Here is a 53,989-nt window from a genome sequence, read left to right as displayed (position 1 = left end):
AGGCAGGGCTAACTCAGGACCGGCAGCGTATCCACAGTCAGGGCATCAGGCAATCGGATCTCGACGGCGACGGGCAGGTGATCGGAAATTGGCTGTGCCAGCACCTCAACGCGTTCCAGCGTAAGGCTCGGGCTGAGCAGGATGTGGTCAAGGCAGCGCTGGGGACGCCAGCTGGGAAAAGTGGCCTCGACCTGCGGCGCGACAAGCCCGAGATCACGCAAGGGCGAATGGTCGAGCAGGTCGTTGGCATGGGTATTCATGTCACCCATGAGGATCTGGTGACGATAGCCACCGATCAGTTCGCGGATGTAGGCCAGCTGCCGGGCACGCGTCTTGGAGCCGAGCGCCAGGTGCATCATCACCACGATCAGGGCGTCGGCACCTTCGCCGAAACGCACCAGGATCGCGCCTCGCCCAGACGGGCCAGGCAAGGGATGGTCTTCCAGGTGCTGGGGCTTTAGACGGCTGAGCACGCCATTGCTGTGCTGGGCGAAACGCCCCAGGTTGCGGTTGAGCTGCTGGTACCAGTAGGGGAAGGCCCCCAACTGGGCGAGGTGTTCGACCTGGTTGACGAAGCCGGAGCGCAGGCTGCCGCCGTCGGCTTCCTGCAAGGCCACCAGGTCGAAGTCGCCGAGCAGCTCGCCGATCTTCTGCAGGTTGCCGGCCCGCCCGTTGTGCGGCAGCAAGTGTTGCCAGCTGCGGGTCACGTAGTGGCGGTAGCGCTCGGTGCTGATACCGACCTGGATATTGAAACTGAGCAGCCGCAGGCGACCATCGGCCGGCAGGCCAGTGGCCTGCAGGTGATGCTCGTTGACCTGCGGCTGGTGCAGGCCGACGCTTCGGGTGGAGCGAAAGCGGCCCATGGCAGTCGCCGCTTACTTAGCGGCGCGCTCCTTGGCGATCAGTTGGTCGGCGACGTTCAGCACGCCTTCCGGACCTTGGGCGGTCCCCAGGTCGAAGCGATACTTGCCGTTGACCACCATGCTTGGAACGCCAGTGATCTCGTACTTCTTGGCCAGTTCTTTGGCCTGATTGACCTGGCCTTTGATGGCGAAGGAGTTGAAGGTGGCGAGGAACTTGTCCTTGTCCACGCCCTGGGTGGCCAGGAAGTCGGCCATTTCCTCAGGCTTGGTCAGGCGCATGCGCTTGTTCTGGATGGCATCGAACACGGCATTGTGCACGGCGTGCTCCACGCCCATGGCCTCGAGGGTCAGGAACATTTGGCCGTGGGCATCCCATGGGCCGCCGAACATGGCGGGGACGCGCTTGAAGTTGACGTCCTTGGGCAGCTTGTCGACCCATGGATTGATGACCGGCTCGAAGTGGTAGCAGTGCGGGCAGCCGTACCAGAACAGCTCGACGACTTCGATCTTGCCTGGCACCGATACCGCCACCGGGTTGCTCAGCTCGATATATTCCTTGCCGGCGGTGGCAGGTTCCGCGGCCTGCACGGCGGCCATACCGAATACGCTGGCGGCGACCAGCGCAGCGCTGAGAATCAGTTTACGCATGCTTTACTCCTGAGCAGTCTTTGGTCGCCTCGACGCGACCTGAGTAGGACAAGTCGGGAAGGGCTCGAGTTCTGTAGTGTAACGGCTATGGACAGAAAAAAGGGCAGCCTGGGCTGCCCTTTTCATCTTTAGCGCTGATGCATTAACCGAGTGTTAACGCGTATTTCAGTGCAGGCCCTGGATGTAGCTGGACAGCGCTTCGATGTCCTTGTTGCTCAGTTTGCCGGCGATGGTGCGCATGGTCATGGCGTCGCCGTCGTTGGTGCGGTTGCCTTCGCGGAAGTCGGTCAGCTGCTTGCTGACGTACTGCGCGTGCTGGCCACTGAGGTGCGGGAAGCCGGCCAGGGCGATACCTGCGCCGTTGGGCGAATGGCAACCGGTGCAAGCCGGCATGCCCTTCTCGAGGTCGCCGCCATTGAACAGCGCGCGGCCACGCTCGACCAGCTTCGGGTCGGCGGCGCCGACGCTGCCTTTCTGGCTGGCGAAGTAGGCGGCGATATCGGCCAGGTCCTGGTCGTTGAGGTTGGCCAGCATGCCGGTCATCTCCAGCACGGTACGCTTGCCGGACTTGATGTCGTGCAGTTGTTTTTCGAGGTAACGCTGGCCTTGGCCGGCGAGTTTCGGGAAGTTCGGCGCCAGGCTGTTGCCGTCGGGGTTGTGGCAGGCGCCACAGACGGCTGTCTTGGCCTGGCCGGCGGCGGCGTCGCCCTTGATAGGTTCTGCAGCAGTGGCCGCACCTGCGACACCCATGGTCAACAGCAGACTCACGACTAGTTTGTTCATCAGCTAATCCAACACGGCTAAGGGTGAAATGTTATGTATCGGGACTGCCGCTCATCCAAAGGATGACCAAACGGTAGTCCTCGGCACTGCAGTCCATGCACAATCCACGCGGCGGCATAGCCTTGAAACCCTGTGTAACATGTGTCACCAGACGCTCCATGCCTTGCGCCAGCCTTGGCTCCCAGGCCGCCCGGTCACCCTGCTTGGGCGCCTGAGGCAGTTGTCCGGCGTGACAGGCCGCGCACGTGCGGTTGTACAACGCCTCGGGATCCTGTGTAGCCTGTGCGCTGAAAAACGGCAGGAACATACCGACAGCAAGCAGCCATTTCGCCATGCGAAACGACCTGACAGGGTTGGGGGCCGCGCTGCGTTCTGTTGCGCGAGCTATTGTTCGACACCCCATGCTCACATTGCCTGCTTCAGGCGAATGAGCACACAAAAACTGGGGCATTATATACTTCCGCCAGCCAAACGGAAACGACACCGCTTGCCGGGCCTGGTCCTTCGACGCCAGTGCTGGGCAACACCACTTCGGAAATCCCATGCAAGTCAAGAACCCCATCCTCGGCCTGTGCCAGAAAGCCAAATTCGCCCTCAGCGCCGCCAAGGTCGAACAATGCCCCCAAGACCAGGGTTACGAGGTGGCTTTCGCCGGCCGGTCCAACGCCGGTAAGTCCAGCGCCCTCAATACCCTGACCCACGCCAGCCTGGCGCGGACCTCGAAGACTCCGGGCCGCACCCAGCTGCTGAATTTCTTCAGTCTGGACGATGAACGGCGTTTGGTCGACCTGCCGGGTTACGGATATGCAAAAGTCCCGATCCCGCTCAAGCAGCACTGGCAGAAGCACCTGGAGGCCTACCTGGGCAGCCGCGAGTGCCTGCGCGGGGTGATCCTGATGATGGACACCCGCCACCCGATGACCGACTTCGACAAGATGATGCTCGACTGGGCCAAGGCCAGCGGCATGCCGATGCACATCCTGCTGACCAAGGCCGACAAGCTGACCCACGGCGCCGGCAAGAACACCTTGCTCAAGGTGCAGGCGGAAATTCGCAAGGGCTGGGGCGATGGCGTGACCATCCAGTTGTTCTCGGCGCCCAAGCGCCTGGGCCTGGAAGAAGCCTACCGGGTGCTGGCGAACTGGATGGCGCTGGAAGACAAGCCGGCGGCCTGAAGGCGCGCTCCCTGTAGGAGCCGGCTTTGCCGGCGAACACCGACATCGCCGGTGCCACACGCCGCGGTGGTCGGTTCGCCAGCAAGGCTCCTACAGGGCCGAATTGCGGGCAAAAAAAACCCCGGACTTCATATGGGGAGGGGGAAGTTCGGGGTTCAAGTCCGGACCGCTAGGGCGGGGTCCGGGTATCTGCCAACACTTAACACAACATAGGAGCATCGAAAGGCTTCACCAGCCATTCAGTACCTCTGAGTGGCGGTTCACCGGATTAGTTCCGGGCCCCTGGAAACTATTTGCGATAGTTTCATGAACCCCCGATCTAATGGCCTGCAGCCGGCTGCCGGATCCGCGACACTACGCCGCAGATCCTACACAGCTTTCACGCGCTGTTTAGTGCGCTTCGTCCCAATTCGCGCCAACGCCCACTTCCACCAGCAGCGGCACATCCAGTTGCGCGGCAGCGCTCATGTGACTGCGGATTTCAGCTTTCACCTGCTCGACCAAGTCCTCGCGTACTTCCAGCACCAGTTCGTCATGCACCTGCAGGATCACCCGTGCATCCAGCCCGCTGTCGCTCAGCCAGTTATCCACCGCCACCATGGCGCGCTTGATGATGTCTGCCGCGGTGCCCTGCATCGGCGCGTTGATCGCCGTACGCTCGGCGCCCTTGCGCAGGGACGGGTTCTTGGCGTTGATGTCCGGCAGGTACAGGCGGCGACCGAACAGGGTTTCGACGAAGCCTTGCTCGGCGGCCTGGGCGCGGGTGCGCTCCATGTACGCCAGCACGCCCGGGTAACGGGCGAAGTAGCGGTCGATGTAGTCCTGGGACTGCTTGCGATCGACGCCGATCTGCTTGGCCAGGCCGAACGCGCTCATGCCGTAGATCAGGCCGAAGTTGATCGCCTTGGCGCTGCGCCGCTGGTCGCTGGTGACCGCGTCCAGGGCCACGCCGAACACCTCGGCGGCAGTGGCGCGGTGCACGTCCAGGTCGTTGCGGAAGGCATGCAACAGGCCTTCGTCCTTGGCCAGGTGGGCCATGATGCGCAGCTCGATCTGCGAGTAGTCCGCTGCCAGCAGGGTGTAGCCGGGGCTGGCGACGAAGGCCTGGCGGATGCGCCGGCCTTCGGCGGTGCGGATCGGGATGTTCTGCAGGTTCGGGTCGCTGGACGACAGCCGGCCGGTGGCGGCCACGGCCTGCTGGTAGGAGGTATGGATACGCCCGGTGCGCGGGTTGATCTGCCCCGGCAACTTGTCGGTGTAGGTGCTCTTGAGCTTGCTCAGGCTGCGGTACTGCATCAGCACCCTGGGCAGCGGGAAGCCTTGCTCGGCCAGTTCATCCAGCACCGCCTCGGCGGTGGACGGCTGGCCCTTGGCGGTCTTGCTCAGCACCGGCATGCCCAGCTTGTCATAGAGAATCGCGCCAAGCTGCTTGGGCGAGCCGAGGTTGAATGCCTCGCCGGCCAGCTCGAACGCCTCGCGCTCCAGCTCGACCAGCTTGGCCCCCAGCTCGGTGCTCTGCACGCCGAGCAGCGCGGCATCGACCAGCGCGCCCTGGCGCTCGATCTTGGCCAGCACCGGCACCAGCGGCATCTCGATGTCCATCAATACCGGCAGCACGCTGGGGGTCTTGGCCAGGCGCGCCTGCAAGGCCTGGTGCAGGCGCAGGGTGATGTCGGCGTCCTCGGCGGCGTAGGGGCCGGCCTTGTCCAGGGCGATCTGGTTGAAAGTCAGCTGCTTGGCGCCCTTGCCGGCGATGTCCTCGAAGGCGATGGTGCTGTGGTCGAGGTACTTCTGCGCCAGGCTGTCCATGTCGTGACGGGTGGCGGTGGAGTCCAGCACGTAGGACTCGAGCATGGTGTCGTAGGCCACGCCGCGCAGGTGGATGGCCGGGCTGCCGTTGGCCAGGATGTTGATGTCGTACTTGGCGTTCTGGCCGACCTTGCCCTTGGCCGGGTCTTCCAGCAGCGGCTTGAGCGCCAGCAGCACTTGCTCGCGGTCCAGCTGGGCCGGGGCACCTTCGTAGTCATGGGCCAGCGGTACATAGGCCGCCTCGTGCGGCGTTACCGCGAACGACAGGCCGACCAGTTGCGCCTGCTGGGCATCGAGGCCGGTGGTTTCGGTGTCGAAGGCAAACAATGGCGCCTGGCGCAGTTTTTCCAGCCAGGCGTCGAAGCGCGCCTGGTCGAGGATGGTTTCGTACTGCGGCTCGACCTTGACGGCGGGCGCCTCGGCCACCACGGCGGTGTCCCCGGCCTGGCTCGCCTCGCGCTGCACGTCGGCGATCCAGCTCTTGAACTCCATCTCGGTGTACAGCGCCAGCAGGGTTTCACGGTCTGGCGCGCCGCATACCAGCGCCTCGACCTCGACATCCAGCTCGACATCGCACTTGATGGTGGCCAGCTCGTAGGAGAGGAACGCCGCGTCACGGTGCTCCTGGAGCTTGGTCGGCAGGGTCTTGGCGCCACGGATGGCCAGCGCCGGGACCTTGTCGAGGTTCTCGTACAAGTCGCGCAGGCCGCCGCCGATGCCGGTCAGCAGGCCGACCGCGGTCTTCTCGCCAACGCCCGGCACGCCGGGGATGTTGTCGACCTTGTCGCCCATCAGGGCGAGGAAATCGATGATGTGCTCGGGGCCGACGCCGAATTTCTCGTGCACGCCCGCCACGTCCAGCACGCTGCCGGTCATGGTATTGACCAGGGTGACATGGCCGTCCACCAACTGGGCCATGTCCTTGTCGCCGGTCGAGATGATCACCGGCCGGCCAGCCGCCGCGCTGCTGCGCGCCAGGGTGCCGATCACGTCGTCGGCCTCGACGCCCTCGACGCACAACAGCGGGTAGCCCAGGGCGCGCACGCTGGCGTGCAGCGGCTCGACCTGCACCCGCAGGTCGTCGGGCATGCTCGGGCGGTTGGCCTTGTACTCGGCGAACATGGCGTCGCGGAAGGTCCCGCCCTTGGCGTCGAAGACCACCGCGAACAGGCTGTCGGGGTATTGCTTGCGCAGGCTCTTGAGCATGTTCAGCACGCCCTTGACCGCGCCGGTGGGCATGCCCTTGGAGGTGGTCAGCGGCGGCAGCGCGTGAAAGGCGCGGTAGAGGTAGGACGAACCGTCCACCAGGACGAGGGGCGCTTGGCTCATGAGGAGAATCAACCTTTTCGGCGGGTCCGGAGCTAGAATAGCCGGATCAATGACGACAAAAGGACTAGGTTATCATGCGCACACTCAATCGCCTGTTACTGCTCGGTCTGCTGGCCACCATGCCGGTCGTCACCCAGGCGGCGGACGAAGCCCCATCGGCCGATCCCGATGTAACCATTCGCACGGAAGGCGATAAAACCATCCAGGAATACCGGCAGAACGGCTTCCTGTATGCGATCAAGGTCACGCCGAAGGGCGGCAAGCCTTATTTCCTGGTACGCGCCGATGGCACCGATGCCAATTTCATTCGCTCAGACCAGCCGGACATGCTGATTCCGTCCTGGAAAATCTTCGAGTGGAAGTAGGCTCGCGTACCGTTCATATCAACCAGGCACTTCCCGGCGGAGGTGCCCGCATGGGCAATTCTTCAACATGTCAGTCTTCACCCCTGTGTCCCGGCCTGAGCTGGAAACCTTTCTGGCGCCATATGAGCTGGGCCGCCTGCTCGACTTCCAGGGCATCGCCGCCGGTACCGAGAACAGCAATTTCTTCGTCAGCCTGGAAAAAGGGGAGTTCGTCCTAACACTGATCGAGCGCGGGCCGGCTGAAGACATGCCGTTCTTCATCGACCTGCTCGACGTGCTGCACGCTGCCGACATGCCTGTGCCCTACGCCGTGCGCGACCGCGACGGCCATGGCCTGCGCGAGTTGTGCGGCAAGCCGGCGCTGCTGCAACCGCGGCTGTCGGGCAAGCACGTCAAGGCCCCGAACAACCAGCACTGCGCCCAGGTCGGCGAGCTGCAGGCGCATATCCACCTGGCCACCCGCGAGCACATCCTCGAGCGCCGCACCGACCGTGGCCTGGACTGGATGCTGGATTCGGGCGCCGAGCTGCTGCCGGGCCTGAGCGCGGCCCAGGCGGCGCTGCTGACCCCGGCTCTGGAGGAGATCCGCGCGCACAAGGCGCAGATCCTCGCCCTGCCCCGGGCCAACCTGCACGCCGACCTGTTCCGCGACAACGTGATGTTCGAAGGCACCCACCTGACCGGGTTGATCGACTTCTACAACGCCTGCTCCGGGCCGATGCTGTATGACATCGCCATCACCGTGAACGACTGGTGCCTGAACGAAACGGATGGCATCGACCTGCCGCGCGCCCAGGCGCTGCTGGGCGCCTATGCGGCGCTACGGCCGTTCACGGCCGCCGAGGCCGAGCTGTGGCCAGTGATGCTGCGGGTGGCGTGCGTGCGCTTCTGGCTGTCGCGGCTGATCGCGGCGCAAGCGTTCGCCGGGATGGACGTGATGATCCACGACCCGCGCGAGTTCGAGATACGCCTGGCGCAGCGCCAGCAAGTGGCGTTGCAGCTGCCCTTCGCCTTGTAGATCGCGCCTGCCTGTTCGCCGGCCAATGTGGATTTCCCGGCCGCCCCTACCCCTGTAGGAGCGGCCTTGTGTCGCGATGGGCTGCGCAGCAGGCCCGACAGTCTTGCAGGGGGCCGAGACCCAGGGGCCGCTGCGCAGCCCATCGCGACACAAGGCCGCTCCTACAGGGTGCTACAGATCACGACCCTAGAGCTGTTCCAGGCAGCCAGCCAGGTCGCCGCCCAGCTTCTCCAGCAAGCGCTCGTAGCCCTTGCCATCCACCGCATCGCTGCCGCCCAGGGCATCCAGCTCGGCCAGGCGTACCGGCAGCCCCGCCGTCAGCGTCTCGGCCAGGCGTGGGCGCAGTGGCGGCTCGCTGAACACGCAGGTCTTGCCCACGGCCTGCAGGCGCTGGCGCATGGCGGCCACGTGCTGCGCGCCCGGTTGCACCTCGGATGCCACGCTGAACACACCGGCGTGCTTCAGGCCATAGGCCGCCTCGAAGTAGTCGAACGCCTCGTGGAACACGAAGTAGGGCTTGCCGGCGATACCCGCCACGCGCTGCTTGATGCGCAGGTCCAGGGCATCCAGGCGCTCGACGAACTGCTTCAGGTTGGCCTGGTAGCGCGCGGCGTTGGCCGGGTCGGCAGCCGCCAGGTCGCCGGCCATCTGCGTGGCGATCACCCGGGCATTCACCGACGACAGCCACAGGTGGGCATCGAGGCTGCCAGGACGGTGATCATGGTCGTGATCGTCGTGGTCGGCGTCCTCGTGGGCATGGCTGTCCTCGCCGAAGTGGCGCAGTTGCATGCCCGCCAACGCCTGCACCGCCGTGGTCGGCTTGCGGCGGTTGGCCAGCACGCGGGGCAGGAAGCCCTCCATGTCCGGGCCGATCCAGTACAGCAGGTCGGCATCGGCGACCTTCCGCACGTCGGACGGACGCAGCGCGTAATGGTGCGGCGAAGCGCCCGGCGGCAGCAGCACGTCGGGGCTGCCGACACCGTCCTGCATGGCGGCGGCGATCTGTTGCAGGGGCTTGATGCTGGTCAGCAGGCGCACCTCGGCCTGGGCCGAGCACGCGATGAAAGCGACAAAGAAGGCAAGGAATCGGGACACGGTGGCTACTCGGGTCGTCAGAAACAGGTAACATAATAACGTCTCCATCCAGAACCGTCGCTGCCCATGTCCATCACGCCGCTGGCCCACCGTCCCCACGATCATTCCCATTGCGTGCACAGCGCGCTGGCCGAGGCCGACGCGCTGTGCAACCGCCAGGGCCTGCGCCTGACCGCCCTGCGCCGGCGGGTGCTGGAACTGGTGTGGCAGAGCCACAAGCCACTGGGCGCCTACGACATCCTCGCCGTGCTCAGCGAACAGGACGGTCGCCGCGCCGCGCCGCCGACGGTGTACCGCGCCCTGGACTTCCTGCTCGACAACGGCCTGGTGCACCGCATCGCCTCGCTCAACGCCTTCATCGGCTGCAGCCACCCCGAGCACGCGCACCAGGGTCAGTTCCTGATCTGCCGCGCCTGCCACGTGGCCATCGAGCTGGAGCAGGACAGCATCAGCAACGCCATCGTCGACAGCGCCAAGGCCGTGGGCTTCGCCGTCGAGACCCAGACCGTCGAAGTAGTGGGCCTGTGCGGCAACTGCCGGGGCCAGGCATGAGCGACGCCCTGATCCGCCTCGAGCAGGTCGGCGTCAGCCTTGGCGGCGAGGCGGTGCTCGACAGCATCGACCTGTCGGTGGCTCCAGGCCAGATCGTCACCCTGATCGGCCCCAACGGCGCCGGCAAGACCACCCTGGTGCGCGCCGTGCTGGGCCTGCTCAAGCCGCACCGCGGCAAGGTCTGGCGCAAGCCCAGGCTGCGCATCGGCTACATGCCGCAAAAGATCCAGGTGGACGCCACGCTGCCGCTGTCGGTGCTGCGCTTTTTGCGCCTGGTGCCCGGGGTGGACCGCGCGGCTGCCTTGTCGGCATTGCAGGAGGTCAGCGCCGAGCAGGTGATCGACAGCCCGATCCAGAGCATTTCTGGCGGCGAGATGCAGCGCGTGCTGCTGGCCCGCGCACTGCTGCGCGAGCCCGAGCTGCTGGTGCTGGACGAACCGGTACAGGGCGTCGACGTGGTCGGCCAGACCGAGCTGTACAACCTCATCACCCGCCTGCGCGACCGCCACGGCTGCGGCGTGCTGATGGTCAGTCACGACCTGCACCTGGTGATGAGCGCCACCGACCAGGTGGTCTGCCTCAACCGCCATGTGTGCTGCTCGGGCCACCCCGAGCAGGTCAGCAACGATCCGGCCTTCGTCGAGCTGTTCGGCCAGAACGCCCCGAGCCTGGCCGTCTACCACCACCATCACGATCACAGCCATGACCTGCACGGCTCGGTGATCGCCCCCGGCCCCCATGTCCACGGAGAGCACTGCAAGCATGGCTGATTTTCTTCTCTACGCCCTGCTTGCCGGTTTGTCCCTGGCCCTGGTCGCCGGCCCGCTGGGTTCGTTCGTGGTGTGGCGGCGCATGGCCTATTTCGGCGACACCTTGTCCCATGCCGCGCTGCTGGGCGTGGCACTGGGCTTCGCGCTGGACGTCAGCCCGGCGCTGGCGGTAACCGTCGGCTGCCTGTTGCTGGCGATCCTGCTGGTCACCCTGCAACAGCGCCAGCCGCTGGCCTCTGACACCCTGCTCGGCATCCTCGCCCCCAGCACCTTGTCACTGGGCCTGGTGGTGCTGAGCTTCATGCACGACGTGCGCATCGACCTGATGGCCTACCTGTTCGGCGACCTGCTGGCGATCAGCACCACCGACCTGGCCTGGATCCTTGGCGGCAGCGCGCTGGTGCTGATGCTGCTGGCGGTGTTCTGGCGGCCGCTGCTGGCAGTGACCGTGCACGAGGAACTGGCCATGGTCGAAGGCCTGCCGGTGGCGGGCCTGCGCCTGGCGTTGATGCTGCTGATCGCGGTGGTGATCGCGGTGGCGATGAAGATCGTCGGCGTGTTGCTGATCACCTCGTTGCTGATCATTCCGGCCGCCGCGGCACAACGTCACGCCCGCTCGCCGGAGCAGATGGCCCTGGGCGCCAGCCTGCTGGGCGTCACCGCGGTGTGCGGCGGCCTGGCGCTGTCGTGGTTCAAGGACACCCCGGCCGGGCCATCGATCGTGGTCTGCGCGGCAGTGCTATTCTTGCTGAGCCTGGCATTACCCAAACGCTGAAATATCTGGATGCGCGCAGGCGCATCCTGCAACCTTTTCAGCGGTTGCAGGTCTGTAGGACTTGTTTTCGAGCGTGCGCACCTGGGTGTAGACTTGCTCGCTTTTTGCGCAAATAGAGAGTCGCAGGAATGAAGCCGTTCGCCTCACGTTATCTGCTTGTTGCCGCGTTTTCCCTGTTCCTGGCTGCGTGCTCCAGCACCCCGGCAGAGCAGCCGAGCGCGCCTGCCCAACCGGATGCCTGGCAACAGCTGGAACAAAGCATCGCCAGCAACGAGCTGGCCACCGCCGAGGACCAGCTGGCCGCGCTGCAAACCCAGGCCCCGGACGACCCGCGGGTCGAGCCGCACCAGCGCCAGCTTGCCGAGGCCTACCTGCAACGCAGCCAGATCGTCCTGCAAAAGGGCGATGTCAACGCCGCGGCCACTGCCCTGGCCCGTGCCCGCGCGCTGATGCCGCAGGCGCCGGCGCTGACCGGCGGCGACGCCATGGCCCAGGCGCGCAAGGCCGAGCTGGAAAAAGCCGAGGCCGCGCTCAAGGCCGCCGAAGCCAAGCCCAAGGCGCGCCTGATCGACCCGAGCGCGCCGTCTACCGTGGTGGCGTTGCAGACTACCGACAGTCGCGCCCTGCGCCAGCAGCTCGATGACATCGCCGCCGACGTGGTGAGCTACCAGTGCGAGGTGGTGTTCCAGGTGCCGCGCACCCAGGATGCGCCGTGGCTCAAGACCCTGCTGGAGAAACGCGTGCGCAAGCTCGACAGCGGCTTCGCGTTGCAGCAGACACATGAGATCCAGCGTTCGCTGCCGGCGCAGGTGGTGCTGGTTCCGCACCAGCAGTGAGATTGCCGGGGCCGCTGCGCGCCCCATCGCGACACAAGGGCGCTCCCACAGGTGACCGCGAAGTCCCTGCAGGAGCGGCCTTGCTTATGCCGGAACCCCCTCGGCCACTGCCTCCCGCGCCCACACCCGATGCGCCTCGACGGCCTTGAAGAAGGCCTCGAAGGCTTGCTGGTCATCACCCAGCAGCAAGCCGGCATCTTCCTGCAAGCCCAGCTTGTTCAACAGCAACTTGGCGTCCAGGGTCAGCCCCAAGGGCTTGAGATGCTTGTACGCTTCGAGCAGGAAGTGCTTGGCCAGGCCACTGTTCTCCAAGGCTTCGAGCGATGCCTTGCCCGCCGGCACCCACACCCCATCGAACATCACCGACGGCATGCCTTCCATCGAGGCATCCACCGGCAGAGGCTTGCCCTCGGCGGTGCGCACGGGCGCCGAAGTCGGGCCCAGTAGCAGGATCTTCGCGCTTTGCGCCTCGAGTGCCTTCACCAGCTTGTCGACACTACCGGCATCGACGCCATCGGCCACCAGCACGGCGATCTTGCGTCCCTTGATTCCAACCTTACCAGGATGGTTCATCTGGCTGAGAGCCGGTGATGACGCAGGATTGGCCCCTTTTACCGGCACGCTGCCTTTGGTCGGTACCGGCAAGCCCAGGTTGGCTGCCACGGCCGCCGCCAGTTTCAGGTCGATATTGGCCAGGATCTCGTTCACTTCCCGCACGCGGATCGCCTCGCGTTCCACCTTGCCCAGCTCGAAGCTATAGGCCTTGATGATGTGCTGCTGCTCGTTAGGGCTCATGCTCTGGAAGAACAAGCGGGCCTGGGAGAAGTGGTCGCCGAACGACTCGCTGCGCTGGCGGATCTTGTAGCCATCGATGCGCTCCTGGTAGCTCTCGAACCCGCCATCCTGCGGGCCGGCCGGGGTTTCCTTGGGCCATCCGCCATCGATGGAGTTCGGCTCGTAGGCCGCCCGCCCCTTGTGGATGGTATGACGGTGCAGGGCATCGCGCTGGTTGTTGTGATTGGCCGCGACGGGACGGTTGATTGGGATTTCATGAAAGTTCGGTCCACCGAGGCGGCTGAGCTGGGTGTCTGTGTAGGAAAACAGCCGCCCCTGCAACAGGGGATCGTTGCTGAAATCGATGCCCGGCACGATATGCCCCGGGCAGAAGGCGATCTGCTCCACTTCGGCAAAGAAGTTGTCCGGATTGCGGTTGAGGACCATCTTGCCCAAGGGCGTCACCGGCACCAACTCTTCGGGAATGATCTTGGTAGGGTCCAACAGGTCGAAATCGAAGGCATGCTCGTCGGCCTCGGGCACGATCTGCACCCCCAGCTCCCATTCGGGGTAATCGCCGGTTTCGATGGCTTCCCACAGGTCGCGGCGGTTGAAGTCCGGGTCCTTGCCCGCGATTTTCTGGGCTTCGTCCCATAGCAGCGAATGCACGCCCTGGCGCGGCTTCCAGTGGAACTTGACGAAGCTGGCCACGCCCTGGGCATTGACCAGGCGGAAGGTATGCACACCAAAGCCTTCCATCATCCGCAGGCTGCGCGGGATGGCACGGTCCGACATGGCCCACATCACCATATGGGCAGACTCAGGCACCAGCGAGACGAAGTCCCAGAACGTGTCATGGGCCGAGGCGCCGGTGGGAATTTCGTTGTGCGGCTCCGGCTTCACGGCATGAACGAAATCGGGAAACTTGATCGCATCCTGGATGAAGAACACCGGCATGTTGTTGCCGACCAAGTCGAAATTGCCTTGCTCGGTATAGAACTTCACCGCGAAGCCGCGTACGTCGCGCACGGTATCGGCGGAGCCGCGCGGGCCCTGCACCGTGGAAAAGCGCACGAATACCGGGGTGATCTGTTCTGGGTCCTGGAGGAAGCCGGCCTTGGTCAGTTCGGCGTGGCAGCCGTAGCTCTGGAAGTAGCCATGGGCCCCGGTGCCGCGGGCATGGACGATACGCTCGGGAATGCGCTCGTGGTCGAAGTGGGTGATCTTCTCGCGCATGATGAAGTCTTCGAGCAGGGAAGGCCCACGCTCGCCGGCTTTCAAGGTGTTCTGATTGTCGGCGATGCGCACGCCCTGGTTGGTGCGCAGGGCCTGGCCGGTGGCATCGCTGCGCACCTCCTCGAGGCTTTGCAGCTTGGCGTTGGTATTGGCCCGATCCGGGGTCGCGGTGCCGGCGAGCTGGCTCTGCCTGGGTGAATCCGTGTGGTTGCTGGGCATCTCGGCTCTCCTCATCATTGTTCAGACTGCCCCTTCGGGCGTGTCCAAGTAGTGACTGGAGCGCGCTTCGGTGCGTTCAATCTGGATTACCGGTTGTCGCGTTATAGCCGGCGAGTTGGATGAATCAGAAATAAGTGATAAGTACCGCTATTGAAAAAGGCTAAAATGCGCCACCCCGGCTCACCGCCAGCCCAAATTCCATGCGCCCCACAAGGTTCGCTCAGTGATCGAGTTTCAAAACGTCCACAAGACCTACCGCGTCGCCGGTAGGGATATCCCGGCCCTGAACCCGACCAGCCTGACCATCGAAGATGGCCAGGTGTTCGGCCTGATCGGCCACTCCGGCGCCGGCAAGAGCACCCTGCTGCGCCTGATCAACCGCCTCGAGGAGCCCTCTGGCGGCACCATCGTCGTCGACGGCGAAGACGTCACCGCCTTCGACGCCAGCCAGCTGCGCCACTTCCGCCAGCAGGTCGGGATGATCTTCCAGCACTTCAACCTGCTGGCCTCCAAGACCGTCGCCGACAACGTCGCCCTGCCGCTGGTACTGGCCGGCGAGCTGCCGCGTGCGCAGATCGACAAGCGCGTGACCGAACTGCTGGCCCGCGTTGGCTTGCAGGACCACGCCAGGAAGTACCCGGCGCAGCTGTCGGGCGGGCAAAAGCAGCGCGTCGGTATCGCCCGCGCCCTGTCCACCAACCCGAAGATCCTGCTGTGCGACGAGGCCACCAGCGCCCTCGACCCGCAGACCACCGCCTCGGTGCTGCAACTGCTGGCCGAGATCAACCGCGAGCTGAAACTGACCATCGTGCTGATCACCCATGAAATGGATGTGATCCGCCGCGTCTGCGACCGCGTGGCCGTGATGGATGCCGGGCAGATCGTCGAGCAGGGCCCGGTGGCCGAGGTGTTCCTGCACCCGCAGCACCCGACCACCAAACGCTTCGTCCAGGAAGACGAGCAGGTCGACGAAAACGAGCAACGCGACGACTTCGCCCACGTGCCGGGGCGCATCGTGCGCCTGACCTTCCAGGGCGACGCCACCTATGCGCCGTTGCTCGGCACCGTGGCCCGCGAAACCGGCGTGGACTACAGCATCCTTGCCGGGCGTATCGACCGCATCAAGGACATTCCCTATGGCCAGCTGACCCTCGCCCTGATGGGTGGCGACATGGAGGCGGCGTTCGCCCGCTTCACCGCGGCTGATGTACATATGGAGGTACTGCGTTGATGGATATCCTGAACTACTTCGCCAACGTCGACTGGGTCGAGATCTGGCAGGCAACCAACGACACCCTGATCATGCTGTTCACCTCGCTGGTGTTCATCGTGCTGCTGGGGTTGCCCCTGGGCGTGGTGCTGTTCCTCTTCAGCCCGCGGCAGATGTTCGAGCACACCAAGTTCTATGCGGTGCTGGCGACCATCGTCAACATCGTGCGCTCGGTGCCGTTCATCATCCTGCTGATCGTGATGATCCCGGTCACGGTGCTGATCACCGGCACCTCGCTGGGGGTCGCCGGCGCCATCCCGCCGTTGGTGGTGGGTACCACGCCATTCTTCGCGCGCCTGGTGGAAACCGCCCTGCGCGAGGTCGATCGCGGCATCATCGAGGCCACCCAGTCGATGGGCGCCACCACTGGCCAGATCATCTTCAAGGCCGTGCTGCCAGAAGCCATGCCGGGCATCATCGCCGCCATCACCGTGACCGCCATCACCCTGGTGTCCTACACCGCCATGGCCGGCGTGGTCGGTGCCGGTGGCCTGGGCGACCTGTCGATCCGCTTCGGCTACCAGCGCTTCCAGACCGACGTGATGATCGTCACCGTGGTGCTGCTGGTGATCCTGGTCCAGGTGCTGCAGATGATCGGCGACAAGCTGGTCGTGCATTATTCCCGTAAGTAACCCCAATGGGGTCGGCCCGGCCGACCCGTTCGGGGGCCGTCGCGGCCCTCACAAGGAGTGATCAATGAAGAAGCTGCTTGCTGTTGTCGCCGCCGTCGCGGCCTTTTCGGCCAACGCCGAGACCCTGACCGTCGCCGCCACGCCGGTACCGCACGGCGAGATCCTCAAGTTCGTACAGCCACAGCTGGCGAAGGAGGGCGTGGAGCTGAAGGTCAAGGAGTTCACCGACTACATCCAGCCGAACGTGCAGGTATCGGAAAAGCGCCTGGACGCCAACTTCTTCCAGCACCAGCCCTACCTCGATGAGTTCAACAAGGCCAAGGGTACCCACCTGGTGAGCGTTGCCGGCGTGCACATCGAGCCCCTGGGCGTGTACTCGAGCAAGTACAAGAAGCTCGACGAGCTGCCATCCGGCGCCGCGCTGGTCATCCCCAACGACGCCACCAACGGCGGCCGCGCCCTGCTGCTGCTGGACAAGGCCGGGGTGATCAAGCTCAAGGACAACAAGAACATCCTGTCGACCATCAAGGACATCGCCGAGAACCCGAAAGACCTGAAGCTCCGCGAACTGGAAGCGGCCACCATCCCGCGCGTGCTGACCCAGGTCGATGCCGCCCTGATCAACACCAACTACGCGCTGGAAGCCAAGCTCAACCCGCAGAAGGACGCGCTGGCCATCGAAGGCAGCGATTCGCCGTACGTGAACATCCTGGTGACCCGCGAGGACAACAAGGACGCGGACGCGGTGAAGAAACTGGTGCAGGCCCTGCACTCGCCCGAGGTGAAGCAGTTCATCACCGAGAAGTACAAAGGCGCTGTGGTGCCGACATTCTAAGCTGACATCCCCGGGGCCGCTTGGCGGCCCATCGCGACACAAGGCCGCTCCTACAGGGGAAATGCGATTCCCTGTAGGAGCGGCCTTGTGTCGCGAAAGGCCTGCGCAGCAGGCCCGCCGATCTCAATCCCGCTTGACCAGCCCCGGCAACTGCGCCACCAGCTTCTGGTTGTTGAACGGCGCACGAATGAACCCGCGCTGGCGACCATCCGGGCCGACGATGGCCAGGTTACCGCTGTGATCCACGGTATACCCCGGCTTGCTGGTGTCGGCCGGAATGAACGGGATGCTCAAGGCATTGGCCAACTTCTGGGTATCCTCGATCGACCCCGCCACCCCGACGAAATCCTTGTCGAAATAGCCCAGGTACTGCTTGAGCTGGTTCGGCGTGTCGCGGTGCGGGTCGACGCTCACCAGCACCACCTGCAGACGCTCCAGCGCCTCCTTGGGCAGCTCGCTCTTGACCTGGCGCAGCTGGGCGAGGGTGGTCGGGCAGATGTCCGGGCAGTAGGTGTAGCCGAAGAACAGCAACGACCACTTGCCCTTGAGCTGGTCCAGCGCCAACGGCTGGCCGTTCTGGTCGGTCATGCTCACGTCCGGCACGGTACGGCTCTGCGGCAGCAGGATGATGCCGGCGTCGATCAGTTCGGTGGGGTTCAACTGACCGCGGTCGTTGAGCACCTTGTTGACGGTCAGGCCCATGATCAGCGCGACCAGGGCAACGAGGATGAAGACGGTTTTCTGGGTTCGGGTCATAGGTTCAGCAACAGGTAGTGGTCAACGAGCAACGCGATGAACAGGGCGAACAGGTAGCCGATAGAGTACTTGAACGTGCCAATCGCCGCGTGCGGCCGGGTGCCACGGTACAACACCCAGGCCCACTGCAGGAAGCGCAGGCCCAACCCCAGGGCACAGGCCAGGTAGAGCGGGCCGCTCATGTGGATGGCATACGGCAGCAGGCTCACGGCCAGCAGAATCAAGGTGTACAGCAGGATATGCAGGGCGGTGTAGCGCTCGCCATGGGTCACCGGCAGCATGGGAATATCGGCCTTGGCGTACTCGGCCTTGCGGTGGATGGCCAGGGCCCAGAAGTGCGGTGGGGTCCAGGCGAAGATGATCAGCACCAGCAGCAATGGCTCGGCGCTCACATGACCGCTCACCGCCACCCAGCCGAGCAATGGCGGGGCCGCCCCGGCCAGGCCGCCAATCACGATGTTCTGCGGCGTGGCACGCTTGAGATAGCCGGTGTAGAGCACCGCATAGCCCAACAGCGAGGCCAGCGTCAGCCAGGCGGTGAGGGGGTTGGTGAACACCAGCAGCAGGCCCATCCCCGCCAAGGCCAGCAGCAGGGCGAACAGCAAGGCCGGCAGTGGCGCGACCCGGCCCTGGGCCAATGGACGCTTGTGGGTGCGGGCCATCAGCGCGTCGATGCGCCGGTCCAGCACGTGGTTGACCGCCGCCGCGCCCCCCGCGCACAAGGCGATGCCGAGGTTGCCGAACAGCAGCACGCTCCAGGCCACGCCCGCGCGGGTGGCGAGGAACATGCCCACCAGCGAGGTGATCAGCATCAGCACCACCACCTTGGGTTTGGTCAGCTCCATGTAGTCGCGCCAACCGGCGCGTGGGCTATCCGTGCTCAGAAGCGTCGCCACGAGTCGTTCCTCATGTGATGGGAAATGCCCACGCTGGTGATCGGCCGCAGGCGCCAGCCATGGCCCACGCGCACCTTGTCGGCCACGCGGATGCGGTAGTTCACCAGCACCATGCTCAGCAGCAGCAGGGCGCCCCCGGCGTTGTGCGCCACGGCCACGCCCAGCGGCAGGTGCAGCAGCACATTGCTGATGCCAAGGCTCAGTTGCAGCGCCAGGGCCAGCAGCACCAGGCGGGCCAGGCCGCCCTGAGCGTGGCGATGCAGCTTCCAGGCAAGCATCAGCAGCACCGCCGTGACCATCAACGCGCCAAGGCGGTGGCTGAGGTGAATGGCCGTGCGCGCATCGCTGTCCAGTTGCCCGCCCAGGTAGTTGGGCCCGACGTGCTGGGTCAGGTGGAAGCCGTTGCTGAAGTCCGCCGCCGGCCACCACTGGCCATGGCAGGTGGGCAGGTCGATGCAGGCAACGGCAGCGTAATTGGCGCTGACCCAGCCGCCCAGGGCGATCTGCCCGATCACTACCAGCAGCGCCAACGCGGCGATCCGGCGCAGGCTCAGCGGCAGCTTCGACAAAGGCGCAAAGGCCCGGGATAGACGCAGCGATAACAGGAACAACAGGCTCAGGGTGGTGAACCCACCGAGCAGGTGGGCGGTGACCACCTGCGGCCAGAGCTTCAGGGTTACCGTCCACATGCCGAACGCCGCCTGTGCCAGCACCACCCCCAGCAGCAACAGCGGCAGGCGGTACGGCTGGCCGTCGCGGGCATGCCGGCGCACGGCCTGGAAGGCAAGCAGGGCGATCACCAGCGCCAGGGTGCCGGCGAAATAGCGATGGGTCATCTCCGCCCAGCCCTTGGCCGCTTCCACCGGGTGCTCGGGGAAGTGCTGCTCGGCATGGGCCAGCTGGGCTGCGCTTTTCGGCACGCCGATGAAGCCATAGCACCCCGGCCAGTCGGGGCAACCCAGGCCGGCGTGGGTCAGCCGCGTGTAGGCGCCGAGCAACACCACCAGCAGCGCCAGCAGGGTGGCGAACACAGCGAGGCGGAATCCGGGTCTGGCCATGACAGCCTCCTAGCCGATGTTGGACAGCTTGAGCAGGTGGCGCAGGTCATCCAGCACCTGCTTGCCATTGACCTTGGCGTCGTAGCGCAGCACCAGGTTGCCGTGGGGGTCGACGATCCACAGTTGCGGGCCGGGTTCGACCACCTTGGCGCGATAGCGCGCGGCATCCAGCGGGTAGCGCTGCAACTGTGGGTATTCGCGGCCCAGCAGCGCCAGGTAGTCCGCCGTCAGTGGCTGGGCGGCGGCCAAGGCATGGCTGGCGCGGCTGGCATCGCGGCCCAGGCCGATCTGGATCTGCCGGGCCAGGTACACCAGTTGCTGGCAGTCCTGCGCGCAGGCCTGCGGCGCGCTGACCAGCAGTTGCCAGCGCGATTCCTGGGCATCGATGCCGATATCGGCGCGGCCCTGGCCATTGCCGATCATCGCCCCGTGGTAGCTGCGTCCTTCCGGCACCCAGAACTGGAGCTTGTACATGCTGGTGGCGAGGATCATCGGCCCGAGCACGACGAACAGGATCAGCAACAGCTGCAAGCGCCCGCGGGCTCGGGGCTTGCCAGCTTCAGGCGTGTCCAGTGGACGCGTGGCGACGGCCATGGCGGTTCTCCTTGTCGTTGTGATGCCAGCCGAAATAGAGGTAGAGCAGCACCAGGGCGCTGGCCAGGGCGAACCACTGCACGGCGTAGCCCAGGTGCTTTTCCGGGCCCATCGCCACCACCGGCCAATCCAGCCGGTAGGTGGCCGGGCCCGCTTGCAGGCGCAGTTCATGGGCAAAGCCGTCGCGGCCCAACTGCTGCCAGAGCGTGCTCGGGTCGACGGCGGTGAGCAGTTGCGGCCACTGGCCGCTGGTGGGGTCGGGGTGCAACTGGAAGGTCTTGCCCGGGGCGACATAGACCGAGGCGTCGAGGGTCAGGGCGCGCTCGGGCGTGTCGAAGTGGACCGGTACGCGGCGATCCGGCCAAGGCAGCCAACCGCGGTTGACCAGCAGCCAGCGGCCGCTGGCCTGGTCGTGAAACGGTTGCAGCAGCTCGACGCCGGCCTTGCCGTCGCGCATCTGGTTATCCAGCAACAGGCTGTGCTCGCCGTCGAAGCGGCCCTGCAGGTGCACCGCCTGGAATGCGGGGTCCGGCAACTGCTGCAGTTGCGCCACGGCCACCGGCGCCTGGGCCTGGCGCGCGGTGTAGGTGTCCAGCAACAGGCGCTTCTCATCGGCCCGGCGCAGTTGCCAGCAGCCAAGCGCGATCAGCCCAGGCAGCAGCGCAAGCACCACCAGGGTCGGCACCAGCCCGGGGCGAAACGGCTTCACCGCGGCCCCGCGAGGTCGAGCGCTATACTTGTCCTCATCACTGCATCCCCCCGGAGTTTCGCCATGCTCAAGGCCGCGATTGTCCTGATGCTGCTGGCCACCATCGCCAGCCTGTTCAGTGGCCTGGTGTTCCTGGTCAAGGACGACGACCAGTCGACCCGCCTGCTCAAGGCCCTCACCCTGCGCGTCACCCTCGCCACCCTGACCATTGGGCTGGTGGCCTGGGGCTTGATCAGTGGGCAACTGGTGTCGCACGCGCCGTTCTGAAATACCTCGATCCTTGTAGGAGCGGCCTTGTGTCGCGAAAGGGCTGCATAGCAGCCCCGGCGATTGCGCATGGAGCCGAGATCCTGGGGCCAGCGCCGCCCTTCAGAGCACATACACAAAGATGAACAACCCCACCCACACCACATCGACGAAGTGCCAGTACCAGCTGGCCGCCTCGAACCCGAAATGCTTGTCCGGGTTGAAATGCCCGCGCAGCACCCGGCAGAACATCACGAACAGGATCAAGGTGCCCAAGGTCACGTGGGCACCATGGAACCCGGTAAGCATGAAGAACGTCGCCCCGTAGATCCCCGACCCCAGGGTCAGCCCCAGCTCGTTGTAGGCCTCGTGGTACTCGTAGGCCTGCAGCACGAGAAACGCGATCCCCAACAGGATGGTCAGCCCCAGCCACAGTTTCAGCGCGCCACGGTGCCCTTTGCGCAGGGCATGGTGGGCGATGGTCACGGTGACACTGGAACTCACCAGCAGGATGGTGTTGATCAGCGGCAGGTGCCACGGGTCGATCACCTCCTTGGGCGGCGGGAACAGCTTCGGGTCGGGCGTGTGCAACAACGGCCAGACGAACTCGAAGTTGGGCCAGAGCATATGCGCCACGCCCTTGTCCCCTTCGCCTCCCAGCCACGGCCCGGCCAGCACCCGCACGTAGAACAGCGCGCCGAAGAAAGCCAGGAAGAACATCACCTCGGAGAAGATGAACCAGCTCATGCCCCAGCGGAACGAGCGGTCCATCTGCGCGCTGTACAACCCGGCGTGGCTCTCCTTGACCACCGCGCCGAACCAGCCGAACAGCATGTACGCCAGGAACAGCCCGCCGACGAAGAAGATCAGCGGCCCGTGGGATTCCGGGTGGCCGGCCTTGAGGTCGTTGAACCAGGTGCCCAGGCCGAACACGGTGATGAACAGGCCGATCGTGGCGATGATCGGCCACTTGCTCTGCGCCGGGACGTAGTAGTGCTCGTGGCTTGCCATGGCGGATCTCCTTCCCTCAACGGGCGCCCGCGGTCGCGGCGACCGGGGGGTGGCGAGCGGTGATGTCGAACAAGGTGTAGGCCAGTGTCAGATGTTTCACCGCGTCCGGCAGGTCGCGGTCGACGATGAAGCGCACCGGCATCTCGATGCGCTCGCCGGGCTGCAGCACCTGCTGGGTGAAGCAGAAGCACTCGGTCTTGTGGAAGTACGCCGCCGCCTCGGCCGGGGTGATGCTGGGGATGGCCTGGGCACTCATGGGTTTGTCGGTGGGGTTGCGGGCGATGAAGATCATCTGGTTGACCCCCCCGGGGTTGACCTCGAGCTGGTCGGCGGTGGAATGGAACTCCCAGCTCATGTCGCCGGCGTTGGTCGACATGAACTGCACCCGCACCGAGCGCGACGGGTCGCTGACCTGGCTGCCGGCGTACTGCCCGCCGGTCTTGCCGTTGATGCCGAAGGCCTTGCACATCACGTCGTAGATCGGCACCAGGGCAAAACCGAAGGCGAACATCACCACCGTCAGCATCAGCAGGCGGGTGACCAGGCGTCTGAGCGACAGGCCGTCCATGGGCAGGCTCCTACTTCACGTCCGGCGGGGTCTGGAAGGTGTGGTAGGGCGCCGGCGAGGGCACCGACCATTCCAGGCCCTCGGCGCCATCCCAGGGCTTGGCCGGGGCCGGCGCGCCACCACGGATGCACTTGATGACGATGAACAGGAAGAACACCTGCGTGGCCCCGAAGATGAACGCGCCGATCGACGAGACCATGTTGAAGTCGGCGAACTGCAGGTTGTAGTCGGGGATACGCCGCGGCATGCCGGCCAGGCCGACGAAGTGCATGGGGAAGAAGGCCAGGTTCATGCCGACGAACGACAGCCAGAAGTGCAGCTTGGCCAGGGTTTCGTCGTACATGTGCCCGGTCCACTTGGGCAGCCAGTAGTAGGCCGAGGCAAAGATGCCGAAGATCGCTCCGGGCACCAGCACATAGTGGAAGTGCGCCACCACGAAGTAGGTGTCGTGGTACTGGAAGTCGGCCGGGGCAATGGCCAGCATCAGCCCTGAGAAGCCGCCGATGGTGAACAGGATGACGAAGGCGATGGCGAACAGCATTGGCGCTTCGAAGGTCAGCGAGCCTTCCCACATGGTGCTGACCCAGTTGAACACCTTCACCCCGGTGGGCACCGCAATCAACATGGTGGCGTACATGAAGAACAGCTCGCCGACCACCGGAATGCCGACCACGAACATGTGGTGGGCCCAGACGATGAACGACAGGAAGGCGATCGCCCCGGTGGCGTAGACCATCGAGGTGTAGCCGAACAGCGGCTTGCGCGAGAACGCCGGGATGATCGAGCTGACCGCGCCGAAGGCCGGCAGGATCATGATGTACACCTCGGGGTGGCCGAAGAACCAGAACACATGCTGGAACAACACCGGGTCGCCGCCGCCGGCGGCACTGAAGAAACTGGTGCCGAAATGAATGTCCATCAGCATCATGGTCACCACCCCGGCCAGCACCGGCATCACTGCGATCAGCAAAAACGCGGTGATCAGCCAGGTCCAGACGAACAGTGGCATCTTCATCAGGGTCATGCCCGGGGCGCGCAGGTTGAGAATGGTGGCGATCACATTGATCGCGCCCATGATCGAGCTGATGCCCATCAGGTGGATGGCGAAGATGAAGAAGGTCACGCTGGCTGGGGCGTAGGTGGTCGACAGCGGCGCGTAGAAGGTCCAGCCGAAGTTCGGCCCGCCGCCGGGGCTGAACAGGGTCGAGACCAACAGCAGGAACGCCGCCGGCAGCAGCCAGAAGCTGAAGTTGTTCATCCGCGGCAGGGCCATGTCGGGCGCGCCGATCATCAGCGGGATCATCCAGTTGGCCAGGCCGACGAAGGCGGGCATCACCGCGCCGAACACCATGATCAGCCCGTGCATGGTGGTCATCTGGTTGAAGAACGCAGGCTCGACGATCTGCAAGCCGGGCTGGAACAGCTCGGCGCGTATCACCATGGCGAACGAGCCGCCGAGCAGGAACATACAGAAGGCGAACCACAGGTACATCGTGCCGATGTCCTTGTGGTTGGTGGTCAGCACCCAGCGCATCAGGCCCTTGGCCGGGCCGTGGGCGTGCTCATGGCCGGGGGCGTGGTCGTCGATCACTGCACTCATGTCCTGTCTCCTGCAATCCGTTGATTGCCGCGAGTGAGCCGGTTCATTGGCCTTCGGCCTGCTTGAGCGCCAGCACGTCCTTCGGCGTGACCATGTCGCCCTTGTTGTTGCCCCAGGCGTTGCGCTCGTAGGTGACCACGGCGGCGATATCGACTTCCGAGAGCTGCTTGCCGAAGGCGGCCATGGCGGTGCCCGGCTTGCCGTGGAAGACGATGCCCAGGTGGCCTTCCTTCGGCCCGGTGGCGATCTTCGAGCCCTTGAGCGCCGGGAACATGGGCGGCAGGCCCTGGCCCTCGGCCTGGTGACAGGCCACGCAGGTGGTGTGGTAGACCTTGTCGCCGCGCTCGACCAGCTCTTCGAGCGTCCATTCCTTGCTGGTCAGCTCCTTGAGCTTGGCGGCCTCGGCCTTGCGCTCGCCAAGCCAGGTGTCGTAGTCGGCCTTGGACTTGACCTCGACCACCACCGGCATGAAGCCGTGGTCCTTGCCGCACAGTTCGGTGCACTGGCCGCGGTAGATGCCGGGCTTCTCGATACGCGTCCAGGCCTCGTTGACGAAGCCTGGGATGGCATCACGCTTGACCGCGAAGGCCGGCACCCACCAGGAGTGGATCACGTCGGCGGCGGTCACCAAAAAGCGCACCTTGGCCCCCACCGGCAATACCAGCGGCTGGTCCACTTCGAGCAGGTAGTGCTCATCCTTGGGCGCCTTGTTGTGAATTTGATCGGCGGGGGTAGCCAGGTTGCTGAAGAATTCGACGTCCTGGCCCAGGTACTTGTAGTGCCACTTCCACTGGTAGCCGGTGACCTGGATATCGATGTCCGACTCGCTGGCGTCGTAGATGTCGATCAGGGTCTTGGTTGCCGGGATGGCCATGGCCACGAGGATCAGGAAGGGCACCACGGTCCAGAGGATCTCGACCCAGGTATGCTCGTGGAAGTGCGCCGGTTGCTGGCCGGTGGAGCGGCGATGGATGACCATCGACCAGAACATCGCGCCGAACACCACGATGCCGATGATCACGCAGATCCAGAAGATGGTCATGTGCAGGTCGAACACGGCGTGGGAGACGTCCGTCGCCCCGGGGGCCATGTTCACCGTCCATGCGGCGTGTGCCTGTCCGAATACCGACCACAGCAACAGGCCCATCCAGACATGTGGATGTCGCATCATTGCGGGTTCCCCTTATCGTTCTTGTAGTCCCGGAGGCGTGGACGACCTGCTACGACAAAGGGGGGAACGGCGGCCAAGACTGCCTGGCTTCGACGACCGAGCCCCCTGCTAAAGGCAGTCGGGCCTCATCAACGAATCACGTTTCACCGGGAGTATAGCCACCGACCAATGGCGCGCAACGCAGGGCATGAAATCAACTTCATGAAACCAAACGTTTGCGCTGAAAGCCCCATGAATACTGGGCTCTGGCACAATGATGGCATAGTGATATAGCGAATTTCCTACACGTGTCTCAGTGATATAACAAATGCGTCTTAGCCATTCTCGTAAGCAAGCTAACTTAGTGTCTTCCGTTTGTAACGCCTTGTCCCTGGAGTTGTCATGAACATCGCTGCTGTACGCGAGCAGATCGAAAATGCCCATCAACACGAACGCCAGACCGGCCAATTGAAGCAACGCCTCGAACAGCAACTGCCGCATTTGCATCCTTCGATTCAGCTACCCCAGCAGGACGCACAGGGTACCTTGGCGCGCTTCGTCGGCGCCTATATCAACGAGGTACCGGAACTGCTCGAAGCCGCGCACACAGTGGCAGTCGAGGCCGGTATCGAGTCGCAGATCAAACCGGTGCTGAAGATCGCCGAAGCCTACTTCCTGCAGCCGCCGAGCGTGATGGCCGGCCAGGTCGGGCTGGACTGCCTGCTGGACGAGGCCTACCTGGCCCATCGCCTGGTGGAGGAGGTCAACGACCTGTATATCCGCCACCTGAAGCAGCCGTTGATCCCGGTGGACACCACCGTCGCCAACCTGATCGCCCACCAGCTGATCGGCGAGACCTTCGCCAACCAGCTAGATGAGGTGGTGCATCACTCGGTGGACGAAATGCTCAGCGAGGAGAGCTTTGCCGTGGAGTCGGTGGAGGCCTACCGCGACAAGCTGTCGAGCCCGGCCACTGGCCAGGCCTGGAAGCGCTGGCCGTGCCTGTCGCGCCAGCTGGGTGTGGAGTTGGGGCAATCGGCCTGAGTAACCTGCGATATCGCCGGGGCTGCTGCGCAGCCCTTTCGCGACACAAGGCCGCTCCTACAAGAGATCGCGTTCCCTTGTGTCGCGAAAGGGCCGCAAAGCGGCCCCGACAATGCGTCAGGCTAAACCCCAACCCCCGCCGTCGTGCGCAACCGTCCCTCGACCCGCCGCTTCAACCGCCGCTGCTCAAGCACCAGCCGCGTGCCCTTGGCCGCCTGGCTGCGCCCCCAGTCTTCCAGCAGTTCCAGGCAGGCATGGTCGATGTAGCTCAGGTTGCCCAGCGGTACATGCAGCGTGGTCCCAGGTGGCACGTCATCGAGCACCTGGGTCAGCGCCGGCACCTTGAGAAAAGTCGCCGCGCCGCTCAGGCGCAGTTCCATGTGCCCCGGCTCGCCCAGGCTCACCAGGGCAATCTTCAACCGCGCCGCCTTCAACGCCAGTTTCAGCAAGGTGAGGGCAAAGCCCAGCAGCACACCGCTCAGCAGGTCGGTGAAGATGATCGCCAGCGCCGTCGCCGCATAGGTGAACATCGGCATCCGTCCATATCGGCCCAACCCCCGGAACGCCTTGAAGTCGACCAGCTTCACGCCGGTATAGACCAGCACGCCGGCCAGGCTGGCCACCGGAATCTGCTGCAGCAAGCTGCCCAGCACCACCACGAACGCCAGCAGCCACAGGCCATGCAGGATCGCCGAGGCGCGGGTCTGTGCGCCGGCCTGCACATTGGCCGAGCTGCGCACGATCACCCCGGTCATCGGCAGCGCACCGAGCACGCCGCACAGCATGTTGCCGATGCCCTGTGCCGACAGCTCGCGGTCGAAGTCCGAACGTTGGCCACTGTGCATGCGGTCCACCGCCGCCGCCGACAACAGGGTTTCGGCGCTGGCGATGAAGGCCAGGGCGAAAGCGGCCACCAGCAGGCTCGGGTCGGCCAGCGCCAGCAGGTCGTCCGGGCGCAACCAGTCGATGGCCTCGGACAAGTCGGCCGGCACTTGCACGCGGTTGACCGGCAGCGCCAGCCACAGGCTGATGGCCGTCATTGCCGCCACCCCGAGCAAGGCCCCCGGCACGCACCGCAACCGCTGCGGCCGCCAGCGCTCCCAACCCCACATGATGGCAATGGTACCCAGGCCCAGGGCGCCGGCCTGCCAGCCATTGCCCGCGCTTTCCAGCGGCAGGGCCGCAGCCAGTGTCGCAGGGAAACCCAGCAGGTTATCCACACCTGAAGGTTGCGGCGCCGAGTCGAACATCACATGCACCTGGGACAGCACGATCAGCACGCCGATACCGGCGAGCATGCCGTACACCACCGCCGGTGCCGTCACCCGGAACCAGCATCCCAGGCGCAGGCGCCCGGCCAGCAGTTGCAACAGGCCGGCCAGCAGCAGGATCGGCCCGAGCATGGCCACGCCGTGCTGGCGCACCAGCTCGAACACCAGCACCGCCAGGCCCGCGGCCGGGCCGCTGACCTGCAGCGGCGAGCCCGCCAGGAAGCCCACCACGATACCGCCGATGATGCCAGTAATCAGGCCCTTGGCCGGCGGCATGCCGGAGGCGATGGCGATGCCCATGCACAAGGGCAGGGCGACCAGGAACACCACCACCGAGGCCAGCAATTCGCGCGGCAATGCCGCTTTGATCTGTGTCTTGTTCACCATGACGCTCCTTTCTCAAGTTGACGGCCATTCCTCTGGCCGCAGGCACGGGGATCCCTGACTCGCGCGCAGGCGCGGGCCGCCAGCACGCTTGCCGGCAAGGTGTCCAGGGAAGTTCAAGGCAGGCGAAGGCCGCGCCGCACCCATCGGGTGCAGCCGGCAATCAAGGTTGTTGCAGCGTGGTCGGGCCGCTTAGTAGCGGCCTCTCGGAGTAGCGGAGGGGATCGACTCGCCGGCCGTCAGCGGCATGAAGCGGTCGCTGGCAGCATCGTAGGCTTCGATCTGGCTGGTTTCGATGTCGTAGATCCAGCCATGGATATGCAGCTGCCCGGCCGCCAGGCGCGAGGCCACCGATGGGTGGGTGCGCAGGTGATGCAGCTGGGCGATGACGTTTTCCTTGGTCAGCAGTTGCATGCTTTCGTGCTCGCTGCCGCAGGAGCAGTTGTCCTCGATCACCGTGCGCGCGACTTCGGCATGGCGCAGCCAGGCGGCAACGGTCGGCATCTTGTCCAGCGAATGCGGGTTGAGCACCGCACGCATGGCGCCGCAGTCGGAGTGGCCGCAAATGATGATGTGGTGCACGCCCAGGGCTAGTACCGCGTATTCGATGGCACTGGATACGCCACCGTTCATCTGCCCATAAGGCGGTACGACGTTGCCGACGTTACGGGTGACGAACAGATCGCCCGGCGAGCTCTGGGTGATCAGCTCGGGGACGATGCGCGAGTCGGCGCAGGTGATGAACATGGCGCGCGGCTTCTGCGCGGTGGCCAGCTTCTTGAACAGCTCCTGCTGCTCGGGGAAGACTTCGGTGTGGAACCGCAGGAAGCCGTCGACGATATGCTTCATGGCGGCTTCGGCGCTTTCGGCGGGCGCAGCCGGGACGACCTTGGAGGGGTCCTTGACGGGCATGATTCATCCTCTTGGCGGTTTGTTGAAAGTGAATGCCATGTTACCGGGGAAAGATTGCAGTGACGCGGGGATTTAGATGACACGCACGGGTAAATAATCACAGTCACTGCGGACTGATGACTTACGCTAGCGTAGGAAACTTAACTGAAACTTAATTGCGAACACTCTGGAACTGGCGTCCTAGAGCGGTTTGGCGGGATCTGGATAATAGCAAAAAAGCATCAGTTGCCAAGAGTCATGAGCTGAATTACCGGCTTACTTTAGTTGAACTGATGCTGCCGCGGTGCGGAGGTACAGCCACTGGCACCTGGTGACCGCTCCCGACACCGCCTCAAAACAAAGAAACCGCTCTAAGACGCGCTTTCCGACGGCATCCATGTCGCTCTTCCGATTTCTTTGGAGCATTTCGCCAGTATAGGATGCGCGTCCTTCATCTGCGCCAGACACGGATCGTCATGCCCCTTCGCAACACCTTGCTCCACACCATCTTCCTGAGTTGCCTGAGTGTCTGTCCGGCGCTGCTCGCCGATCCAAGCTCGGCTCACGCCTGTTGCACCACTTGATCCACCTGCCGCTGGCCTACTTCCAGGCCCGCCGGGTCGGCGACTCGGTGGCGCGGGTGCGCGAGCTGGAGAACATCCGCAACTTCCTCACCGGCAACGCCATCACCTTGGTGATGGAAGTGTTGTTCTCGGTGGTGTTCATCGCCGTGATGTTCTACTACAGCGGCTGGCTGACCTTGGTGGTGGTGGCTTCGCTGCCGCTCTACGCGCTGGTTTCGCTCCTGATCACACCGGTGCTGCGCCAGCGCCTGCAGGACAGCTTCAACCGTGGCGCCGAGAACCAGGCGTTCCTGGTACGCCAGCGCGCCTGCGCGGGTCCGCGATATCGTGGCGGGTAACGGCCAGCACTTGTCGGACCGCAATGTCGAGCAGCTGGTCCAAGCCATGGCGGCGTTCGCGCCGCCCGGCGCGACCACCAGCAGCTTTGACGCGGCGCAGGCGCAGGCCTTGCAGCCGGTACTGGCCGCCAACTGGCGCTGACGCCCGGTACCTGGAGGCTTGCGAGCCTCCAGGTACCGGCATCCTGATCAAAACAACGCCATCTGCCCGCCTGGCGGGCAGAAGGCGCTGCAGTCCAGCGCCAACCCGTCCCGTCCTTCGAACCCCAGCCGCCTGGCCGCCTTGCGAAAGCGCTGCGCCAGCAGCTCGGCAAAGACCCCTTCGCCGCGCATTCGCGCCCCAAACCGGCTGTCATACAGCTCGCCGCCCCGGCTCTGCCGGATCAGGCTCAGCACATGCGCGGCCCGCTGCGGGTAGTGATCGTGCAGCCACTGCTCGAACAACGGTGCCACCTCCAGCGGCAAGCGCAGCATCATGTACGCCGCGCTCTGCGCGCCGGCCTCCTTCGCCGCCTCCAACAGATGCTCCAGCTCGCTGTCGTTGATCATCGGAATCATTGGCGAACACAGCACGCCCACCGGCACCCCGGCCTCACGTAGCACGCGGATCGCCCGCAGTCGCGCCTTGGGCGCCGCTGCCCGTGGCTCCAGGGTGCGCTTGAGTTCGTCGTCGAGAGTAGTCAGGCTGATCATCACCCGCGCCAGGCGTTGGCTGGCCAGTTCGGCCAGCAGGTCGAGGTCGCGCAGCACCAGCGAGCCCTTGGTGACGATGGTCACCGGGTGGCGGTAGCGCAGCAGCACCTCCAGCAGGCGCCGGGTCAGCTGCTGGTCGCGCTCGATGGGCTGGTAAGGGTCGGTGTTGGAACCCAGGTTGATCGGCGCACAGACATAGCCCGGCTTGCTCAGCTGTTGCTCGAGCACCTCGGCGGCGTTGGTCTTGGCGATCAGCTTGGTCTCGAAATCCAGGCCGGGGGAGAGGTCCCAATAGGCATGGCTGGGGCGGGCGTAGCAGTAGATGCAACCATGCTCGCAGCCACGATAGGGATTGATGGCACGGTCGAAAGGCAGGTCGGGCGAGGTGTTGCGGCTGATGATGGTCCTGGCCGCTTCGACTCGCACTTCGGTGCCTTGGGTGGACGGAACCTCCTGGTGCCACCCGTCGTCCTCCACCACCGACAGGCGTGGGGCGAAGCGGTTGTGCGGGTTGTGAACCGTGCCACGGCCTCGTTGCGGTGCTGGCGGAATCATGAGCGGCCCCCTTGTACTGTGTTTTTATACAGTACAAGGGGTTCAAGCAAACGGCCAGCGCCTTCGGTCAGCTCAGGCCATGCCAGGCGAGGAAGGCATCAGCGTTCGGCTCGCGGCCCAGGAACGCGCGCAGGCCTTCTTGCAGCGGGCGGGCAGCACCGCTGTCGAGTAGCGCCACTTGCAAGGCCGCACCGCTGGCCCGATCCAGCAGGCCATCGCGCTGGAACCGGGTGAACAGGTCGAAAGCCTGCACGTCCGACCAGATATAGGCGTAGTACCCGGCAGCGTAGTAGCCCAATAGATGGTCGAAGGCATGCGCCGGATGCTCATGTTCCTCCAGCGGCCAGTAGCCACATTGCCCACGCGCCTCGTCCAGACGTTGACGCAGGCTTCTACCGTCACTGGGCGTGGCGTGCAGGTCAAGGTCGAACAAGCCCAGGGCAATATCGCTGGCGGCCTGGTCGAAAGCCGCGCCCCGCAGGCTGAGCAAAAAGGCCTGCAACGGCTCGCGCTCGATTGCCCGACCATCATCCTTGTGCGCCGAGATCCCCGCCAGGTAGTCCGCATCCCAGGCCCAGCGCTCGAACAGCTTGCTGAACACCTCGACCCCGTCCGCGCCCAGGTTGGTCACACCCGACGCCACGTGAGTGGTGGTGCGTACCAGCAGATGATGCACGGCATGCCCGAACTCATGGAACAGTTTGAGCAGGCTGGTATGGTCCAGTAGCGCAGGGCTACCCTGTGGAACATCGGCGAAAATCATCACCACGCCAGGGTGAAAGCGCCCCTCGGCATCCACTCTGCGGTTACAGATGTAGCGTGTCTCGACCAGGTCAGGTTGTTTGCCCGGGTACTGCTCGGCATCGATGTAGCAGTAACCCACCAAGGCATGCTCGAGCCACACTTCGAATGCTCTGACGCTTGGGTGCCATACCGCCAGGGTGCCGGGCGTTGCTTCGGCGACCAGCCGCAGCCCGAACAGCTTCTGCACCAGCTCGACCAGCGCGTCGATCACTTTCGGCAATGGGAAGAACTCTCGGACGGCATCCTGGGTGAGCAACTGGCTGGCCTGGCGTTCGAGGGTTTGCACATAACGCCGATCCCAAGGTTGCAGGGTGCCGAGCCCATGCTGGCGTGCCTGCCCCTGCAATGCCTCGCGCCGCTTGATCATCAGCGGTTTCATGCGCGCCGCCAAGTCATGCAGGAAGCGCCGCACCTGCTCCAGGTTACCGGCGCTCTTGGCGCGCAAGCTCAGCGCCGGGTAGTCGGCAAAGCCCAGCAAGCGCGCCTTCTTTTCACGCTGCAGGGCCAGGTTGACCAGGTGGGTGCCATTGTCCTGCTGCGCATCGCTGCTGACGCCACGCTGATGGTGGCGACGATAGACCGCCTCGCGCAGGCTGCGGTCGGCGGCCTGATCGAGCACCGCGTGGGTCGAGCTGACATCGGCGCCAATCAGCCAACCCGACTTGCCTTGGAGCCTGGCCTGCGCCGCCAGGGCTGCGCGCATCCCCTCGGGCAGCCCTGCCAGCAAGGCGGGATCGCTGACTTGAGTGCCTGGCAGCTGCATGTTTTCGCCAAACATACCGGCGAGCTCCTGGATTTTTTCGTTGATCTGCGCAAGCTCCGCCTTGCCTGCCTCATCCAGCTGCGCGCCGTGCCTGACGAAGGCATCGCGGTACCACTGCAAGGTGGCACGCTCATGGGCATCGAGGTTCATGCCCATGCGCACTGCCAGCTTGTGGTACAGGCCTCGTAACACTGAACTGGCCAGTTTTTCATCGAAACGGCTAAGCAATTGCCGATAAAAATCGTTGATCAGGTTCGTCCAATCCTCGCCTTTGTAGGTGAGGGGCGAAGCCGCCAATAGGACGGCATTGAGCTGTGCATCCAGCTCATCTATTGCCAGGACCAGGTCATCCCAGGTCGGCAGTTCACGTTGCTGCTCGATGATCCGGGCAATGCCATCGCGATGGGCCGTGAGGGCATGGGCAAACGCCTCGCGGGCGTTGACCAGGGTCACCGCGGCGTAGTCGACAGGCGTGGCGCTGGGTTGCAGGAGGGGGTTGACGGAAGACATGGGGACCATCTCGCTCAGTTGAAGGTCTGGCGAGCATGGATGGCCACCTGGCGTCGGGTGCGTTGCACACCTACTACCCGGTACCGCGAAAAACAGGCGGCCCGGGCATCACGCCCGGACCGCATGACGGCCTTACTCGGCCGGTTTCTTCAGCTTCGGATTGGGGAAGAACTGCACGGTCTGCACCTTGGCCGGCGCCGCCTTCGGCGCCAGGTGGTTGACCCGCGTGCCCAGCTCCGAAGGCACCGACAGCCCCTGTTCGTTGAGGGTGTCGGTGAACCCGCAGGCCACGCACTCGCGGTGCGGCACGCCGTCCTCGTTCCACATCATCAGCTTGTCCATCTCGCTGCACGCCGGGCATACCGCCCCGGCGATGAAGCGGCGCTTGCTCTTGCTCACGGCTACCTCGCTCATGCCGCGGCGTCCTCGCTGAGGCCGCTGTGGCGCAACAATGCATCGATGGAAGGCTCACGGCCACGGAAGTCGACGAACAGCACCATCGGCTCGCGGGAGCCGCCACGGGCCAGGATGGCCTCGCGGAACGCGCGACCGGTTTCGGCATTGAGCACGCCTTCTTCCTCGAAGCGCGAGAAGGCGTCGGCTGACAGCACTTCGGCCCATTTGTAGCTGTAGTAGCCCGCCGCGTAACCGCCGGCGAAGATGTGCGCGAAGCTGTTGGGGAAGCGGTTGTAGGCCGGCGGGCGCATCACCGAGACTTCGTCGCGTACGCCCTCGAGCACTTGCAGCACGCCGCGGCCATCGCCGTGGGTGGCGTGCAGCTCGAAGTCGAACAGCGAGAACTCCAGCTGGCGCACCATCATCATGCCGGACTGGAAGTTCTTCGCCGCCAGCATCTTGTCCAGCAGGTCCTGGGGCAGTGGCGCGCCGGTCTCGAAGTGGCCGGAGATCAGCGCCAGGCCTTCAGGCTCCCAGCACCAGTTCTCCATGAACTGGCTCGGCAGTTCCACCGCGTCCCAGGCCACGCCGTTGATACCGGACACGCCGGCATGCTCGATGCGGGTCAGCAGGTGGTGCAGGCCATGGCCGAACTCGTGGAACAGGGTGGTGACTTCGTCGTGGGTGAGCAGCGCTGGCTTGCCAGGCGCGGCCGGGGTGAAGTTGCACACCAGGTTGGCCACCGGGCTCTGCAGCGCGCCCGCGGCGGTGCGACGACGGTCGCGGGCGCCATCCATCCAGGCGCCGCCGCGCTTGTTGGCACGGGCGTAGAGGTCGAAGAAGAAGCGCCCGACATGCTGGCCGTTTTCCTTGATCTCGAACAGGCGCACGTCCGGATGCCAGCTGTCGAAGCCCTTGAGCTCGGCGATCTCGATGCCGTACAGGCGCTGCACGATGCTGAACAGGCCGCCCAGCACCTTGTCGATCGGGAAGTAGGCGCGCAGCGCTTCCTGCGACACGCTGTAGCGTTGCTCGCGCAGCTTCTCGCCGAAGTAGCCGGCGTCCCAGCTGGCCAGCTCGGCGGTGCCCTGTTCGGCGGCATAGGCCTTGAGCTGCTCCAGGTCCTGGGCGGCAAACGGCTTGGAACGCTTGGCCAGGTCACGCAGGAAGCTCAGCACCTGGTCGCTGGATTCGGCCATCTTGGTGGCCAGGCTCAGTTCGGCGAAGTTCGGGTAGCCCAGCAGCTTGGCCAACTCCTGGCGCAGGTCGAGGATCTCTTCCATCACCGGGCCGTTGTCGAACTGGCCGGCGTTCGGGCCCTGGTCGGAGGCGCGGGTGCAGTAGGCGGCGTACAGTTCTTCGCGCAGGGCGCGGTCGCTGGCGTAGGTCATCACCGCGTAGTAGCTGGGGAATTCCAGGGTGATCAGCCAGCCGTCGAGGCCCTTGGCCTGGGCCGCGGCGGCCATCTGCGCCTTGGCCGAGTCGGTCAGGCCGGCCAGCGCGGCTTCGTCGGTGACGTGCTTGGTCCAGGCCTGGGTGGCGTCGAGCAGCTGGTTGGAGAAACGGCTGCCCAGTTCGCTGAGCTTGCTCTGCACTTCGGCATAGCGCTGCTGCTGCTCGGCCGGCAGGTCGATGCCCGACAGGCGGAAGTCGCGCAGGGCGTGATCGAGGATGGTCTTTTGCGCCACGTCGAAGCCTGCGGCTTCGGGGCTGGCGGCCAGGGCCTGGTAGGCTTCGAACAGGGCACGATTCTGCCCCAGTTCGGTGGAATAGGCGCTCAGGGCCGGCAGGCACGCTTCATAGGCCTCGCGCAGCGCCGGGCTGTTGCACACCGCGTTGAGGTGGCTGACCGGGCTCCAGGCGGCGCCCAGGCGGTCGTTCAGTTCGTCCATGGCCAGCACCAGGCCGGCCCAGGTCGGGTTCTTGCCCTGCTGTTCGAGGATCTCGGCGATAGCCTTGCGGTTGTCGGCGAGGATCTGCTCGATCGCCGGCAGCACATGCTCGGGGCGAATGGCCGAGAAGGGCGGCAGATCATGGGACTGCAGCAGCGGGTTGTTCGTACTCACGGTTCGGGTACCTTGGCAGGAGAAACACAGGACCATCTTAATTACAATCGACGCCGACCGCAGCAGGCAGCCCGCCTATCGGCATTGCAGAGGAACACTATCATGGCCATCCGCACGTTCCAGGCCCACACGCCAAAAGTTGGACCGCGCGCCTTCGTCGACCGTTCGGCAGTGGTCATCGGCGATGTCGAGCTCGGCGAAGACAGTTCGGTGTGGCCGCTGACGGTGGTGCGCGGCGACATGCACCGCATCCGCATCGGCGCGCGCACCAGTGTGCAGGATGGCAGCGTGCTGCACATCACCCATGCCGGGCCGTTCAATCCCGACGGTTTCCCGCTGATCATCGGCGACGAAGTGACCATCGGTCACAAAGTCATGCTGCATGGCTGTACCCTGGGCAACCGCATCCTGGTTGGCATGGGCAGCACGGTCATGGACGGCGCCATCGTCGAAGACGAGGTGATCATCGGTGCCGGCAGCCTGGTGCCGCCGGGCAAGCGCCTGGTCAGTGGCTACCTGTACATGGGCAGCCCAGTGAAGCAGGTGCGCCTGCTGAGCGAGCAGGAGCACGCGTTCTTCGCCTACAGCGCCGGCAACTACGTCAAGCTCAAGGACCAGCACCTGGCCGAAGGCTACGACCAGTAACGCCCGCGTATACCTCGTTGCAGGAGCAGGGCAAAGCCATTGCCTGCACGAAGGCCAACCGATACAGAGACCACCATGCACCAGCAAAACATCCTCTTCGACCTCGACGGCACCCTGACCGACCCCCGCGAGGGCATCACCCGCTCGATCCAGTACGCCCTGGCCAAGCTGGGCATCGACGAACCGGACCTCACCCGCCTCGAACACTTCATCGGCCCGCCACTGCTGCAGGCCTTCATGCAGTTCTACGGCTTCGACCAGGCCAAGGCGTGGGAAGCGTTGAACCTCTATCGCGAGCGTTTCAAGGTCACCGGGCTGTACGAAAACCTGCTGTTCGACGGCGTGCCCGAGCTGCTGCAGGCCCTCAGCGACCAAGGTCGCACGCTGTACATCGCCACCTCCAAACCGTGGCAATACGCCCGCGAGATCGCCCGGCACTTCGCCTTCGACCATCACTTCAAGGTGATCTACGGCAGCGAGCTGGACGGTACCCGCACCAACAAGGTCGAGCTGATCCGCCACCTGCTGGACGAGGAAGGGCTGGACCCGGCACAGAGCTTGATGATCGGCGACCGCAAGCATGACCTGATCGGCGCACGCAGCAATGGCTTGCAGGCGGTGGCGGTGGGCTATGGGTTCGGCAGCCGGGAAGAACTGCAGGCCGAGACGCCAGCGTTCCATTTCGAGACGCTGGCTGAATTGCACCAGGCCTTTATGCGCTGAGCTCTTCGCGGGGTAAGTCGCAGCGCCAGTTCACCGCTGCGACTAGCCCGGCGATGGCATCAGACGCTGCAACTGCGCCTTGCGCCTATCAATGGGCATCCGCCCCAATTCTTCGACTCGCTGGTAAAACCGCAGCCAATCTTCACCAACATCCTTGAACAGCTGGGAAAACGCCGGAACCCACTGATCATAAAGCCCAAACGGCAACAACTTGGCATTGTTCATCGGCCCATAGATCCAGGCATCGAAGCGCCGATCCCCGGCCCAATCCCGATCCCGCACCTCGCGGTATTCCCGGCGCAACCGCTCGAACTCCGCCTGCTTGGCCAGCCGCTTGCCCGGATCATCCAACGGCCCGGCATAGATCGCCTGCAAGCGCTCGCGGCTGGCCAATACCAGGCGAATGAACTGCTCGCGCTGCGCGCCGCTGCCGGCCTCGGTCGCTGCCAGGCCACGCGCGGCCCGCCATTGCCGCGTACCCTCCTGCTCGACGAAGGAGGCGAACGACTCGTTGAACGCGGTATCGTCCTGCACATAGAACCGCTGGTGCGCCAGCTCGTGGAAGATCACCGTGGCCAGGCGCTCGTCGCCCCAGCCGACCATGCTCGACAGGATCGGGTCGTCGAACCAGCCCAGGGTGGAATAGGCCTCGACGCCGCCGACGTAGACATCCAGCCCGTCCGCCCGCAGCAACGCCGCCGCGCCGCGGGCCGCCCCCTGCTGGTAATAGCCGCGGTAGGCCACGCAACCGGCAATCGGGAAGCAGTGGGTCACCGGTTGCAGCGAAAGCTCCGGGGTGGCGAACAGGTTCCACACCACATAGGGCCGGCCCAGGTCGGCGTATAGCCGATAGCTGCGGTTGTCCGGCAGCTTGAGCTGCTCGCTGGCAAATACCCGGGCCTGTTGCGCCACTTGCAGGTGCTGGCGCAGCAGCGGGCCGGTGGCCGGGTCGGCGATCACCTTGTCCACCGGCTGCCGGGCCCGCAGCAGTTGCCACTGCCCCTCGGCCAGCTGGCCGTAGTAAGCCAGGCTGGAGCAACCGCTCAGCAGGACGCCCAGGGCAACGGGAACCAAGCCGGTGAAAACGCGGTCCAGAGCCCGACGGCTGCAGCGCATGAAAAGAAAAAGTCCAAACATCGAGGCTGTCTATCTCGCTCGTCGGCCGAATGCGACCAAGACTATCTTGCCCAGGGGGAGCTTTGCCATGCGTACTCTGTTTGCCGTCGGCACACTCATGCTGCTGTCCGGTTGTGCCACCTTGCCCGACCCCGATCCGAACCAGGCCTGGGTCGACCTCGCCCCCGGCGACAACGATTCGCTGCACGCCGTCCAGGTCGACGAACGCGCCTGGGCCGATACCCGCTATTTCGAAGTGCAGCCCGGCAATCACGAACTGACCGTGCGCTACCAGTTCCCCGTGGCCCCGAGCAATATCGGCCCGGTCGCGCAGCCCTTGTGGCGCGACTGCCAGCTCAACCTCAGCTACAAGGGCTTCAGCGCCGGACAGCGTTATCAGATGCAGGCCGGCAGCATCGGTTTTCGCCCATGGATCAAGCTGTACGACCAGCAGCAGAAGCTGGTCGGCCAGGGCGAACCGGCAGGCTGCCAACGCACCTGAACGCCGCGAACGGCGCTATGCTTGTAGCCTGTGAACCGCGAGCGGGAGTTTCGCCATGCGCCAGCCCATGATGCTGATGGCCCTCAGTGCCCTGGGGGCTTGCGCCAGCCCCTTGCCTCCCGCCGACCCCGGCAAGGCCTGGATCGATATGTACACCATCACCCCCGGCCGCACCCTGATGGCCGACCGCCTCGACGGCCAGCGCCTGGACGATGGTCGCTATTTCCAGGTGACGCCGGGCAAGCATGAGCTGGTGGTGCGTTTCGACTACGAGATCTATGCCGGCGGTTTCAGCACCGACCCGACCGAACGCACCTGCTACCTCACCGTGCGCTTCAATGATTTCAAGGCTGGCGAGCGTTACCGCCTGGAGGCCCGGGCGCCAGCGATGCAGCCGCAAGTGCTGCTGTACGACGGCAAGCGCAAGGTGGTGGTGAACGAGCCTAGCAACGTGTTCTGCATTCCTTGAAAGCCGCCGTAGCCTGCGCCAGATACTGCGGCGCCTGGTTCGCCAGCCAGGCTGGCGCCTACAGGTAGAAGCGTGCCGGGGCTATCGATCGTTCTTTTGGTAGATGATTTTCTTCGTCCCGCCCTCGCAACTGCCCACGATCATGTTGGGGTCGCTGACCTCGGCGTTGGGCACGATTTCCAGCGTGTAGGAGCTGACCCCGCGCGCCTGGATCTTCGCCTCGATCTCGGCCTTCAATTCTTCGCACGGCTTGGGCGCGGCCAGTGCCGCCGTTGCCAGCAGGGAGGCCAGCACGACGAGGGTTACGCGAATCATGGGGAACGGCTCCTGGTAAGGCAGGCGGGCTGCCGACGCAGATTAGACTACAGCAATCGGCCGCCGTTGCGCCGCCTACGGCAGTAGCGTCGCCTCCAGGCTGATGGTCGCGTTGAGCACCTTGGACACCGGGCAACCGGCCTTGGCCTTGTGGGCGATTTCCTGGAACTGCGCCTCGCTGGCGCCCGGCACGCTGGCCTTGAGGGTCAGGTGCACCGCCGTGATGGCAAAGCCATCGGCCTGCTTGTCCAGGCTTACCTCGGCGTGGGTATCGATACGCTCCGCGGTGAAGCCCGCCTCACCGAGCATCATCGCCAGCGCCATGGAGAAGCACCCGGCGTGGGCGGCGCCGATCAGCTCCTCCGGATTGGTCCCGGGGCTGCCCTCGAAGCGGGTGTTGAAGCCATAGGGCGCCTGCTTGAGCGCGCCGCTTTCAGTGGATATCTGGCCCTTGCCATCCTTCAGGCCACCTTGCCAGACCGCCGATGCCGACTTTTTCATGCTGCCTCCTGGTCACAGGGTTTTGGTATGTAAGTTTCTGAGGACAGGGCCCACGCCAAGTTCAGATCAATCCATGACCAGGCATTGAATCCGCCGAATGTGCCCATACAGAGTCCAGAAGGCCCTTGGCCAACCACCTGTAGCGGAGGCTCCGATGACCCACCTGCGAGACCTGAAGATTTCCACCCTCGATTTGGTGCCCGTGCGCGCCGACGGCGGCCCGGCGCAAGCGCTGCGCAACTCGCTGGACCTGGCGCAACACGTCGAGCGCTTCGGCTACAACCGCTTCTGGGTGGCCGAGCACCACAACATGGACGGCATCGCCAGCTCGGCCACCGCCGTGCTGATCGGCTATCTGGCGGGCGGCACCTCGACCATTCGCCTGGGCTCCGGCGGGGTGATGCTGCCCAACCACGCGCCGTTGGTGGTGGCCGAGCAGTTCGGCACCCTGGCCAGCCTGTACCCCGGTCGCATCGACCTGGGCCTGGGCCGCGCCCCGGGTTCCGACCAGATGACCGCCCGCGCCCTGCGCCGCGAGCGTTCCGGCAGCGCCGACGATTTCCCCGACGACGTCGAGGAGCTGGCGCGCTACCTGGGCCCGCGCACCGACGATCAGAAGGTCATCGCCGTGCCCGGCCATGACACCGAGGTACCCCTGTGGCTGCTCGGCTCCAGCCTGTTCAGCGCCCAGCTGGCCGGCATGCGCGGCATGCCCTATGCCTTCGCCTCGCACTTCGCGCCGCGCTACATGCACGAGGCGATCCGCATCTACCGCGACCACTTCAAGCCATCGACGACGCTGGACAAACCCTACGTGATGCTGGGTATCCCGATGGTGGTGGCCGAAACTGACGAGAAGGCGGAGTACCTGGCCACCTCGGTGTACCAGCGCATTCTCGCGCTGATTCGCGGTCAGAGCTTGATGCAGCGCCCGCCGGTTGAAAGCATGAACGGGCTGTGGCTGCCCCATGAGCGCGAGGCGGTAAGCAGCTTCCTGGGCCTGGCGATGATCGGCAGCCCGCAGAAAGTACGGGCCAAGGTGGAGGTGCTGCTGGAACAGACCGGCGCGGACGAGCTGATCTTCACCAGCGACTTGTACGAGCATGCGGACCGGATCAAGTCCTATGAGCTGATGGCGCAGGCATTGCAGGCCGCGTGAGGCCCTTCGCCGGCAAGGCCGGCTCCTATACCTAACCTGTAGGAGCCGGCGAAGACGCCGGCAGTCAACCGCGGCGGTAGACGATTTCCTTGGTGCCGCCCTCGCAACTGCCGATCACCTTGCCGGCCGGCTCGCCCTTCTTGACGATCTCCAGCGAATAACCCTGCACGCCCTTGGCATCGAGCTTGGCGGCGATCTCCGCCTTGAGCTCCTCGCAGGGCTTGCCTGCCGCCATTGCACCACCGGCCAATACCATCAGGCCCACGGCCAGAATCAGTTTGTTCATCGATCGCTTTCCTTGTACTGATCAAAGACGAAAAGGGCGCGAAGCACGCGCCCTGGGATCTTATTACCCGATCATGCCGGGCAAGCCTAGCCTTGTTTCAGCTGTTGGCGATACGGAAGCCGACCTTCAGCGTCACCTGGAAATGCGCGGCCTTGTTGTCGCGGATATGCCCGCGGGTATCGACCACCTCGAACCATTCCAGGTGCTTGATGCTCTTGCCCGCCTCGGCCAGGGCATTGTTGATCGCGTCCTCGATGCTGGTGGGCGAGGAGCCGACCAGTTCGATCTTCTTGTAGGTATGGTGATCCGACATGAGCGCTCTCCTTGAGTGGGTGTCAGTTGAGCCTAGCAGCACAGGCCTGGTTTACCTGCGAGCCATCGTCGCAGGGGAAAGTTCGATCGCACTTTCGCCCCGCCGCGCAGTCGCAACCAGTACAGCCCACTACCGCGAAGGAGAGTCACCATGGCCCACAACTCGCTGCGCAAAGCGTCGCTGGAAAGCATGGAAGCCGAGATCGAGAGCCTGCTCAAGGCCCTGGAGCACCTCAAGCACGATGCCTCGGAAGAGTCCCACAAGACCATGAAGGCGCTGCGCGGCAATGCCGAGAACGCCCTCAAGCACTCGCGCAGCCTGCTCAGCGATGCCTATGACGAGGTCAAGACCCGCACCCGCCAGACCGGCATCGCCACCCGCGACTATGCCCAGGAACACCCCTGGACCACCGCCGGCGTGGCGGTGGGCGCCCTTGGCCTGCTGGCCGCCTACCTGATGTGCCGGCGCAACTAACCGGCCTGGCGCTGTAGTTCCTGGCGCAGCCAATGCGCCAGTTGCTCGGCGCGCCCGTCCGCAGCGCGCCGGGGTACCCAGAGCGCCAGGGCCGCCTGGGTCGGGGAAAAGCCCCAGGGCGCGACCAGCCGCCCGGCCTTGAGGTCATCCGCCACCAGCGGTTGCGGCGCGATGGCCACCCCCAACCCCGCCACTGCGGCCTCCAGCAGGTAGTACAAGTGCTCGAAGGCCTGGCCGTACTGCAGGCCCTCGGCGGCCAGGCCATGCTGGCGCGCCCAGGTTGGCCAGGCTTGTGGACGGGACGTGGTGTGCAATACCGCGAATCGTTGCAAAGCCACGGCTGGCGCGGCCTTCAAACGATCGAAGCTTTCCCACAGGGGGCTCAGTACCGGGCCAATGCGTTCTTCGGCAAGCACATGCACCTGCATGTCCGCAGGCCAGGGCGGCTCGGCGTACACCAGCAGCGCATCCAGCCCTGGGCGCCGTGGGTCGAGGTCGCCTTCACCGGCGGACAGGTGCAGGCGCAGTTCCGGCAAGTCGGCCTTCAGCCGCCCAAGCCGGGGGATGAACCAACGCGCCAGCAGGCTGCCGGAGCAGCCCAGCACGAACGGTGCTTCGTCGGCATCGCGGGCCAACTCGGCGCAGGCGCCGCGCAAGCGGTCGAACGCCTCGAAGCTGGCATCGCGCAGGCGCACGCCGGCAGCTGTGAGTTTGATGCCGCGTCCTTCCTTGACGAAAAGCACCACCCCCAAATGCTCCTCGAGCACCTTGAGCTGCCGACTGACCGCACCATGGGTCACGTGAAGCGCTTCGGCGGCCTGGCTGACACTGTTGAGTCGAGCCGTGGCCTCGAAGGCGCGCAGGGCGTTGAGGGGCGGGAGATCCTGAGCCATTTGACTTGTGAGTTTTCCTGACAGGTTTGCGCAATCTTATCGGTTTTCAGCCGGGCGTGCGCTGGTTAGAGTAGACCTCATTGATCAGCCTCAGCCCCTTTATCGACTATGTCTACGGAGCGCCCCATGACCCAGACCCAATACCGCGCCGGCCCTGATGCCAACGGCCTGTTCGGCTCGTTCGGCGGCCGCTACGTGGCCGAAACCCTGATGCCGCTGGTGCTCGACCTGGCCCGCGAATACGAAGCCGCCAAGGCCGACCCCAAGTTCCTCGAGGACCTGGCCTACTTCCAGCGCGACTACATCGGCCGCCCCAACCCGCTGTACTTCGCCGAGCGCCTGACCGAGCACTGCGGCGGCGCGAAGATCTTCTTCAAGCGTGAAGAGCTCAACCACACCGGCGCGCACAAGGTGAACAACTGCATCGGCCAGGTGCTGCTGGCCAAGCGCATGGGCAAGAAGCGCCTGATCGCCGAGACCGGCGCCGGCATGCACGGCGTGGCCACCGCCACCGTGGCCGCGCGCTTCGGCCTGCCCTGCGTGATCTACATGGGCGCCACCGACATCGAGCGCCAGCAGGCCAACGTGTTCCGCATGAAGCTGCTGGGTGCCGAGATCGTCCCGGTCACTGCCGGCACAGGCACTCTCAAGGACGCCATGAACGAGGCCCTGCGCGACTGGGTCACCAACGTCGACGACACCTTCTACCTGATCGGCACCGTGGCCGGTCCACACCCGTACCCGGCGATGGTCCGCGACTTCCAGTCGATCATCGGCAAGGAAACCCGCGCCCAGTTGCAGGAGAAGGAAGGGCGCCTGCCCGACAGCCTGATCGCCTGCGTCGGCGGCGGCTCCAACGCCATGGGCCTGTTCCACGACTTCCTCGATGATGCCAGCGTGCAGATCATCGGCGTCGAAGCCGGTGGCCACGGCGTGCACACCGACAAGCACGCGGCCAGCCTGAACGGCGGCGTGCCCGGCGTGCTGCACGGCAACCGCACCTACCTGCTGCAGGACGACGACGGCCAGATCACCGACGCCCACTCGATTTCCGCAGGCCTGGACTACCCCGGCATCGGCCCGGAGCACGCCTACCTGCACGAAGTGAAGCGCGTGGAGTACGTCAGCATCACCGACGACGAGGCGCTGGATGCCTTCCACGCCACCTGCCGCCTGGAAGGCATCATCCCGGCGCTGGAGAGCTCCCACGCCCTGGCCGAGGCGATCAAGCGCGCGCCGAAGCTGCCCAAGGACCACCTGATGGTGATCTGCCTGTCCGGTCGCGGCGACAAGGACATGCAAACCGTGATGAACCACATGGCCGCCCAGGAGAAACAGGCATGAGCCGTCTCGAACAACGCTTCGCCGAACTCAAGGCCGAAGGCCGCTCGGCCCTGGTCACCTTCGTCACCGCCGGCGACCCGGGCTACGACGCCTCGCTGCAGATCCTCAAGGGCCTGCCGGCCGCTGGCGCCGACGTGATCGAGCTGGGCATGCCGTTCACCGATCCGATGGCCGACGGCGTGGCAATCCAGCTCGCCACCCTGCGTGCCCTGGAAGCCGGCCAGACCCTGGCCAAGACCCTGCGGATGGTTCGCGAATTCCGTGTGGATAACCAGGCCACGCCGATCGTGCTGATGGGTTACTACAACCCGATCCACCGTTTCGGCGTGGAGCGGTTCGTCGCCGAGGCACAAGAGGCCGGCGTCGATGGCCTGATCATCGTCGACCTGCCACCGGAGCACGACGCCGAGCTGGCCACCCCGGCCCAGGCCGCCGGCATCGACTTCATCCGCCTGACCACCCCGACCACCGACGATGCGCGCCTGCCACGCGTCCTTGAGCGCAGCTCCGGGTTCGTCTACTACGTGTCGGTGGCCGGCGTGACCGGTGCGGGTTCGGCGACCACCGAGCATGTGACCCAGGCCATTGCCCGCCTGCGCCGGCATACCGACCTGCCGATCAGCGTTGGCTTTGGTATCCGCACGCCTGAGCAGGCCGCCGCCATTGCCCGTCTGGCCGATGGCGTGGTGGTCGGTTCGGCGCTGGTCGACAAGATCGCCCAGGCCAAGGATGCCGACCAGGCGGTGCAGGATGTGCTGAGCCTGTGCTCGACGCTGGCCGAAGGCGTACGCGCCGCTCGGGCCTGATCCGCGTCGCCTTGTTCGCCGGCAAAGCCGGCTCCTACAGGTTACGACGATCCCTTGTAGGAGCCGGCCTTGCCGGCGAACAACGCCAGCCGGCGCAACCTAACCTTCGAATATCGACAGGTCCAACGGCCTGATCGCCCCCATCCAGATCGCATGATCGCGGTGATCCGCCAGCTCATCGCCGGTTTCCGGGTGCAGGAACACCACTAGCCCCTTGCGATACAACGCCAACCACGGCAACACCACCCCCACCACCTCCGGCCCGAAGGCCAGCTGGCAGCTCCAGTCCGGGTGTGGCCCGACGGGTTTCTGGTGCATGCGCCCCATGGTCACGGGGAACAGCCGCGCCGCTTCCTCGCACAGCTCGCGGGCCTGCTGCATGGTCGATGCGTCGTAGTACACGTGGGCGTGATAGCCCTTGATCCTTTGCACGGTGGCTCCTGATTGCAGTCATGCGAACATCTTGAAGTCTACGCCATCCCTGTAGGAGCGGCCTTGTGTCGCGAAAGGGCCGCGAAGCAGCCCCGGCAATGTTGCAGGAATGCTGAAATCTGGGGCTGCTGCGCAGCCCTTTCGCGACACAAGGCCGCTCCTACAGACAGCGCCGCTCATCGGCCACGCTCCTGCTCCAGCCAGTCGACGAAGCGCTGGATCAGCGCCCCGCGCCGTTTGCGCGGCGGCAGCACCACGTAATACCCGCGCGCCGACCGTAAGCTGCCCTCCATGGGCCGGCACAACAACCCCTGCTCGACTAGCCCATCAACCAAGTGCGCCCAGCCAATCGCCACTCCTTGCCCGGCAATCGCAGCCTGAATCAGCAGCGTGTAGTTATCGAACCGCAGTTGCCCGGACGGAGGAGGGCTGTCCACACCAAGACCACGAAACACCCCCGCCCAATCGAACCAGCGACTGGCCTGCTCACCCTTCAGATGCAGCAACGGCAATCGTTGCAAAGCCACGGCTGACAAGGGTTTGCCATGAGTCAACCGTGGGCTGCAAACCGGGAAAACCTCCTCGTCGAACAACCAGCGACTCTCCCCCTGATGAAAGCGTCCATCGCCAAACAGCACCGCCACATCGATGTCCGGGCGCAGCATCCCCTGGCTGCGCTCGCCGGTCACCAGGCTTACATCCACCTGTGGATAAGCCTCGTGGAAACGCTGCAGACGCGGCATCAGCCAGAACGCGGCAAACGCGAAGTCAGTAGCCACCTGCAACACCTCGCGCTGACCACGCCCGCTGGCCAAGGCAACACCATCGTCCATGGCCTGAAGCCCTTGATGTACCTGCTCGAACAGCAGCTGGCCCGCTTCGGTCAGCTCGATACCCCGGTAGATGCGGTCGAACAAACGCGTCCCCAGTTGCGCCTCCAGGCGCTTGACCTGCTGGCTCACAGCCGGCTGGGTTGTGCCCAGCTCAAGGGCCGCAGCCGTGAAGCTACGCAAGCGCGCGGCGGACTCGAACACGCGCAAGGCATCGAGGGACAGATCGGCAAGGTGCTCAAACATAAGCTTGGCTAATCCCAGTCATTGCCCGGCATGGGCTTTACCCACGTTATCCACAGCACCATGCTGGATTGCAAGCGCTCCCCATAACCCTCGACGATGGAAGGCACCATGAAGCAACCCAACATCCTGTTCATCATGGCCGACCAGATGGCCGCGCCGTTGCTGCCGATCTACACCCCGTCGCCGATCAAGATGCCCAACCTGGCGCGCCTCGCCGAGCAGGCCGTGGTGTTCGACTCCGCCTACTGCAACAGCCCGCTGTGCGCGCCCTCGCGCTTCACCCTGGTCAGCGGCCAGTTGCCCAGCCGCATCGGCGCCTACGACAACGCCGCCGACTTTCCCGCCGACATTCCAACCTACGCCCATTACCTGCGTCGCCTGGGCTACCGCACCGCGCTGTCGGGCAAGATGCACTTCTGCGGCCCAGACCAGCTGCACGGCTACGAGCAGCGCCTGACCAGCGACATCTACCCGGCCGACTACGGCTGGGCGGTAAATTGGGATGCGCCGGGCGAGCGCCCGAGCTGGTACCACAACATGTCCTCGGTGTTGCAGGCCGGCCCCTGCGTGCGCACCAACCAGCTGGATTTCGACGAGGAGGTGGTGTTCAAGGCCCGCCAATACCTTTACGACCACGTGCGCGAGGACGATGGCCGGCCGTTCTGCCTGACCGTGTCCATGACCCATCCCCACGACCCCTACACCATCCCCAAACACTACTGGGATAGGTACGAGGCTGTGGATATCCCGCTGCCGCGCGAGGAAATTGCCCAGGACCAGCAGGACCCGCACTCGCAACGCCTGCTGAAGGTCTACGACCTGTGGAACAAGCCCCTGCCCGTGGGCAAGATCCGCGACGCCCGCCGCGCCTACTTCGGCGCCTGCAGCTACATCGACGACAACATCGGCAAGCTGCTGCAGACCCTTGAGGACTGTGGCCTGGCCGACGACACCCTGATCGTCTTCTCCGGCGACCATGGCGACATGCTTGGCGAGCGCGGGCTCTGGTACAAAATGCACTGGTTCGAGATGTCGGCGCGGGTGCCGCTGCTGGTCCACGCGCCCAAGCGCTTCGCGCCGGCCCGGGTCAGCGCCAGCGTGTCCACCTGCGACCTGCTGCCAACCCTGGTCGAACTCGCCGGAGGTGCTGTGGACAACCAACTGCACCTGGACGGTCGCTCGCTGCTCGGCCACCTGCAAGGGCAAGGCGGCCATGACGAGGTGATCGGCGAATACATGGCCGAAGGCACCGTCGGCCCGCTGATGATGATCCGCCGAGGCGCGTACAAGTTCATGTACAGCGAGGACGACCCCTGTTTACTCTACGACCTGAGCCGCGACCCGCACGAGCGGGAGAACCTCACCGGCAGCCCGGATCATCAGGCGCTGCTGCAGGCATTTGTCGATGAAGCCCGCCAGCGCTGGGACATCCCCAGCCTGCGCCAGCAGGTGCTGGCCAGCCAGCGCCGCCGCCGCCTGGTGGCCGAGGCGCTGGCCATCGGCACGCTGAAAAGCTGGGACCACCAACCGCTGGTGGACGCCAGCCAACAGTACATGCGCAACCACATCGATCTCGACGACCTCGAGCGCAAGGCACGTTATCCACAGCCCGCACCCCTGGATTGAGAAGAGAGGCCGCCATGCAGAAGTTCTCCACCGCCGTGCTCGCCCTGGCCCTGAGCCTGGGCACGGCCCACGCCGCCGACAGCGACGCGCAATGCAGCACCGTGAAACTGGCCGACCCCGGCTGGAGCGATATCGCCAGCACCAACGCCATCGCCCGCCTGCTCCTGGAAAGCCTGGGTTACCAGGTGAAGATCGACAGCCTGGCCGTGCCGATCATCTACGGTGGCCTGAAGGACGGCCGGGTGGATGCCTTCCTCGGCAACTGGATGCCGGCGCACCAGGGCTTCCATGACAAGTTCATCGCCAATGGCGATGTGCAGCAGTTGGCGAAGAACCTGGAAGGCACCGAGTTCACCCTGGCGGTGCCCGACTATGTATGGAACGCGGGCGTGAAGGACTTCGCCGACCTGCACAAGTACGCCGACAAGTTCGACAAGAAGCTCTACGGCATAGGCTCCGGCGCACCGGCCAACCTGTCGCTGAAAGAGATCATCGAAAAAGGCGAGTTCGACCTGGGCCAATGGAAGCTGGTGGAATCCAGCGAGCAGGCGATGCTGGCGCAGGTGGACCGGGCGGTGAAGAAGCAGCAGTTCATCACCTTCCTCGGCTGGACCCCGCACCCGATGAACGTGAAGCTGAACATGCATTACCTCACGGGTGGGGAACAGTGGTTCGGCAGCACGGGCGAGGTGTATACACTGACCCGCAAAGGTTATCCACAAGCGTGCCCGAATGCGGCAAAGCTGCTGGGCAATTTGCAGTTTTCGCTGGAGATGGAGAACAGCATCATGGCCGAGGTCGTGGATAAGAAGGTGAGCTTCGATGAGGCGGCCAAGGGTTGGGTGAAGGCCCATCCACAGGTGCTGGATGGTTGGCTCGCAGGCGTGACCACCAAAGCTGGCGGGGATGCAGCAGAAACGGTCAAAGCCAAACTCTGATTTTTGTCTGTTAGGCTGCCGGGGCCGCTTTGCGGCCCTTTCGCGACACAAGGCCGCTCCTACAGGAGTTCGCGGTTTTCTGTATGTCGCGAAACGAGGGCAAGGCCCTCGCCAGCGCTACTCAACAGGAATGACGCATGCCTCGTCTCCACCACCTGCTACCCTTCCTCACCTGGCTGCCCCGCCAATCGGCCCGCAGCCTGCGTCAGGACCTGCTGGTGGGCTTGAGCGGCGCCATCCTCGCCCTGCCGCAATCGATCGCCTATGCCCTGATCGCCGGCCTGCCCGCCGAGTACGGCCTGTACGCCGCCATCGTGCCGGTGCTGGTGGCCTGCCTGTGGGGCTCGTCCTGGCACCTGATCTGTGGCCCCACCGCCGCCATCTCCATTGTCGTCTACGCCAGCATCAGCCCACTGGCCGTGGCCGGTAGCGCCGACTACCTGACCCTGGTGCTGCTGCTGACCTTTCTCGGCGGTATCTTCCAACTCTTGCTGGGGCTGCTGCGCTTCGGCGCGCTGGTCAATTTCGTTTCCCACTCGGTGGTGCTGGGCTTCACCCTCGGTGCCGCCGTCGTCATCGCGCTGGGGCAACTGCCCAACCTGTTGGGCCTGGACCTGCCAAGCCAGGCCACGGCGCTGAAAACCGTGCAGGAATTAGCTGGCCATGTTGGCGAGGTGGATATGCCATCGCTGGTTCTTGGACTGAGCACCCTGGCGATCGGCGTGGTGTTGAAGCTGTGGCGCCGACGCTGGCCGGGCCTGTTGATAAGTCTGCTGCTGGTGAGCCTGGCAGCCTGGCTGTTGCCCGGCGTGTTCGGCCATGTACCGCGCGTACCCGCTTTCGTCGGCCAGTTGCCACCGCTCAGCCCACTGCCGTTACTCGATGTGGAATTGATACTGCGCCTGCTGCCCAGTGCCGTGGCTGTCGGCATGCTCGGGTTGGTCACCAGCCTGTCCATCGCCCGTTCCCTGTCCGCGCGCTCCGAGCAACTGATCGACGCCGACCAGGAAATCCGCGCCCAGGGCCTGTCGAACATTGTCGGCGCGTGCTTCTCCGGCTACCTGTCGTCCGGCTCGTTCACCCGCTCGGGGCTGAGCTATGACGCCGGGGCCCGCTCGCCACTGGCCGGCGTGTTCTCCGCCTTGTGGGTGGCGTTGTTCGCGATGAGCGGTGCCGGGCTGATCGCCCACCTGCCGATCCCGGCGATGGCGGGCAGCATCCTGCTGATCTGCTGGGGGCTGGTGGACCATCGCGGCATTCGCGCGTTGTTCCGGGTCAGTCGCTCGGAGTTCCTGGTAATGGCCCTGACAGCGGCGGCGACGCTGCTGCTGGCGCTGCAGACGGCGATCTATGCCGGGGTGCTGGCTTCGCTGTTCTTCTACCTCAAGCGCACTTCACGGCCACGGGTGCAGCAGAGCCGGGAAGGGGACGCAGACGTGTTGCGAGTGGGCGGGTCGATCTTTTTCGGCGCGGCGCATTACCTGCAGGTACGCCTGCAACGCTGCAAGGGGCCACATGTAGTGATCGACGCGCGGCAAGTGAACTTCATCGATTACTCGGGTGTGGATATGTTGCACCGCGAAGCGCGACGGATGATACGCCTTGGCGGCAGCCTTACGCTGCACCGGGCACGGCCGCAGGTGATCGAGGACTTACAGAAGCTGGAAGGGGTGGAGCTGTGTCCGATCCGGTTCAATGATTGACCTTTCAGATCCTGGGGCTGCTTTGCAGCCCTTTCGCGACGCAAGGCCGCTCCCACGAAGAGAACGCGGTCCCCTGTAGGAGCGGCCTTGCGTCGCGAAAGGGCCGCAAAGCGGCCCCAGCAATCTCAAGCCCGAGCGAGTTGTCTGCGCAGCTCATCCAGCACAGGCGCTGTGTCCGGACGCACCCCCCGCCAGATAAAGAACGCCTCGGCCGCCTGCTCGGCGAGCATCCCCAGCCCGTCCAGCACCTTTACCGCACCCAGCTTGCTGGCCCACTGGCAGAACGGCGTCGGCTCCTTGCCATACATCATGTCGTAGCAAACGGTGCGCCCCGCCTCGACCAGGCTGTCGGCAATCGGCGGCAACTCGCCAGCCAGGCTCGCCGAGGTAGCGTTGATGATCACGTCCACCGGCTCCTGCAACCAGCTGAACCCACTGGCCACCACCGGCCCCAGCTCATCGAACTCCCGCGCCAGCTGCTCGGCCTTTTCCACGGTACGGTTAGCAATCACCAGGGATTGCGGGTTGTGCGCCAGGATCGGCTCGAGCACGCCGCGAACCGCGCCACCAGCACCGAGGATGAGGATGCGCTTGCCGGCTAAAGTCACCCCGGCATTCACCGTCAGGTCACGCACCAACCCCGCACCGTCGGTGTTGTCGCCTTGCAGGGTGCCGTCGGCCAGCTTGGTCAGGGTGTTCACCGCGCCGGCACGCTGAGCGCGCGGCGTGAGGCTGTCGCACAGGCGATAGGCCTCTTCCTTGAACGGCACCGTGACATTGGCACCGCTACCTTGCTTGAAGAAGCCTGTGGCGCAGTCGCTGAACTCGTCCAGCGGCGCCAGCAGGGTGGCGTACTCCAGGTCCTCGCCGGTCTGGTCGGCGAACAGACGGTGGATCAACGGCGACTTGCTGTGGCCGATGGGGTTGCCGAATACGACGTACTGGTCCATGGGAGCTCCTCGATTATCCACAGGCTTACTGGGCGAGCCAGTCGCGGTCCTGCAGAAAGTAGTCGGTCAGGCGCGCTTCCTCGCTGCCAGGCTCGGCTTTCCAGTCGTAGCCCCAGCGCACTTGCGGCGGCAGCGACATCAGGATCGACTCGGTGCGGCCACCGGACTGCAGGCCGAACAGGGTGCCACGGTCGTAGACCAGGTTGAACTCCACGTAGCGGCCACGGCGGTATTCCTGGAACTCACGCTGCGCCGGGGTGTACGGGGTGCCCTTGCGGCGCTGGATGATCGGCAGGTAGGCGTCGACATAGGCATCGCCGATGGCACGGATGAAGGCGAAGCAGGTGTCGAAGCCCCATTCGTTCAGGTCGTCGAAGAACAGCCCGCCGATACCCCGCGGCTCGCCACGGTGTTTGAGGTGGAAGTAGCGGTCGCACCAGGCCTTGTAGCGCGGGTACACATCGGCGCCGAACGGCGCGCAGGCCTGCTCGGCCACGCGGTGCCAGTGCACGCAGTCTTCCTCGTTACCGTAGTACGGGGTCAGGTCGAAGCCGCCGCCGAACCACCATACCGCCTCTTCACCTTCCTTCTCGGCGATGAAAAAGCGCACGTTGGCGTGGGAAGTCGGTACATGCGGGTTGTGCGGGTGGATCACCAACGACACGCCCAGGGCCTCGAAGCCACGGCCCGCCAGTTCCGGGCGGTGGGCACTGGCCGACGGCGGCAGGCCGGCGCCGAACACGTGGGAGAAGTTGACCCCGCCTTTCTCGATCACCTTGCCCTCGCCGATCACCCGCGTGCGACCACCGCCACCGGCATCGCGCACCCAGGCATCCTCGACGAAGCGGGCGCCGCCGTCTTCGTTTTCGAGGGCAGTGCAGATGCGGTCTTGCAGGTCGAGCAGGTAGGCTTTTACGGCCTCGGTGCGGCTGGTCATCGGGTCACCTGGAAGGAGCGGGGAAATTCGCCGCGTAGCATACCACCGGGCGAGCCCGCGTCGCAGTTGACGGCGATCAAGCAAAGGCGTCCGATAGAAGACCCTTTGCGACCCGCGACGACAGGAGTGTGTGATGGCCAAGCGTATCCAGTTCAGCCAGCATGGCGGCCCGGAAGTGTTGCAACTGGTGGAGTTCGAGCCGGCACCGCCCGGCCCGCAGCAGGTGCGGGTGCGTAACCAGGCGATCGGGCTGAATTTCATCGATACCTATTTTCGCAGCGGGCTGTATGCGCCGCCGTCTCTGCCTTCCGGGCTGGGCACCGAGGCGGCTGGGGTGGTCGAGGCGGTAGGTGAAGGCGTCACGCGCATCAAGGTCGGCGACCGCGTGGCCTATGCCGGTGGGCCGCTGGGCGCCTACAGCGAGGTGCATACGCTGCCGGAGGCCAACCTGGTGAAGCTGCCCGAGGCGATCAGCTGCGAACAGGCGGCGGCGGTGATGCTCAAGGGGCTGACCACGCAGTATTTGCTCAAGCAGACCTACGCCGTGCAACCGGGTGATTTCGTGCTGTTCCATGCCGCCGCCGGTGGCGTGGGGTCGCTGGCTTGCCAGTGGGCCAGGGCGCTGGGGGCCAAGTTGATCGGTACCGTGAGTTCTCCCGAGAAGGCCGAGCGGGCCAAGGCACTCGGGGCTTGGGCGACCATCGACTACAGCCATGAAGATGTCGCCCAGCGCGTGCTGGAACTGACCGACGGGCAAAAGTGCGCGGTGGTGTATGACGGCGTGGGGGCCGATACCTGGCTGACTTCGCTGGATTGCCTGAGGCCGCGCGGGTTGCTGGTGAGCTTCGGCAATGCCTCCGGCGCGGTAACCGGGGTGAACCTGGGTGTCCTGGCACAGAAGGGGTCGTTG

Annotated in this window: 57 protein-coding genes and 1 pseudogene (1 of these 58 running past the window's edge); 26 read left to right on the top strand and 32 right to left on the bottom strand. The window is 65.0% G+C overall.

What is annotated here, in order from left to right:
* Positions 1 to 8: 8 nt before the first annotated feature.
* From NJG22_RS04415 to NJG22_RS04400, 4 genes are all read right to left on the bottom strand, one after another.
* The gene (locus tag NJG22_RS04415; protein ID WP_217851451.1) at positions 9 to 863 is read right to left on the bottom strand and encodes an endonuclease/exonuclease/phosphatase family protein; all 855 of its coding nucleotides are present in this window, start codon (positions 861 to 863) and stop codon (positions 9 to 11) included.
* A gap of 12 nt (positions 864 to 875) precedes the next feature.
* Positions 876 to 1,511 (bottom strand): thiol:disulfide interchange protein DsbA, encoded by a 636-nt coding sequence (gene dsbA / locus NJG22_RS04410; RefSeq protein ID WP_253092861.1) that lies wholly within the window; start codon positions 1,509 to 1,511, stop codon positions 876 to 878.
* Between the two features lie 165 nt (positions 1,512 to 1,676).
* Complete coding sequence (locus NJG22_RS04405) at positions 1,677 to 2,294, bottom strand: c-type cytochrome (RefSeq protein WP_253092859.1); 618 nt, start codon at positions 2,292 to 2,294, stop codon at positions 1,677 to 1,679.
* A 31-nt stretch (positions 2,295 to 2,325) separates the two neighbouring features.
* On the bottom strand, positions 2,326 to 2,628 hold the full coding sequence (locus NJG22_RS04400) for a c-type cytochrome (protein WP_253092858.1): 303 nt from the start codon (positions 2,626 to 2,628) through the stop codon (positions 2,326 to 2,328).
* Between the two features lie 208 nt (positions 2,629 to 2,836).
* On the opposite strand from NJG22_RS04400, the gene yihA reads away from it, so the two are divergent.
* Entirely contained in the window at positions 2,837 to 3,469 is a 633-nt protein-coding gene (gene yihA, locus NJG22_RS04395; protein ID WP_253092857.1) for a ribosome biogenesis GTP-binding protein YihA/YsxC, read from the top strand.
* Between the two features lie 390 nt (positions 3,470 to 3,859).
* On the opposite strand, the gene polA is transcribed toward yihA, so the two are convergent.
* Positions 3,860 to 6,607: a DNA polymerase I gene (gene polA / locus NJG22_RS04390; protein WP_253092856.1), complete on the bottom strand. Its 2,748-nt coding sequence runs from the start codon at positions 6,605 to 6,607 to the stop codon at positions 3,860 to 3,862.
* A gap of 74 nt (positions 6,608 to 6,681) precedes the next feature.
* Between polA and NJG22_RS04385 the strand changes: the two genes are divergently transcribed.
* Entirely contained in the window at positions 6,682 to 6,972 is a 291-nt protein-coding gene (locus NJG22_RS04385; protein WP_134689048.1) for a DUF2782 domain-containing protein, read from the top strand.
* Between the two features lie 67 nt (positions 6,973 to 7,039).
* Complete coding sequence (locus NJG22_RS04380) at positions 7,040 to 7,990, top strand: homoserine kinase (RefSeq protein WP_253092855.1); 951 nt, start codon at positions 7,040 to 7,042, stop codon at positions 7,988 to 7,990.
* Positions 7,991 to 8,176: 186 nt separating this feature from the next.
* Here NJG22_RS04380 and NJG22_RS04375 read toward each other — a convergent pair whose 3' ends face one another.
* On the bottom strand, positions 8,177 to 9,133 hold the full coding sequence (locus tag NJG22_RS04375) for a zinc ABC transporter substrate-binding protein (RefSeq protein ID WP_253092854.1): 957 nt from the start codon (positions 9,131 to 9,133) through the stop codon (positions 8,177 to 8,179).
* 18 nt (positions 9,134 to 9,151) lie between these two features.
* Between NJG22_RS04375 and zur the strand changes: the two genes are divergently transcribed.
* The 4 genes from zur (at position 9,152) to NJG22_RS04355 (ending at position 12,018) form a co-directional block, all read left to right on the top strand.
* On the top strand, positions 9,152 to 9,637 hold the full coding sequence (gene zur / locus NJG22_RS04370; RefSeq protein WP_217851474.1) for a zinc uptake transcriptional repressor Zur: 486 nt from the start codon (positions 9,152 to 9,154) through the stop codon (positions 9,635 to 9,637).
* Complete coding sequence (znuC, locus tag NJG22_RS04365) at positions 9,634 to 10,407, top strand: zinc ABC transporter ATP-binding protein ZnuC (protein WP_253092853.1); 774 nt, start codon at positions 9,634 to 9,636, stop codon at positions 10,405 to 10,407. The genes zur and znuC overlap by 4 nt, the downstream gene beginning before the upstream one ends.
* A complete protein-coding gene (gene znuB / locus NJG22_RS04360; protein ID WP_253092852.1) occupies positions 10,400 to 11,182 on the top strand; it encodes a zinc ABC transporter permease subunit ZnuB in 783 nt (260 codons plus the stop codon). The genes znuC and znuB overlap by 8 nt, the downstream gene beginning before the upstream one ends.
* 128 nt (positions 11,183 to 11,310) lie before the next feature.
* Positions 11,311 to 12,018 carry a PA5502 family lipoprotein gene (locus tag NJG22_RS04355; RefSeq protein ID WP_253092851.1) on the top strand — a complete coding sequence of 236 codons (708 nt, stop codon included), beginning with the start codon at positions 11,311 to 11,313 and terminating at the stop codon, positions 12,016 to 12,018.
* 84 nt (positions 12,019 to 12,102) lie between these two features.
* On the opposite strand, the gene katE is transcribed toward NJG22_RS04355, so the two are convergent.
* A complete protein-coding gene (gene katE, locus NJG22_RS04350; protein ID WP_253092850.1) occupies positions 12,103 to 14,247 on the bottom strand; it encodes a catalase HPII in 2,145 nt (714 codons plus the stop codon).
* A 223-nt stretch (positions 14,248 to 14,470) separates the two neighbouring features.
* On the opposite strand from katE, the gene NJG22_RS04345 reads away from it, so the two are divergent.
* The 3 genes from NJG22_RS04345 to NJG22_RS04335 all read left to right on the top strand — a co-directional run bounded on the left by NJG22_RS04345 (position 14,471) and on the right by NJG22_RS04335 (position 16,984).
* Positions 14,471 to 15,478, top strand: a complete 1,008-nt coding sequence (locus tag NJG22_RS04345) for a methionine ABC transporter ATP-binding protein (protein WP_253092849.1) — start codon at positions 14,471 to 14,473, stop codon at positions 15,476 to 15,478.
* Positions 15,478 to 16,149 (top strand): methionine ABC transporter permease, encoded by a 672-nt coding sequence (locus NJG22_RS04340; RefSeq protein WP_217851485.1) that lies wholly within the window; start codon positions 15,478 to 15,480, stop codon positions 16,147 to 16,149. The genes NJG22_RS04345 and NJG22_RS04340 overlap by 1 nt, the downstream gene beginning before the upstream one ends.
* A 64-nt stretch (positions 16,150 to 16,213) precedes the next feature.
* Complete coding sequence (locus NJG22_RS04335; RefSeq protein WP_253092848.1) at positions 16,214 to 16,984, top strand: MetQ/NlpA family ABC transporter substrate-binding protein; 771 nt, start codon at positions 16,214 to 16,216, stop codon at positions 16,982 to 16,984.
* A 123-nt stretch (positions 16,985 to 17,107) separates the two neighbouring features.
* Here the strand turns inward: NJG22_RS04335 and NJG22_RS04330 are convergent, their stop codons facing one another.
* The 5 genes from NJG22_RS04330 to NJG22_RS04310 are packed head-to-tail and all read right to left on the bottom strand — an operon-like array spanning position 17,108 to position 20,997.
* The gene (locus tag NJG22_RS04330; RefSeq protein ID WP_217851489.1) at positions 17,108 to 17,740 is read right to left on the bottom strand and encodes an SCO family protein; all 633 of its coding nucleotides are present in this window, start codon (positions 17,738 to 17,740) and stop codon (positions 17,108 to 17,110) included.
* On the bottom strand, positions 17,737 to 18,636 hold the full coding sequence (gene cyoE / locus NJG22_RS04325) for a heme o synthase (RefSeq protein ID WP_253092847.1): 900 nt from the start codon (positions 18,634 to 18,636) through the stop codon (positions 17,737 to 17,739). Before cyoE ends, NJG22_RS04330 begins: the two co-directional genes overlap by 4 nt.
* A complete protein-coding gene (locus NJG22_RS04320; protein WP_253092846.1) occupies positions 18,621 to 19,694 on the bottom strand; it encodes a COX15/CtaA family protein in 1,074 nt (357 codons plus the stop codon). The genes cyoE and NJG22_RS04320 overlap by 16 nt, the downstream gene beginning before the upstream one ends.
* Before the next feature lie 9 nt (positions 19,695 to 19,703).
* The gene (locus tag NJG22_RS04315; protein ID WP_253092845.1) at positions 19,704 to 20,288 is read right to left on the bottom strand and encodes a hypothetical protein; all 585 of its coding nucleotides are present in this window, start codon (positions 20,286 to 20,288) and stop codon (positions 19,704 to 19,706) included.
* Complete coding sequence (locus NJG22_RS04310) at positions 20,254 to 20,997, bottom strand: SURF1 family protein (protein ID WP_253092844.1); 744 nt, start codon at positions 20,995 to 20,997, stop codon at positions 20,254 to 20,256. The genes NJG22_RS04315 and NJG22_RS04310 overlap by 35 nt, the downstream gene beginning before the upstream one ends.
* A gap of 63 nt (positions 20,998 to 21,060) precedes the next feature.
* Here NJG22_RS04310 and NJG22_RS04305 point away from each other — a divergent pair, with 63 nt between their 5' ends.
* Positions 21,061 to 21,264 carry a twin transmembrane helix small protein gene (locus tag NJG22_RS04305; RefSeq protein ID WP_253092843.1) on the top strand — a complete coding sequence of 68 codons (204 nt, stop codon included), beginning with the start codon at positions 21,061 to 21,063 and terminating at the stop codon, positions 21,262 to 21,264.
* 102 nt (positions 21,265 to 21,366) lie between these two features.
* Here the strand turns inward: NJG22_RS04305 and NJG22_RS04300 are convergent, their stop codons facing one another.
* From NJG22_RS04300 to coxB, 4 genes are read right to left on the bottom strand one after another with little or no spacing between them, the layout of a single operon-like run.
* Positions 21,367 to 22,254 (bottom strand): cytochrome c oxidase subunit 3, encoded by an 888-nt coding sequence (locus NJG22_RS04300; RefSeq protein ID WP_253092841.1) that lies wholly within the window; start codon positions 22,252 to 22,254, stop codon positions 21,367 to 21,369.
* 16 nt (positions 22,255 to 22,270) lie between these two features.
* Positions 22,271 to 22,822, bottom strand: coding sequence for a cytochrome c oxidase assembly protein (locus NJG22_RS04295; RefSeq protein ID WP_253092839.1), 552 nt, complete (start codon positions 22,820 to 22,822; stop codon positions 22,271 to 22,273).
* A 10-nt stretch (positions 22,823 to 22,832) separates the two neighbouring features.
* The gene (gene ctaD, locus NJG22_RS04290; protein WP_217851513.1) at positions 22,833 to 24,422 is read right to left on the bottom strand and encodes a cytochrome c oxidase subunit I; all 1,590 of its coding nucleotides are present in this window, start codon (positions 24,420 to 24,422) and stop codon (positions 22,833 to 22,835) included.
* Between the two features lie 43 nt (positions 24,423 to 24,465).
* Entirely contained in the window at positions 24,466 to 25,593 is a 1,128-nt protein-coding gene (coxB, locus tag NJG22_RS04285; RefSeq protein WP_253092837.1) for a cytochrome c oxidase subunit II, read from the bottom strand.
* A 381-nt stretch (positions 25,594 to 25,974) separates the two neighbouring features.
* Between coxB and NJG22_RS04280 the strand changes: the two genes are divergently transcribed.
* Positions 25,975 to 26,616 (top strand): hypothetical protein, encoded by a 642-nt coding sequence (locus NJG22_RS04280; RefSeq protein WP_217851517.1) that lies wholly within the window; start codon positions 25,975 to 25,977, stop codon positions 26,614 to 26,616.
* A 122-nt stretch (positions 26,617 to 26,738) separates the two neighbouring features.
* Here NJG22_RS04280 and NJG22_RS04275 read toward each other — a convergent pair whose 3' ends face one another.
* Both NJG22_RS04275 and NJG22_RS04270 read right to left on the bottom strand, forming a co-directional pair.
* Complete coding sequence (locus tag NJG22_RS04275; RefSeq protein WP_253092836.1) at positions 26,739 to 28,274, bottom strand: SulP family inorganic anion transporter; 1,536 nt, start codon at positions 28,272 to 28,274, stop codon at positions 26,739 to 26,741.
* 189 nt (positions 28,275 to 28,463) lie between these two features.
* On the bottom strand, positions 28,464 to 29,183 hold the full coding sequence (locus tag NJG22_RS04270; protein ID WP_253092833.1) for a carbonic anhydrase: 720 nt from the start codon (positions 29,181 to 29,183) through the stop codon (positions 28,464 to 28,466).
* A 496-nt stretch (positions 29,184 to 29,679) separates the two neighbouring features.
* Between NJG22_RS04270 and NJG22_RS04265 the strand changes: the two are divergent.
* Both NJG22_RS04265 and NJG22_RS24545 read left to right on the top strand, forming a co-directional pair.
* Positions 29,680 to 30,042 (top strand): annotated as a pseudogene (locus NJG22_RS04265) (ABC transporter transmembrane domain-containing protein); the annotation flags it as partial.
* A gap of 52 nt (positions 30,043 to 30,094) precedes the next feature.
* The gene (locus NJG22_RS24545) at positions 30,095 to 30,226 is read left to right on the top strand and encodes a hypothetical protein (RefSeq protein ID WP_290444525.1); all 132 of its coding nucleotides are present in this window, start codon (positions 30,095 to 30,097) and stop codon (positions 30,224 to 30,226) included.
* 47 nt (positions 30,227 to 30,273) lie between these two features.
* Here NJG22_RS24545 and NJG22_RS04260 read toward each other — a convergent pair whose 3' ends face one another.
* From NJG22_RS04260 to prlC, 4 genes are all read right to left on the bottom strand, one after another.
* A complete protein-coding gene (locus NJG22_RS04260; RefSeq protein ID WP_253092831.1) occupies positions 30,274 to 31,332 on the bottom strand; it encodes a PA0069 family radical SAM protein in 1,059 nt (352 codons plus the stop codon).
* Positions 31,333 to 31,399: 67 nt separating this feature from the next.
* Positions 31,400 to 33,409: a M3 family metallopeptidase gene (locus NJG22_RS04255; RefSeq protein WP_253092829.1), complete on the bottom strand. Its 2,010-nt coding sequence runs from the start codon at positions 33,407 to 33,409 to the stop codon at positions 31,400 to 31,402.
* 132 nt (positions 33,410 to 33,541) lie between these two features.
* A complete protein-coding gene (locus NJG22_RS04250) occupies positions 33,542 to 33,823 on the bottom strand; it encodes a YheV family putative zinc ribbon protein (protein WP_217851525.1) in 282 nt (93 codons plus the stop codon).
* Entirely contained in the window at positions 33,820 to 35,907 is a 2,088-nt protein-coding gene (gene prlC, locus NJG22_RS04245) for an oligopeptidase A (protein ID WP_253092827.1), read from the bottom strand. The genes NJG22_RS04250 and prlC overlap by 4 nt, the downstream gene beginning before the upstream one ends.
* A gap of 66 nt (positions 35,908 to 35,973) precedes the next feature.
* On the opposite strand from prlC, the gene NJG22_RS04240 reads away from it, so the two are divergent.
* Both NJG22_RS04240 and NJG22_RS04235 read left to right on the top strand, forming a co-directional pair.
* Positions 35,974 to 36,516, top strand: a complete 543-nt coding sequence (locus NJG22_RS04240; protein ID WP_134689074.1) for a gamma carbonic anhydrase family protein — start codon at positions 35,974 to 35,976, stop codon at positions 36,514 to 36,516.
* A gap of 75 nt (positions 36,517 to 36,591) precedes the next feature.
* Positions 36,592 to 37,239 carry an HAD family hydrolase gene (locus NJG22_RS04235; protein WP_253092826.1) on the top strand — a complete coding sequence of 216 codons (648 nt, stop codon included), beginning with the start codon at positions 36,592 to 36,594 and terminating at the stop codon, positions 37,237 to 37,239.
* 42 nt (positions 37,240 to 37,281) lie between these two features.
* Here the strand turns inward: NJG22_RS04235 and NJG22_RS04230 are convergent, their stop codons facing one another.
* On the bottom strand, positions 37,282 to 38,355 hold the full coding sequence (locus tag NJG22_RS04230) for an aminopeptidase (RefSeq protein WP_253092824.1): 1,074 nt from the start codon (positions 38,353 to 38,355) through the stop codon (positions 37,282 to 37,284).
* Between the two features lie 88 nt (positions 38,356 to 38,443).
* On the opposite strand from NJG22_RS04230, the gene NJG22_RS04225 reads away from it, so the two are divergent.
* Both NJG22_RS04225 and NJG22_RS04220 read left to right on the top strand, forming a co-directional pair.
* A complete protein-coding gene (locus NJG22_RS04225; protein ID WP_253092822.1) occupies positions 38,444 to 38,857 on the top strand; it encodes a hypothetical protein in 414 nt (137 codons plus the stop codon).
* 55 nt (positions 38,858 to 38,912) lie between these two features.
* Entirely contained in the window at positions 38,913 to 39,326 is a 414-nt protein-coding gene (locus NJG22_RS04220; protein ID WP_253092820.1) for a DUF2057 domain-containing protein, read from the top strand.
* A gap of 81 nt (positions 39,327 to 39,407) precedes the next feature.
* On the opposite strand, the gene NJG22_RS04215 is transcribed toward NJG22_RS04220, so the two are convergent.
* Both NJG22_RS04215 and NJG22_RS04210 read right to left on the bottom strand, forming a co-directional pair.
* Complete coding sequence (locus tag NJG22_RS04215) at positions 39,408 to 39,641, bottom strand: DUF1161 domain-containing protein (RefSeq protein WP_253092818.1); 234 nt, start codon at positions 39,639 to 39,641, stop codon at positions 39,408 to 39,410.
* A 75-nt stretch (positions 39,642 to 39,716) separates the two neighbouring features.
* Complete coding sequence (locus NJG22_RS04210; RefSeq protein WP_253092816.1) at positions 39,717 to 40,142, bottom strand: OsmC family protein; 426 nt, start codon at positions 40,140 to 40,142, stop codon at positions 39,717 to 39,719.
* Between the two features lie 154 nt (positions 40,143 to 40,296).
* Between NJG22_RS04210 and NJG22_RS04205 the strand changes: the two genes are divergently transcribed.
* Complete coding sequence (locus NJG22_RS04205) at positions 40,297 to 41,301, top strand: LLM class flavin-dependent oxidoreductase (protein ID WP_253092814.1); 1,005 nt, start codon at positions 40,297 to 40,299, stop codon at positions 41,299 to 41,301.
* A 64-nt stretch (positions 41,302 to 41,365) separates the two neighbouring features.
* On the opposite strand, the gene NJG22_RS04200 is transcribed toward NJG22_RS04205, so the two are convergent.
* A complete protein-coding gene (locus NJG22_RS04200) occupies positions 41,366 to 41,587 on the bottom strand; it encodes a DUF1161 domain-containing protein (protein ID WP_217851543.1) in 222 nt (73 codons plus the stop codon).
* Positions 41,588 to 41,684: 97 nt separating this feature from the next.
* Positions 41,685 to 41,900 (bottom strand): dodecin, encoded by a 216-nt coding sequence (locus NJG22_RS04195; protein ID WP_042121737.1) that lies wholly within the window; start codon positions 41,898 to 41,900, stop codon positions 41,685 to 41,687.
* A gap of 150 nt (positions 41,901 to 42,050) precedes the next feature.
* Here NJG22_RS04195 and NJG22_RS04190 point away from each other — a divergent pair, with 150 nt between their 5' ends.
* On the top strand, positions 42,051 to 42,374 hold the full coding sequence (locus NJG22_RS04190) for a DUF883 family protein (protein WP_217851545.1): 324 nt from the start codon (positions 42,051 to 42,053) through the stop codon (positions 42,372 to 42,374).
* Here the strand turns inward: NJG22_RS04190 and NJG22_RS04185 are convergent.
* Positions 42,371 to 43,267 (bottom strand): LysR family transcriptional regulator, encoded by an 897-nt coding sequence (locus tag NJG22_RS04185; RefSeq protein ID WP_253092812.1) that lies wholly within the window; start codon positions 43,265 to 43,267, stop codon positions 42,371 to 42,373. The two genes, NJG22_RS04190 and NJG22_RS04185, sit on opposite strands and share 4 nt — an antisense overlap.
* A gap of 126 nt (positions 43,268 to 43,393) precedes the next feature.
* Here NJG22_RS04185 and trpB point away from each other — a divergent pair, with 126 nt between their 5' ends.
* A complete protein-coding gene (gene trpB, locus NJG22_RS04180) occupies positions 43,394 to 44,611 on the top strand; it encodes a tryptophan synthase subunit beta (RefSeq protein ID WP_253092810.1) in 1,218 nt (405 codons plus the stop codon).
* Positions 44,608 to 45,417 (top strand): tryptophan synthase subunit alpha, encoded by an 810-nt coding sequence (gene trpA, locus NJG22_RS04175; RefSeq protein WP_253092807.1) that lies wholly within the window; start codon positions 44,608 to 44,610, stop codon positions 45,415 to 45,417. The genes trpB and trpA overlap by 4 nt, the downstream gene beginning before the upstream one ends.
* Before the next feature lie 99 nt (positions 45,418 to 45,516).
* Here trpA and NJG22_RS04170 read toward each other — a convergent pair whose 3' ends face one another.
* Both NJG22_RS04170 and NJG22_RS04165 read right to left on the bottom strand, forming a co-directional pair.
* Positions 45,517 to 45,849: a DOPA 4,5-dioxygenase family protein gene (locus NJG22_RS04170; RefSeq protein ID WP_217851552.1), complete on the bottom strand. Its 333-nt coding sequence runs from the start codon at positions 45,847 to 45,849 to the stop codon at positions 45,517 to 45,519.
* A 176-nt stretch (positions 45,850 to 46,025) separates the two neighbouring features.
* Complete coding sequence (locus NJG22_RS04165) at positions 46,026 to 46,925, bottom strand: LysR family transcriptional regulator (protein ID WP_253092805.1); 900 nt, start codon at positions 46,923 to 46,925, stop codon at positions 46,026 to 46,028.
* Positions 46,926 to 47,033: 108 nt separating this feature from the next.
* On the opposite strand from NJG22_RS04165, the gene betC reads away from it, so the two are divergent.
* The 3 genes from betC (at position 47,034) to NJG22_RS04150 (ending at position 51,192) form a co-directional block, all read left to right on the top strand.
* A complete protein-coding gene (gene betC, locus NJG22_RS04160; protein ID WP_253092802.1) occupies positions 47,034 to 48,551 on the top strand; it encodes a choline-sulfatase in 1,518 nt (505 codons plus the stop codon).
* A gap of 14 nt (positions 48,552 to 48,565) precedes the next feature.
* Positions 48,566 to 49,489, top strand: coding sequence for a choline ABC transporter substrate-binding protein (gene choX / locus NJG22_RS04155; RefSeq protein WP_253092800.1), 924 nt, complete (start codon positions 48,566 to 48,568; stop codon positions 49,487 to 49,489).
* Positions 49,490 to 49,626: 137 nt separating this feature from the next.
* On the top strand, positions 49,627 to 51,192 hold the full coding sequence (locus NJG22_RS04150) for a SulP family inorganic anion transporter (RefSeq protein WP_253092798.1): 1,566 nt from the start codon (positions 49,627 to 49,629) through the stop codon (positions 51,190 to 51,192).
* Positions 51,193 to 51,317: 125 nt separating this feature from the next.
* Here NJG22_RS04150 and aroE read toward each other — a convergent pair whose 3' ends face one another.
* Together aroE and hemF are read right to left on the bottom strand one after the other, a co-directional pair.
* Positions 51,318 to 52,142 carry a shikimate dehydrogenase gene (aroE, locus tag NJG22_RS04145; RefSeq protein ID WP_253092796.1) on the bottom strand — a complete coding sequence of 275 codons (825 nt, stop codon included), beginning with the start codon at positions 52,140 to 52,142 and terminating at the stop codon, positions 51,318 to 51,320.
* 25 nt (positions 52,143 to 52,167) lie between these two features.
* Positions 52,168 to 53,079 carry an oxygen-dependent coproporphyrinogen oxidase gene (hemF, locus tag NJG22_RS04140; protein WP_253092794.1) on the bottom strand — a complete coding sequence of 304 codons (912 nt, stop codon included), beginning with the start codon at positions 53,077 to 53,079 and terminating at the stop codon, positions 52,168 to 52,170.
* Positions 53,080 to 53,212: 133 nt separating this feature from the next.
* Here hemF and NJG22_RS04135 point away from each other — a divergent pair, with 133 nt between their 5' ends.
* Positions 53,213 to 53,989: the 5' portion of an NADPH:quinone reductase gene (locus NJG22_RS04135; RefSeq protein WP_253092792.1), read on the top strand. It continues 201 nt past the right edge of the window; 777 of the gene's 978 nt are visible here — the first part of the coding sequence; the start codon lies at positions 53,213 to 53,215; its stop codon lies off the right edge, out of view.

This window comes from Pseudomonas sp. VA159-2 (genome assembly GCF_024126635.1).
GTDB lineage: Bacteria > Pseudomonadota > Gammaproteobacteria > Pseudomonadales > Pseudomonadaceae > Aquipseudomonas > Aquipseudomonas muyukensis.
This window is presented reverse-complemented; position numbering and strand designations above follow the sequence as displayed.

Excerpts from the sequence above, each read along its gene's own strand:
- NJG22_RS04300 (WP_253092841.1), bottom strand. The coding sequence starts at position 22,254 with ATGGCAAGCCACGAGCACTACTACGTCCCGGCGCAGAGCAAGTGGCCG.
- NJG22_RS04275 (WP_253092836.1), bottom strand. The coding sequence starts at position 28,274 with ATGGTGAACAAGACACAGATCAAAGCGGCATTGCCGCGCGAATTGCTG.
- NJG22_RS04255 (WP_253092829.1), bottom strand. The coding sequence starts at position 33,409 with ATGTCTTCCGTCAACCCCCTCCTGCAACCCAGCGCCACGCCTGTCGAC.
- trpA (WP_253092807.1), top strand. The coding sequence starts at position 44,608 with ATGAGCCGTCTCGAACAACGCTTCGCCGAACTCAAGGCCGAAGGCCGC.
- hemF (WP_253092794.1), bottom strand. The coding sequence starts at position 53,079 with ATGACCAGCCGCACCGAGGCCGTAAAAGCCTACCTGCTCGACCTGCAA.
- prlC (WP_253092827.1), bottom strand. The coding sequence starts at position 35,907 with ATGGTCCTGTGTTTCTCCTGCCAAGGTACCCGAACCGTGAGTACGAAC.
- NJG22_RS04235 (WP_253092826.1), top strand. The coding sequence starts at position 36,592 with ATGCACCAGCAAAACATCCTCTTCGACCTCGACGGCACCCTGACCGAC.
- NJG22_RS04260 (WP_253092831.1), bottom strand. The coding sequence starts at position 31,332 with ATGATTCCGCCAGCACCGCAACGAGGCCGTGGCACGGTTCACAACCCG.
- NJG22_RS04305 (WP_253092843.1), top strand. The coding sequence starts at position 21,061 with ATGCTCAAGGCCGCGATTGTCCTGATGCTGCTGGCCACCATCGCCAGC.
- znuC (WP_253092853.1), top strand. The coding sequence starts at position 9,634 with ATGAGCGACGCCCTGATCCGCCTCGAGCAGGTCGGCGTCAGCCTTGGC.
- znuB (WP_253092852.1), top strand. The coding sequence starts at position 10,400 with ATGGCTGATTTTCTTCTCTACGCCCTGCTTGCCGGTTTGTCCCTGGCC.
- NJG22_RS04400 (WP_253092858.1), bottom strand. The coding sequence starts at position 2,628 with ATGGCGAAATGGCTGCTTGCTGTCGGTATGTTCCTGCCGTTTTTCAGC.
- NJG22_RS04215 (WP_253092818.1), bottom strand. The coding sequence starts at position 39,641 with ATGATTCGCGTAACCCTCGTCGTGCTGGCCTCCCTGCTGGCAACGGCG.
- NJG22_RS04165 (WP_253092805.1), bottom strand. The coding sequence starts at position 46,925 with ATGTTTGAGCACCTTGCCGATCTGTCCCTCGATGCCTTGCGCGTGTTC.
- NJG22_RS04205 (WP_253092814.1), top strand. The coding sequence starts at position 40,297 with ATGACCCACCTGCGAGACCTGAAGATTTCCACCCTCGATTTGGTGCCC.
- NJG22_RS04380 (WP_253092855.1), top strand. The coding sequence starts at position 7,040 with ATGTCAGTCTTCACCCCTGTGTCCCGGCCTGAGCTGGAAACCTTTCTG.
- yihA (WP_253092857.1), top strand. The coding sequence starts at position 2,837 with ATGCAAGTCAAGAACCCCATCCTCGGCCTGTGCCAGAAAGCCAAATTC.
- NJG22_RS04315 (WP_253092845.1), bottom strand. The coding sequence starts at position 20,288 with ATGGCCGTCGCCACGCGTCCACTGGACACGCCTGAAGCTGGCAAGCCC.
- NJG22_RS04355 (WP_253092851.1), top strand. The coding sequence starts at position 11,311 with ATGAAGCCGTTCGCCTCACGTTATCTGCTTGTTGCCGCGTTTTCCCTG.
- NJG22_RS04200 (WP_217851543.1), bottom strand. The coding sequence starts at position 41,587 with ATGAACAAACTGATTCTGGCCGTGGGCCTGATGGTATTGGCCGGTGGT.
- dsbA (WP_253092861.1), bottom strand. The coding sequence starts at position 1,511 with ATGCGTAAACTGATTCTCAGCGCTGCGCTGGTCGCCGCCAGCGTATTC.
- NJG22_RS04210 (WP_253092816.1), bottom strand. The coding sequence starts at position 40,142 with ATGAAAAAGTCGGCATCGGCGGTCTGGCAAGGTGGCCTGAAGGATGGC.
- NJG22_RS04240 (WP_134689074.1), top strand. The coding sequence starts at position 35,974 with ATGGCCATCCGCACGTTCCAGGCCCACACGCCAAAAGTTGGACCGCGC.
- NJG22_RS04375 (WP_253092854.1), bottom strand. The coding sequence starts at position 9,133 with ATGGAGACGTTATTATGTTACCTGTTTCTGACGACCCGAGTAGCCACC.
- ctaD (WP_217851513.1), bottom strand. The coding sequence starts at position 24,422 with ATGAGTGCAGTGATCGACGACCACGCCCCCGGCCATGAGCACGCCCAC.
- NJG22_RS04295 (WP_253092839.1), bottom strand. The coding sequence starts at position 22,822 with ATGGACGGCCTGTCGCTCAGACGCCTGGTCACCCGCCTGCTGATGCTG.
- NJG22_RS04195 (WP_042121737.1), bottom strand. The coding sequence starts at position 41,900 with ATGTCGGATCACCATACCTACAAGAAGATCGAACTGGTCGGCTCCTCG.
- coxB (WP_253092837.1), bottom strand. The coding sequence starts at position 25,593 with ATGATGCGACATCCACATGTCTGGATGGGCCTGTTGCTGTGGTCGGTA.
- NJG22_RS04150 (WP_253092798.1), top strand. The coding sequence starts at position 49,627 with ATGCCTCGTCTCCACCACCTGCTACCCTTCCTCACCTGGCTGCCCCGC.
- NJG22_RS04335 (WP_253092848.1), top strand. The coding sequence starts at position 16,214 with ATGAAGAAGCTGCTTGCTGTTGTCGCCGCCGTCGCGGCCTTTTCGGCC.
- NJG22_RS04230 (WP_253092824.1), bottom strand. The coding sequence starts at position 38,355 with ATGCGCTGCAGCCGTCGGGCTCTGGACCGCGTTTTCACCGGCTTGGTT.
- NJG22_RS04270 (WP_253092833.1), bottom strand. The coding sequence starts at position 29,183 with ATGCCCGTCAAGGACCCCTCCAAGGTCGTCCCGGCTGCGCCCGCCGAA.
- zur (WP_217851474.1), top strand. The coding sequence starts at position 9,152 with ATGTCCATCACGCCGCTGGCCCACCGTCCCCACGATCATTCCCATTGC.
- NJG22_RS04250 (WP_217851525.1), bottom strand. The coding sequence starts at position 33,823 with ATGAGCGAGGTAGCCGTGAGCAAGAGCAAGCGCCGCTTCATCGCCGGG.
- aroE (WP_253092796.1), bottom strand. The coding sequence starts at position 52,142 with ATGGACCAGTACGTCGTATTCGGCAACCCCATCGGCCACAGCAAGTCG.
- NJG22_RS04415 (WP_217851451.1), bottom strand. The coding sequence starts at position 863 with ATGGGCCGCTTTCGCTCCACCCGAAGCGTCGGCCTGCACCAGCCGCAG.
- NJG22_RS04185 (WP_253092812.1), bottom strand. The coding sequence starts at position 43,267 with ATGGCTCAGGATCTCCCGCCCCTCAACGCCCTGCGCGCCTTCGAGGCC.
- choX (WP_253092800.1), top strand. The coding sequence starts at position 48,566 with ATGCAGAAGTTCTCCACCGCCGTGCTCGCCCTGGCCCTGAGCCTGGGC.
- NJG22_RS04405 (WP_253092859.1), bottom strand. The coding sequence starts at position 2,294 with ATGAACAAACTAGTCGTGAGTCTGCTGTTGACCATGGGTGTCGCAGGT.
- NJG22_RS04320 (WP_253092846.1), bottom strand. The coding sequence starts at position 19,694 with ATGGCCAGACCCGGATTCCGCCTCGCTGTGTTCGCCACCCTGCTGGCG.
- NJG22_RS04330 (WP_217851489.1), bottom strand. The coding sequence starts at position 17,740 with ATGACCCGAACCCAGAAAACCGTCTTCATCCTCGTTGCCCTGGTCGCG.
- NJG22_RS04340 (WP_217851485.1), top strand. The coding sequence starts at position 15,478 with ATGGATATCCTGAACTACTTCGCCAACGTCGACTGGGTCGAGATCTGG.
- polA (WP_253092856.1), bottom strand. The coding sequence starts at position 6,607 with ATGAGCCAAGCGCCCCTCGTCCTGGTGGACGGTTCGTCCTACCTCTAC.
- trpB (WP_253092810.1), top strand. The coding sequence starts at position 43,394 with ATGACCCAGACCCAATACCGCGCCGGCCCTGATGCCAACGGCCTGTTC.
- NJG22_RS04225 (WP_253092822.1), top strand. The coding sequence starts at position 38,444 with ATGCGTACTCTGTTTGCCGTCGGCACACTCATGCTGCTGTCCGGTTGT.
- NJG22_RS04280 (WP_217851517.1), top strand. The coding sequence starts at position 25,975 with ATGAACATCGCTGCTGTACGCGAGCAGATCGAAAATGCCCATCAACAC.
- katE (WP_253092850.1), bottom strand. The coding sequence starts at position 14,247 with ATGCCCAGCAACCACACGGATTCACCCAGGCAGAGCCAGCTCGCCGGC.
- NJG22_RS04385 (WP_134689048.1), top strand. The coding sequence starts at position 6,682 with ATGCGCACACTCAATCGCCTGTTACTGCTCGGTCTGCTGGCCACCATG.
- NJG22_RS04190 (WP_217851545.1), top strand. The coding sequence starts at position 42,051 with ATGGCCCACAACTCGCTGCGCAAAGCGTCGCTGGAAAGCATGGAAGCC.
- NJG22_RS04220 (WP_253092820.1), top strand. The coding sequence starts at position 38,913 with ATGCGCCAGCCCATGATGCTGATGGCCCTCAGTGCCCTGGGGGCTTGC.
- betC (WP_253092802.1), top strand. The coding sequence starts at position 47,034 with ATGAAGCAACCCAACATCCTGTTCATCATGGCCGACCAGATGGCCGCG.